We start from the raw sequence: 55,894 nt of genomic DNA, 5'->3' as shown, positions 1-55,894 counted from the left end.
CGGCGTGCACCTCCTGATCGGCATCGGTGAGGCCACCATCACGGCCCTCACCGTCGGCGCCGTCATCGCCGTACGCCCGGACCTCGTATACGGCGCGCGCGGCCTGAAGCAGAAGCTGAAGCTGCGGGTGAACGGCGAACTCGTCGACGTCCCCGCAGCGGAACCGGCCGCCCCGGTGGCCGCCCGCTCCCACCGCAAGGTGTGGGCGATCGGCCTGGTCACCTCGCTCGTCCTGGCCGGATTCGTCAGCTTCTACGCCTCCGCCAACCCCGACGGCCTGGAGAAGGTCGCCGCCGACAAGGGCATCGACAACAAGACCGAGGAGCACGCCACCGCGGACTCCCCGCTCGCCGACTACGGCGTCAAGGACGTCGAGGACGCCCGGTTGTCCGGCGGCCTGGCGGGCGTGATCGGCGTCGGCGTCACCGTCGTCGCGGGCAGCGCGGTGTTCTGGGCGGTGCGCAGGCGCCGTACGGACGACGCCTCCCCCACGGCCGTTGCGAACACGGCCGTAGAGAACACAGAGAACGCCTGACATGGGCGCCGGGCACGCGCACAGGCTCTACCGGCACGGGCACTCGCCCGTGCACGCCCTGCCGCCGCACACCAAGCTCGCGGCGGTCTTCGCCTTCGTCGTGGTCGTCGTGTCGACCCCGCGGGAGGCGATGTGGGCGTTCGGCCTGTACGCCGTGCTGCTGGGCGTCGTCGCGTACGTCGCCCGCGTGCCCGCCGGCTTCCTGCTCAAGCGGCTGCTGATCGAGGTGCCGTTCGTGGCCTTCGCCGTGCTCCTGCCGTTCGTGGCGGAGGGCGAGCAGGTCGAGGTGCTCGGGATGTCGCTGAGCGTCAGCGGACTGTGGGGCGCCTGGAACGTGCTCGCCAAGGGCACCCTCGGCGTCGCCGCCTCCGTCCTCCTCGCCTCCACCACCGAGCTGCGTGAACTCCTGCTGGGACTGCAGCGGTTGAAGCTCCCGCCGTTGCTCGTGCAGATCGCCTCCTTCATGATCCGTTACGGCGACGTCATCGCGGACGAGATGCGGCGGATGCGGATCGCGCGGGAGTCCCGGGGCTTCGAGGCGAGCGGCGTCAAGCACTGGGGCGTACTGGCCAAGTCCGCGGGGGCGCTCTTCATCCGCTCCTACGAGCGCGGCGAGCGCGTGCACCTGGCCATGGTCAGCCGCGGGTACGCCGGTTCCATGCCGGTCATCGACGAGGCGACCGCGTCCCGGGCGCAGTGGTCGTACGCCCTCGCCCTCCCCGTCGCCGCCCTTGTCGTCTGCGTGTTGGGATGGTCACTGTGACAGCTTCACTGGAAGTGGCCGGACTGGCCTTCGCGTATCCCGACGGCCACCAGGCCCTGTTCGGCGTCGACTTCCGCGTCGCGCGCGGCGAGCGGGTCGCGCTGCTCGGACCGAACGGCGCCGGCAAGACCACCCTCGTCCTCCACCTCAACGGCATCCTGACCGGCGGCACCGGCACGGTGAAGGTCGCCGGGCTGCCCGTCGGCAAGCAGCACATGGCCGAGATCCGGCGCAAGGTCGGCATCGTCTTCCAGGATCCGGACGACCAATTGTTCATGCCGACCGTGCGGGAGGACGTGGCCTTCGGGCCGGCGGCGGCCGGGGTGAAGGGGCCCGAGCTGGAGGCGCGCGTGGACCGGGCGCTGGAGCGGGTCGGCATGGCGGAGTTCAAGGAGCGGCCCCCGCACCACCTCTCCTTCGGCCAGCGGCGCCGGGTGGCGGTCGCGACCGTCCTCGCCATGGAGCCGGAGATCCTCGTCCTCGACGAGCCGTCCTCCAACCTCGACCCGGCCTCCCGCCGCGAACTGGCCGACATCCTGCGGTCGTTGGACGTGACGGTGCTGATGGTCACGCACGACCTGCCGTACGCGCTGGAGCTGTGCCCGCGCTCCCTGATCCTGAGCGAGGGCACGATCGCGGCCGACGGCAAGACGGCGGAGCTGCTCTCCGACGACGAGCTGATGCGGGCCCACCGGCTGGAGCTGCCGTTCGGTTTCGACCCGCGTTCGGTGCCTGCCGCGCCGGGCCGTCCGTGACAATGGGCGCGTGACGAACCAAGAGGACGCCGGGTCCCTGCTGCTGGACGACCAGCTGTGCTTCGCGCTGTACGCCGCCCAGCGCGCGGTGACGGCCGCGTACCGCCCGCTCCTCGACGAGCTCGGCCTCACCTACCCGCAGTACCTCGTGCTGCTGGCGCTGTGGGAGCGCGGTGAGACGACGGTCAAGGAACTGGCCGGCGCGCTACGGCTCGACTACGGCACGATGTCACCGCTGCTGAAGCGGCTGGAGTCGGCGGGGCTCGTGCGCCGGGAGCGCGCGGCGCGGGATGAGCGCTCGGTGCTGGTCGCGTGCACGGGGCGGGCGGAGGAGCTGAGGGAGCGCGCGGCGCGCGTGCCCGGCGCGCTGCTCGCGGCGACCGAGCTCGACGGTGCGGAGGTCGCGCGGTTGCGCGAGGAGTTGTGGCGGCTGGCGGAGAGGGCCGGGGCGGCCGCGGACCGTACTCGCTGACCCCGTACTCGCTGATCCCGTACTCGCGGACCCGGTACTCGCGGATCCAGTACTCGCTGAGCTCGGGTTACCCACGGTTGCTACCCCCTGGTAATCGGCGGATCACTACCGGCCGGTACCTTGTGCGCGATGCATTTGCGCGCACCTGTTCCGGGGGGAGCCGGCCATGACTGAAGACACCGCCGTCGGCACAGCGGTCGACGCCGCTGTCGACGCCCGTCCGTCGAAGATCGTGTACGTCGCCGAGGCCACCGCGCACGGCGGCCGGGACGGCTATGTCACCAGCCAGGACGGCCAGATCGAGCTGAAGGTCGCGATGCCGCCGGAGCTGGGCGGCGACGGCAACGGCACCAACCCGGAGCAGCTGTTCGCGGCCGGCTACAGCTCCTGCTTCCACAACGCGCTGGTCCTGGTCGGCCGCCGGGCGGGCTTCGACCTGACCGGCTCCACGGTCGCCGCGAAGGTCGGCATCGGCCCCAACAAGCAGCGCGGCTACGGCCTCGCGGTCGCCCTCAGCGTCTCCCTCCCCGTCCTGGACGCGGACATCGCGGCGAAGCTGGTGGACGCGGCCCACGAGGTCTGCCCGTACTCGAACGCGACCCGCGGGAACATCGACGTGACGATTCTGCTTGGCTGAGAGAGGCGCGGGCGACGGGCGCGACTTCAGCGGGACGAGGAGTACGGACGTGGATGTGAACGGCACAGTGGCCGAGGGCTTCGAGCCGGTCGGGGACGCGTTCGTACGGAACTTCGAGGCGCTCGGGGACCGGGGCGCGGCCGTCGCCGTGTACCGGGACGGCCGCAAGGTCGTCGACCTATGGGCCGGCACGCGCGATGTCGACGGCACCGAGCCGTGGGAGCGGGGCACGGCCCAGATCATGCGCTCCGCGACCAAGGGCGTCGCCGCCGCCGTACCGCTGCTGCTGCGTCAGCGCGGGGAGCTGGACCTGGACGCGCCGGTCGGCGAGTACTGGCCGGAGTTCAAGGCGCGCGGCAAGGAGCGGGTGCTGGTGCGGCACGTGCTGAACCATCGGGCCGGGCTCCCGGTGCTCGACCGGCCGCTCACGCCGGACGAGGCCCTGCGGCCTTCGAAGGGCCCCGAGGCCGTCGCCGCCCAAGCCCCCGTCTGGGCGCCCGGCACGGATCACGGCTATCACGCGCTGACGTACGGCTGGATGCTCGACGAGTTGGTGCGGCGCGTGACCGGCATGGGGACCGGCGAGTGGATCGCGGCGGAGATCGCCGGGCCGCTCGGCCTGGACCTGTGGCTGGGGCTGCCGGCGGACGAGGAGGCGGCGGGCCGGACGGGCCGCGTCGGCCGGATCGAGACGGCTGAATCCGGCACCGGGGCGGGCCTGCGCCTCCGCCCGAAGCGTTCGGTCACCCAGGCCTACGACGACCCGGCCTCCCTCACCCGCCGGGCCTTCGCCGCGATCACCCCCTTCCCCGACCAGAACGACCCGGCGTACCGCGCGACGGCCCTGCCCGCGACCAACGGCATCGCGACGGCCGACGGACTGGCTCGCTTCTACGCGGCGCTGATCAGCGAGGTCGACGGCGCAAGGCTTTTCGACCCGGCCACGGTGGAGCTGGCCCGGACCGAGGAGTCGGCGGGACCGGACCGCGTCCTCGTGGTCAACACCCGTTTCGGCCTCGGCTACATGCTGCACGGCAGCGCGTCGCCCCTCCTCGGCCCGGGTTCCTTCGGCCACCCGGGCCGGGGCGGCGCCCTCGGCTTCGCCGACCCGGAGACCGGCATCGCCTTCGGTTATGTGACCAACGGTTTCCGCAAGACGGTGACGGCGGACCCGCGGGCCCAGGCGTTGGTCCGGGCGGTGCGGGGCGCCGCCGCACCGGCGTAGGCAGCGGCGTTACGGCCTGACGGATCAGACGTGGATCGGGTGGGACGTCCGCCCGGACGCCTCGTCGATCTCGCGATGTGCCTTGGTCAGCAGCTCCATCGCGAGTTCGTTGAGGGCCCGTGCGCCGGCGATCTCCTCCCCCACCCTCGGCTGATTCGGGTCGGTGTGGTGGCGGCTGGCGTGTCCGTGGGCCCGCACCTCGGTGCCATCGGGCAGACGTACCAGCGCGGCCGCCTTCGTGTGCTGATCGTCCTCCTGGAACTCGAGCTCGACGTGCCATCCCACAGCGGTGTGCATCATGACGATCACCTCCGGAATATCTGCTTCCAGAGTGCTCCTTCAGGCCTGCCGACGACTAGTCGGGCTCCCCGTGTTCCTCGGTTCGCGGCGCGGGCCCGGACGGCTTCGTGCGGGCGGGGTGGCCGACTGGTCCGGGTCACGCGGTGCGCTCGCGCACGTCCGCCACGGTGGCGCCGGCGTGCGCGACAAGGTCCTTGGGCTCCATGGGGAAGACGGCGTGCGGGTTGCCGGCGGCGGCCCACACGATGTCGTGGTCGAGCAGCGACCGGTCGGCGAGGACCCGGGTCCTGTTCCGGTGCCCGAAGGGCGGCACGCCGCCGATGGCGTACCCGGTCGTCTCCCGTACGACGTCGGCCTTGGCCCGCGTGACCTTCTCGGCGCCGAGCTCCTGTCGGACGAGCTCCGCATCGACGCGGGACGCGCCGTCCATGAGGACCAGCACGGGTACCCCGTCCGCCGCGAAGATCAGCGACTTACAGATCTGGCTCAACTCGCACCCGACCGCCGCGGCGGCCTCGGCGGCGGTACGGGTGGCGTCCGGGAAGCGGCGGATCTCCAGACCCTCAAGCCCCAGCTCGCGCAGGGCTTCGGCGAAACGGGGGTGGGCTCCGGAGTCTTCGGTGTCACTGGCGGTCGTCGTCATGGACGGCACGCTAGCGGTGCGTGTACGGGGCAGGCGACCGGGTTGTCAGGGCTGTGAAACGTACGCGACGAAGTGCGTCCAGACAGCCGGAGCGGCTGTGAGGTGGGGAGTGTCGGGAGTCTTGGAGTCACGGACGTGGACGGTGGCGGGGGTGGTGGCCACCTCGACGCAGTCGTTGGGGTCGCTGCTGCTGCTATAGCTGCTCTTGAACCAGTGGAGTTCCGTGGCGCTCATAGTCTCCCCAGCGCTTGCTCGATAAAGGTCAGCGACTCCCTCGGCGGGAGGGCCTGGGCCCGGATCATTCCATACCGCAGTTCGAGGATCCGCAGATCCCTCAGGTCAGAGACGGGGCGGCCATTGAACGCGCCGTCCGAACGTCCGAGCGCCGTACCGTCCCCGAACTTCAGCACCTCGATCAGACCCTGCATTCCGGAGTGCTCCTCTCGGTCGGTCGGCATGACCTGAATCGAGACGTTTCGCAACTGCCCTACTTCCAGGAGGTGTTCGAGCTGTCGGCGCAGGACCATTTTCCCTCCGAGTGGGCGTTCCAGCGTCACCTGCTCCTGAATAAAGCTGAGCAACGGGGCGGGCTCGCGCTCGAAGATCGACTTGCGGGCAACGCGTCCCGCGGTCCCACGCTCCACCATGTCGACGGACAGCGGGGGCTGCTGCATCTCGATCAACGCCTTCGCGTACTCCGGCGTCTGCAACAACCCATGGATGTTGTGGTTGCTGTACAGCAGCAGCTCGACGGCACGCGCCTCCAGCTCCGCCAACTCACGGACCTTCTTCGGGTACCGCGCCCTCAACATATCGTCACGGAACGCCTTCAGGTGCCCGCCCGCCCGCAGCACTTCGTCGGCCTTGTCCAAGAAGTCCGGCCGGGGAATCCGTACCCCGCGCTCCACCTTGCGGATCAGATCCTCGCCGTACCCCATGACATCAGCGAAGTCGGCCACCCGCATCCCGATTGCTTCACGGCTCAGCTTGACCAGCCGCCCCACGGCCTCGACCACCGGCGCGATCTCGTCACCCGGCTCAATATCCCAACCCGCCTCGTCCGCACCCTCGTTCATGTCCACCTCCAACGCGCACCCGTACCCGTACGTCACCTGAGACAGCCGAGACAGCGCAGGACAAAGCCAGGACAGTCACCGTACGCACAGGCGCCGTCACTCATCCACGTAAGCAGAATCCGCCACTCTGAGTGACATGAATCAAGAAGTCGCCGCCCCCGTCCGCAACTTCACGGTGCTCCTGTCCCCCACGCCCCGCGGCGCCCGCCTCGCCCGCCTCCTCGCAACGGAGCAACTCCGCGCCTGGGACCTCCCGCTGGACACCGCACCTCAGATCGTCGCCGAGCTCGCCATCAACGCGGCCACCCACGGCCGCGTCCCCGGAAGAGACTTCCGCCTGACCCTCTACGTCGTCGGCGGCACCCTTCGTATCGAGGTCACGGACACCCGGGGTGACCGCCACCCCCACCTCGCCCCGGCCACCCCGGACGCCGAATCCGGCCGAGGTCTCCTCCTCGTGGACGCCCTCGCCGACCGCTGGGGCGTCACCCCAGGCCCGCATCCCCGCAAAACGGTCTGGGCGGAGTTGAACCGTTGTCGGCCAAAGTGAACGGAGTTGCGAGAGCGCTCCCGACCAAGCACCGTACGACGATGACTTCGGCACCCGCATCCGAACCCGCACCCGCGATACGCCCCTACGCCCCCGCCGACCGCCCCGCCCTCGACGACATCTGCGTCCGCACCGCCCACGTCGGCCGGGACAGCCGCCCTCACTACGCCGACCCCGGCATCTTCCCGGCGATCTTCGCGGCACCATACGTCCACCTGGAGCCGGACCTGGCCTTCGTCCTGGACGACGGTCACGGACAAGCCGTCGGCTACATCCTCGGCACCGCGGACACGCCTCGTTTCGTCGAGGACTACCGGGCGAAGTGGCTGCCCCTGGTCGCCGACCGGTACCCGGAGCCGAAGGCCCCGCCCCGCACCCCGGACGACGAGATCGTCCCCCTCCTCCACCATCCCGAACGCATGCTCGTGCCGGCGGTCGCCGCCTACCCGGCCCACCTCCACATCGACCTGCTCCCCGACCGGCAGGGGCGTGGATACGGGCGGGCCCTGATGGAGACCTTCCTCGTCGCCCTGCACAAGAAGGGCGTACCGGCCGTGCACCTCTCCATGCTCACCGCCAACACCCCCGCCCGGTCCTTCTACGACCGTCTCGGCTTCCATGAGATCGAGGTGCCGGACGCCGACTCGACGGAGGTCACCTACCTCGGGCGCTCGACAAGCCCTGACTCTCGATAAAGGTAGCCATGTACCGTATCCACCGTGAGTGACGCACCGAAGGCCCCCTCCCCCACCCCCGGCTACCTCGTCTGGCGCCTCGCCAACAAGTGGCGTACCGCCGTCGACCAGGCCCTCGCCCCGCTGAACCTGACCCACGCCCAGTACGTCCTGCTGGCCTCCCTGGGCGGGATGGAGCGGGCGGGGCGGCGGCCGAGCCAGCGGGAGCTCGCCGACTACACGGGTCTCGAGGCGCTGTACGTGTCGAAGCTGGCCCGTTCCCTGGAGGCGGCCGGGCTCATCCGCCGTACCCGGGACGCGGAGGACACCCGAGTCGTACGGCTGGCGCTGACCGGCGAGGGGCGGGCGGCCGTGCGGCCGGCCGTGGACGCCGTACAGGTGCTGCTCGACCAGCTCCTCGCTCCTCTCGGCGGGCTGGACGATCCGCAGACCGAGGACTTCAAGCGCACCCTGACCGCCCTCCTCGACACCCCGCTGGGCCCGGCACAAGAAAGCCGGTGAGGGCACCCCGTCCCCACGGAGCCCTCACCGGCTGGTCCTGCCGGAGCTGTCGCGTCAGGCGCGGACCAGTTCCTTCTTCTCGTCCGGATCCGCGTCGCCGGCCTTCTCCGGGTCGTCCAGGGTACGCAGGCCCTCGCCCTCGACGTCGACGTTCGGCAGGGCGCGGTCCAGCCACTTCGGCAGCCACCAGGCCTTCTTGCCGAGCAGGGCGAGCACCGCCGGGACGATCGCCATGCGGACGACGAACGCGTCGAAGAAGACCGCGATCGCGAGGCCGAAGCCGATCATCTTGATCATCGACTCGCTGGAGCTGATGAAGCCGCCAAAGACGGCCATCATGATGACCGCGGCGGCGGCCACGACCCGGGCACTGTGCCTGAAGCCGGTCACCACGGCCTGGCTCGGCGACTCGCCATGGACGTACGCCTCCCGCATGCGGGTCACGAGGAACACCTCGTAGTCCATCGCGAGACCGAAGACCACGCCCACCATGAAGATCGGCATCATCGACATGATCGGGCCGGTCTCCTCGACGCCGATCAGGCCGGAGAGCCAGCCCCACTGGAAGACCGCGACCACGGCACCGAGCGCGGCGAGCACGCTGAGCAGGAAGCCGAGGGCCGCCTTCAGCGGGACCAGGATGGAGCGGAAGACCACGATGAGGAGGAGGAAGGCGAGGCCCACCACCAGGGCCAGGTACGGGACCAGCGCGTCGGTGAGCTTCTGCGAGAAGTCGATGTTCATCGCGGTGGTGCCGGTGACCAGGACCCTCGCGCCCGTGTCGGCCTTGACGTCGGCGCCCTTGTCACGGATGGCGTGCACCAGGTCCTCGGTCTGCGTCGAGGACGGTTTGGAGTCCGGGATCACGGTGATCGTCGCGGTGTCGCCCGCCTTGTTGAAGGCAGCCGGGGTGACCGTCACGACGTCCTTGAGACCCTTGATCCCGTCGGTCACCGTGGTGGCCGCCGCCTTGGGGTCGTCGCTGTCCTTGGCGTCGACCACGATCATCAGGGGGCCGTTGAAGCCCGGTCCGAAGCCCTCCGACAGCAGGTCGTACGCCCGGCGCTGTGTCGTGGACGTCGGCTGGGAGCCGTCGTCGGGCAGGCCCAGCTCCAGCTGGGTGGCCGGGACCGCGATCGCACCCAGGCCGACCACGCCGAGCAGCAGCACGGCGACCGGACGGCGGATGACGAAGCTCGCCCAGCGGGTGCCCATGCCGGGCTTGGCCCGCGCCTCGGACTTCTCGGGCGCCTCGGACTTGTCGCCGCCACGCCGCTTGCGCTTCTCGCCCGTCGGCCGGACCCTCTTGCCCGCGTACCCGAGCAGCGCCGGGATCATGGTCAGCGCGATGAGGACGGCGACCACGACCGTGCCCGCCGCCGCGAGGCCCATCTTGGTCAGCATCGGGACACCGACGACCGAGAGGCCCGCGAGTGCGATCACGACGGTGAGACCCGCGAAGACCACGGCCGAGCCGGCGGTGCCGGTGGCGCGGCCGGCCGCCTCCTCGCGGTCGCGGCCCTCGGCCAGCTCGCCCCGGTAGCGCGAGACGATGAACAGCGCGTAGTCGATGCCGACCGCGAGGCCGATCATCAAGGCGAGCGTGGAGGTGGTGTCGCCGAGGTCGAGCGCGTTGGCGAGGGCGGTGATGGTGGAGACGCCGATGCCGACACCGATGATCGCGGTCAGCAGTGGCAGTCCGGCGGCGACCAGCGAGCCCAGGGTGAGGACGAGGACGACCGCGGCGATGGCGAGGCCGATGACCTCACCGATGGCCCCCGCCTCGGCCGCGGCCTGCAGGGCGTCACCTCCGACGTCGACGGTCAGCCCGGTGGCCCGGGCCTCGTCCGCGGCCGCCTCCAGGGCGTCCCTGGTCGAGTCCTCCAGCTCCATGCCGGGGACGTCGTACCTCACCGAGGTGTAGGCGACCGTGCCGTCCTTGCTCACGGCGTTCGTCGTGAACGGGTCGGTGACGGAGACGACCTCGGAGCCGTCGCCCAGTTCCTTGACGGTCTTCGCGACGGTCGCCTTGTTGTCGGCGTCCGTCATCTTCTCGCCGTCGGGTGCCTTGAAGACGATGCGTCCGGTCGCTCCGTCGGCGCTGGCGCCGGGGAAACGCTGTTCCAGCAGGTCGAAGGCCTTCTGCGCCTCGGTGCCGGGGATCGAGAAGGAGGTGGTGCCCGGGGCGGGCGCGGAGGCCGCGCCGACGCCCGCGAGCGTCAGCAGGGCCACCCAGATCAGGGCGACGAAATGCCGTCGCCGGAAGGCGAGCCGGCCGAGTTTATAGAGGAACGTGGCCACGAGGGCGTACTCCCGGTCAGGTCGTGGGTCTTCAGGGCAGGGATGATCAGCCCGACGACGTGAGCGGTCGCGTCAGGTGCTGCTGAGCACTGCGAAGTGCTGGGGAGAACTCAGGTGGTGGATGCGCCGAGGGCGGGGAGGACCACGGCGTCGATGTACGAACGCAGGAACTCCTGCGTGGGCGGCAGTTCGTCGATCAGCGTGCGGGCGATGAAGGCGCCGGCCAGCATGTGCACGATGTAGTCCAGCGCGGGGGAGTCGGCCGGGATCTCACCGCGGTCGATCGAGCGCTGCATGACCCGCCGGAACTCGCCCATCTCCGGATCGACGAGCAGTTCCTTGAGCGCCCGCATCAGATCCGGATTGGAGTGCGCCGCCATGGCCAGTGCCCGCATCAGGCCGGAGTTCCGCTCCATGGTGCAGTCGTCCTCGCGGGACACCAGGGTGTGGAGGTCGCCCCGGAGGGATCCGGTGTCGACATCGCCGATGTTGCCCGGCTTGTTGTGCCGCATGGCCTTCACGACCAGCTCGGGCTTGCCGCCCCACTGGCGGTAGAGCGTGGCCTTGCTGGATCGCGTGCGGGCGGCCACGGCGTCCATGGTGAGGGCGTCGTAGCCGACCTCGCGGAGCAGGTCGAGCACGGCCTCGTACAACTCGGCCTCGCGCTCGGGGGTGATCCGGCTGCGACGCGTCGCTGCGACCTCAGTCATTCCGCTCACCTTCCCACTCCGAACGACACGGTTTCGTACGTGAAGCCACGTGAAAAATGTAGCGCATTCCCGAGCGAAACGAAACTGTTTCGTTCGTGTCCCCGGTCACGGCGGTTTCCGGCCGGTGGCCGGGGCGCCGGTTTTTCCCAAGTTGACCAGATCCGTCCCTCCAGCGAAGCATGGGGGAGGTGAGCTATCTGCGTGTGCCGCATCTGAACGGCGAACTGCTGTGCTTCGTGGCCGAGGACGACCTCTGGCTGGCCCCGCTCGACGGCCCGGGCCGCGCCTGGCGGCTCACCGTCGACCGCACCAAGACCGGCCACCCCCGTTTCTCGCCCGACGGCCGCCACCTCGCGTACACGAGCTGGCGCAGCCTGGCCCCGGAGATCCACCTGGTACCGGTGGACGGCGGACCGGGCCGGCAGCTCACCCACTGGGGTTCCCCGGACACCCAGGTCTGCGGCTGGACCCCGGACGGGCAGATCCTCGCCGTCGCCTCCCACGGCGAGCCCTTCTCCTACTTCACCTGGGCCTACAAGGTCCACCCCGACGGCGACCCCGGCCGCAAGCTCCCCTGGGGCCCGGTCTCCGACATCCAGGTCGCCGACGTCGACGGGCAGCACAAAAGCCTGCTGCTGACCGGCACCCCGCCGCACGAACCGGCCGCCTGGAAGCGCTACCGGGGCGGCGCCATGGGCCGCCTGTGGCTGCACGGGGAGCGGCTGCTGGCCGGCCTCCCGGGGCACCTGCACTCCCCGATGTTCGTCGGCGGCCGCATCGCCTTCCTCTCCGACCACGAGGGCGTCGGCAACCTCTACTCGTGCGCCTACGACGGCTCCGGCCTGCGCCGCCACACCGACCACGACGCCTTCTACGCCCGGCACGCCTCCAGTGACGGCACGCGGGTGGTGTACCAGTGCGCGGGCGACCTGTGGATCGTCGACGACCTCGCCGCGGACTCGGTCCCGCGCCGGCTCGACGTACGGCTCAGCGGGCCGCGCGCGGGCCGCCGTACGTACCAGGTCCCGGCGGCCCAGCACGTCGACGGCCTCTCGGTCGACGAGACGGGCCGCGCGAGCGCCGTCGCCGTACGCGGCAGCCTGTACTGGCTGACCCACCGCGACGGCCCCGCCCGCACCATCACCGACCCGCCCGGCGTACGGGTCCGGCTCCCGGAGATGCTCGGCTCGGGCGGCCAGGTCGCCTACGTCACGGACGCGGAGGGCGAGGACGCGATCGAGATCGCCTATCTGCCGCGGGCGACGGGCGCCCGTGCGCATCGGCGCCTGGCGTCGGGCGAGCTGGGGCGGGTGCTGGAGCTGGTCTCCGATCCGGAGGGTGAACGGCTGGCCATCGCCTCGCACGACGGACGGCTGCTGCTGATCGACGCTGCGGAGGACTCGGGCGGCGAGGTGACCGAGCTGATCCGGTCGATCAACGGTCCCGTGCGCGACCTCGCCTTCTCGCCGGACGGGGCCTGGCTGACGTGGTCGCATCCGGGGATCGGGAGGTCGCTCAGGCAGATCAAGATGGCGCGGACAAAGGACCGGTTGATCGTCGACGTGACGAACGGCCGCTTCGAGGACGAGAACCCGGTGTTCACCCGGGACGGCCGCTATCTGGCGTTCTTGTCGTGGCGCGGCTTCGACCCGGTGTACGACGTGCACACGGGGGATCTGTCCTTCCCGCTGGGATGCAGGCCCTATCTGGTGCCGTTGTCGTCGGCCACCCCCTCCCCCTTCGCGCTGAACCCCGAGGGCCGCCCGGCCGCCGGGGGGCTGGACCCGGTGGAGGAGGACGAGGGCGGCGACGGCACGGTGGCCGTCGAGGTGGAGGGCCTGGCCAGCCGGGTGACACCGTTCCCGGTCGCCGCCTCCAAGTACTCGGCGCTGTTCCCGGTCGCGGGCGGCGGGCTGGTCTGGCTGCGCTGGCCGATCTCCGGCGCGCTCGGCGAGACGTTCGTGAACCCGGACGACACCAGCGGCCGGCCGACCCTCGAGTACTTCAACATCAGCAAGGCGAAGAAGTCCGAACTCGTCGAGCACCTGGACTGGTTCTCGGTCAGCGGCGACGGTACGCGGCTGGTGGTCGTGGACGAGGGCGACCTGCGCGCGGTGCCGTCCAACGAACCGGGCGACCTCGACACGACGGTCTGGATCGACCTGCGCCGCATCCTGCACCGGGTCGACCCGGCCGCCGAGTGGCGCCAGTCGTACGAGGAGGCAGGGCGGCTGATCCGGGCGTACTTCTGGGAGCCGGGGATGTGCGGCATCGACTGGGACGCGGTGCTCGACCAGTACCGCCCGCTGGTCGAACGGGTCGCGTCCCCGGACGAGTTCGCGGACCTGCTGCGCGAGGTGCTCGGCGAGCTGGGCACCTCGCACGCGTACGTCGCCGCCGCCCGCCGCAACGAGGGCCCGTCGCACTACCAGCGCCGGCAGGGCCTGCTCGGCGCCAACTTCGTCCGCCGCGAGGAGGGTTGGGTGGTCCGGCGGATCCTGCCCGGCGAGTCCTCCGACTCCAAGGCCCGCTCACCGCTGGCCGGCACGGGCATCCGGGAGGGGGCGGTGCTCACCCATGTCGACGGCCGGCCGGTGGATCCGGTGGCGGGCCCGTATCCGCTGCTGGCGGGGGCGGGCGGTACGACGGTGGAGCTGACGTTCACACCGGCGGAGGGAGAGGGAGGAGCGCGCCGGGTGGCTGTCGTCCCGTTGGTCGACGAGCGTCCTCTGCGCTACCAGGACTGGGTGGCCAAACGCCGGGCCGTGGTACGGGAGTTGAGCGGCGGCCGGTGCGGCTATCTGCACATCCCCGACATGGGCGGCTCGGGCTGGGCGCAGTTCAACCGGGACCTGCGCATGGAGGTGTCCCGGCCCGCGCTGATCGTGGACGTGCGGGGCAACGCGGGCGGCCACATCAGCGAGTTGGTGGTGGAGAAGCTGACCCGCACGATCCTGGGCTGGGACCTGACCCGCGACGCCCAGCCGGTGTCGTACGCCTCGAGCGCGCCGCGCGGCCCGGTGGTCGCGCTGGCCGACGAGGCGACGTCCTCGGACGGCGACATGATCACGGCCGCCTTCAAGCTGCTGAAACTCGGCCCGGTGGTCGGTCAGCGGACCTGGGGCGGAGTGGTCGGCATGACCGGCCGCCACCAACTGGGCGACGGCACGGTGATCACGGTGCCGATGAACGCGGCCTGGTTCGACGCGTACGGCTGGTCCGTGGAGAACCACGGCGTCCTCCCCGACCTGGAGATCCTGCGCACCCCCCTGGACTGGGCGGAGGGCCGCCACGCACAGCTGGCCGACGCGGTGGAGCTGGCGCTGGACCTGTTGGAGACCAATCCCCCGGCGACGCCTCCGGATTACTCGCACGTGCCGGACAGGTCGAGGCCGAAGCTGCCGCCGCGTACGTGAGGTCCCGGGTACGTGAGAAAGGGTGCCCCTCGTGGAGGAGCACCCTTTCCGCTCAGGCCGGAACGTCAGGCGTCATAGTCCTGACTGAAACGGTCCTCTTCCTCACGACGGAGGCGCTCCGTCTCCTCGTCACGGTCGCGCATGGGCTCGCCCTGCCGGCCGCGCTCCTGGCCCTGCTTACCGCGCTCCTGGCCCTGCTTACCGCGCTCCTGGCCCTGCTTACCGCGCTGCTGAGCCTGCTCACGGGCCTGCTGCGCCTTCTGCTTGGCCTGCTGCTGCCACTGCTCGGACTTCTCCTGGAACTGGTCCTTCATACCCATGTGGGTTCACTCCCGTGGTGGGTGGGGAACTGGCCCCTCGGTGGGGCCTCGACCAGATTCACACGGCCGGACACAGTGCGCATTTCGATCAACTACGGTGCGTAGCACGGGCCTCCTCATCCGCCGCCCCACCTGCGCCGACGAGCCCCGTCCGCATGCCCTCCAACCGGGACGCGAACCGCCGCATCTCCCGCTGCCCCACCGTCCCGATGAGACCCGGCAGATACCCGCGCACCCCCTGCATCCCGCGCAGCCACCACTGCCCGTACACATGGCTCGACCGCCGCTCGATCCCGGCCACGATCCGGTCCACCGCGGGCCCCAGCGGATAGGTCTTGTTGGACGGCCACGGCAGCCGCTGCCGCAGCTCCCGCATCACCTCGTCCTGATCGGCCCCGCGCACCATGTCCGTGTCGGTCCACGACAGATACCCGACCCCGACCCGCACGCCCTTGTACCCGACCTCGGCCCGCAGACTGTGCGCGTACGCCTCCACGCCCGACTTGGACGCGCAGTACGCGGTCATCATCGGCGCCGGAGTGATCGCGGCGAGGGACGCGATCTGGAACAGGTACCCCCGGCTCTCCATCAGCACCGGCAAAAACGCCCGGGCCGTCACCGCCGACCCGATCAGGTTGACCTCGATCACCCGCCGCCAGGCCTCCGGATCGGAGTCGACGAACGGCCCGCCGGTCGCCACGCCCGCGTTGGCGACGACGATGTCGACCTTGCCGAACCGCTCCTTGACCTCCCGCGCGACCCGGGCCATCGCCTCGTGGTCGGTGACGTCGGCGTACCAGTGGTCGCTGTCGCCGTGCAGCCGCTCACAGACCCGCTTGAGCGCGTCCGGCTCCAGCCCGACCAACGCCACCGCCGCCCCGCGCGCCGACAGCTTGCGGGCCAGCAACTCCCCCACGCCCCGCGCCGCTCCGGTGACGACGGCGACCTGCCCTTCGAGACTCATCCTGCTCACGCGCCGACCTCCGAGACCTTCTGCCGTACGGGGAGCCGCAGGACGTCGTACTCCCCCAGATCCACCCGCCGCGTCGCCCGCCGGAACTCGGTCGTCGTCCCCGGCCAGATCGTGGTGTTGCGGCCGTTCGCGTCCAGGTACCAGCTGGTGCAGCCGCCGGTGTTCCACACCGTGCGCCGCATGCGCTCCTGCACCCGCCGGTTCCAGGCGCGCACGGCACCCGGGCGGGCGTCGAGCGCGACCCGGCCGCCGAGGACGCCGAGTTGCCGTACGAAGTCGGCCATGTAGTTCAGCTGGGACTCGATCATGAGGATCATCGAGGAGTTCCCGAGGCCGGTGTTGGGCCCGATGATGGTCAGCCAGTTGGGGAATCCGGACACCGAGGCTCCCCGCAGCGCCTCCATCCCGCCGCCCCGCGCCCAGGACTCGGCGAGCGTGCGCCCGTCCGCGCCGACCACCCGCTCGGCGATCGGCATGTCCGTGACGTGGAAGCCCGTACCGAACACGATCGCTTCGACCTCGGCCGTGCTGCCGTCGGCGGCGACCACGGTCGAACCGCGGACCTCGGTCAGCCCGCTCGCGACCACGTCGACATTCGGCCGGGCGAGCGCCGGGTAGTAGTCGCTGGACAGCAGGATCCGCTTGCAGCCGATGCGGTAGTCGGGGGTGAGTTCGGCGCGCAGGGCCGGGTCCTTGATGGAGCGGGCCATGTGACGCTTGGCCAACTGCTCGACCAGGCCGAGCTGGCCCGGGCGCTTGGTGAATGCCTGCACCTGCAACTCCCGGATGCCCCACAGCAGTCCGCGCCGGAGCTGGGCGGTGAAGGGCAGGGCCCGGTACAGGGCGCGCTCGGCGCCGCTGATGGGGCGGTCGACGCGGGGCATCACCCACGGCGGGGTGCGCTGGAAGAGGGTGAGCTTCTCCACGAGGGGCTGGATGGCGGGCACGATCTGGATCGCGGAGGCGCCCGTGCCGACCATCGCGACCCGCTTGCCGCGCAGTTCGTAGTCGTGGTCCCAGCAGGCGGAGTGGAAGACCTTGCCCGGGAAGGCGTCCAGCCCCGGGATGTCCGGGATCCTCGGGTCGGACAGCGGCCCGGTGGCGGAGACGACGACGTCCGCGGAGAGTGAGCCACTGGTCGTCTCGATGTCCCAGCACAGCCTCTCGCCGTCCCAAGTCATCATCTTCACTTCGGAGTCGAAGCGGATGTGCGGCCGGAGCCGGAACACGTCGGCCACGTGCTCCAGGTACGCGCGGATGTGCCGCTGCCCGGAGAAGGCGCGCGGCCACTCCGCATGGGGCGCGAAGGAGAACGAGTACAGATGGGACGGCACGTCACAGGCGCACCCCGGGTAACTGTTGTCCCGCCAGGTCCCGCCGACACCGTCCGCCCGCTCCAGGACGACGAAGTCGGTGACACCCTCGCGCCGCAGCCGTACGGCGGCCCCCAGCCCGCCGAACCCGGACCCGATCACCGCCACCCGCACATGCTCGGTCATCCCGTGACCTCCTTGCCCTGACGACTCCGCCAGTGAACACTGGCGCAATGGGAGGTTAGAGCAGCTCCATACCGATGGGTAGGGGACGGGCGGGGAAAGTTACCGAGGGTACGACATAGGGTGCGGGCGTGGCAGACAAGCGTGAATACCGCATGGAGGAGCTGGCCAGGGAGGCCGGGATCACGGTCCGCACCCTGCGCTTCTACCGCGAGCGCAAGCTGATCCAGGCACCGCGCCGCGAGGGCCGTATCGCCTGGTACGACGACAGCCACCTGGCCCGCCTGCGCACCATCTCCGCACTGCTGGAACGCGGCCACACACTGAACGGCATCGCCGAACTGGCGGAAGCCTTCGAGCACGGCCGCGATGTCGGTGAACTTCTCGGCGTCGGCACCCCCACCGAGGAGGAGCCGGTCCGCCTCACCCCCGAGGAGCTCGCCGCCCGCTTCGAGGGCGAGGTCACCCCGGAGAACCTCGCCGTCGCCCTGGACCTCGGCTACCTCGCCACCGACGGCGACGAGATCGTCCACATCAGCCGCCGCCTCCTCGACGTCTCCTCGGCCCTGGTCCGCGAGGGCATCCCGCTGGCGGAGGTCCTGGCGGCGGGCAAACGCGTCCGCGAACACGCCGACGCGCTGGCCGACCTGTTCGCCGACCTGATCCTGCGCCACGGCCCCGAGGAGGACCTCCAGCGGCTACGGCCCCTGGCTCAGAGCGTGGTGGAGGCGGAACTGTCGCTGGCGCTGGACCGGCGGTTGCGGAAGCAGTCATAGCAACTGTCCGCTATTCCATGAAAGTTCACCCTATCAAGGCACTTTCAAGGCAATGGCAGACGGAATTGAGTTCGGACAGCCGTCACAACCCGCTGCGACTCCGACCGAACACCCGCGAGCTCTTGGAGCTGTGCGACTCAGCAACCTGACCGAAGTGACCACCTCACCCGGCGGGCAGCGCGCCTGCATCCAGCTGTGCACCGAGCACCCGCCGGCATGCGGTCCGACTGGCTCGAAGAGTACGTTCTCCGTCAGTACCGCCGCATGACGGACACGGACGACGCGTCCCGCGAGCATCTCCTGCGCCACGGCGTCCGCGTGACCGTCGGGAAAGGCCGCTCAGGCGGGGGCCCGCCCGATATGCCGGACCAGACGCCTCCCGCTCGGGCAGCGGGCAGACACGCGACAGAACAGCTGACGGCTGGTCGGCGGCCCGTGAGGTGTGCGCACCCCACACGGGCCGCGTGTCACATGTCGAAGACGACCGTCACGGGAGCGTGGTCCGACCATCGCTCGTCATGGCTGGCGGCCCGCTCCACAAACCCCTTGACCGCTCTCCGTGCAAGCCCAGGAGTGGCGACGGCGAGATCGATCCTCCAACCTGAGTCGTTGTCGAAGGCCCGCCCCCGGTACGACCACCAGGTGTACGGCCCCTCCACCTCCGGATGCAGCCCGCGTACGACATCGACGTAACCGCCCTCCGCCGCGTCGAACACCCGCCCCATCCACTCCCGCTCCTCCGGAAGGAAACCGGAGTTCTTCTGGTTGCCGCGCCAGTTCTTCAGGTCGGCCTGCTGGTGGGCGATGTTCCAGTCGCCGCAGACGAGGACCTCACGGCCGTCGGCGGCGGAGCGCTCGCGCAGGGCCTTGAGATGGGCGAGGAACTCGCCCATGAAGCGGACCTTCTCGTCCTGCCGCTCGGTGCCGACCTCACCGGAGGGCAGGTAGAGGGAGGCGACCGTGACGCCGGGCAGGTCGGCCTCGACGTAGCGGCCGCTCGTGTCGAACTCCGACGAGCCGAAGCCGACCCGGACGCGGTCGGGCTCGCGGCGGGTGTAGAGGGAGACGCCGGCGCGGCCCTTGGCGGCGGCGGGGGCGTGCGTGACGTGCCAGCCGTCGGGCGCGCGGACGTGCTCGGGCAGCTGCTGCGGCTCGGCGCGCACCTCCTGGAGGCAGAGCACATCGGCGGAGGTGTCGGCGAGCCATTCCACGAAGCCCTTCTTCGCGGCGGCGCGCAACCCGTTCACGTTTACGGAGGTCACAGTGAGCACCCCGGCACGATACCGGGACCCAGGCCCTCTTCTGCCCGGACGCCCAGGCGGCCCGGCTGGCGCCGGCGAGCACACAGCTGGTCGTGGACGCGGACGCGGCGGCGGTACGGCGGACAGCCCCGGGCCTGACGGTCCTCACCGGCGACGCACGGCGGCTCGCGGACGCCGACCCGGACCGGGACCGGGAGGCGGTGACCGCGCTGAACGCGCTGTTCGGGACGGCCGGCGGGGTCGCCGGATTCGTTTCCGTCTTAGTGGTCGCGTCCACCTTCGCCTTCGCGGTGGCCCAGCGGCGCCGGGAGTTCGGCCTGCTGCGCACCACGGGCGCCACCCCGGCCCTGGTGCGCCCCCTGACCCGGCTGATCACCTGTCTCCCGGCCCGGCTGCCCGCCGCCGTCGCGGCCCCCGTCCTGGTCACGGTCGCCCTCACCGGCTCCCTGCTCGGCGCCACCGCCACCTGAACGCCGCGGGCGCCTGACACGGAGTCAGCCCCACGACACGTCAGAGCCCCGGTCGGGAATCCCGACCGGGGCTCTGAGCTGCGTGGACCTGTGGGGATTTGAACCCCAGACCCCCTCGATGCGAACGAGGTGCGCTACCGGACTGCGCCACAGGCCCTTGCAACGAGTGAAACTCTAGCATCCCCGTCCGGGTGCTTGGAAATCCGTTCCCGGCTGGTCAGGGACGGGGGTCACTGGGGTGCCAGGGGTCACTCGTTGGCGGCCCGCGGCCGGTCCCCGTCCTCGTACTGGTCGAACAGTGGTGTGCGACCGCGTTCGCGGGCGCGGCGGGCGGAGGCGGCGCGACGGGCGTCACTGCGTCCGTCCGCCGCCGGTTTGTCCTCCGCGCCGGACGGCGGCTCCTGCACTCCCCCGTCCCGGGCGGTGTGCCGCCCCTCCTGCTCGGGCGCCACGGCGCTGGAGCGGGCCGAGCTCCACGCGTCCGGCGCCCCCAGATCCACGTCGGCGGTGGCGCGGGGGGCGACCGGCGCCGTCACGTACGTCGGCAGGGGCACCGGCACCGGGTCCCAGCTGTCGCCGTGGCCCGGCCGCTGCTGCCGCTCGCGCTGCTGGTCGACCCACTCCGCGTGGTCGGTCTGCTCGACGAGCGCACGGCGGTCCGCGGCGAGCGCGGACAGGCCGGGGTCCGTCTCCGGCTCGGGTCCCTCGTCCGGTTCGTCGGTGTCCGCGCCCGCGTCGACGGAGGCGCGCCGACGCGGCTGGCGGGCGCGCTCGCGCAGTCGCTGCGCGGCGGCCTCGGCGCGGCGCCGGTCCATCTGGTAGGCGAAGCGCCGGCGTTCCTGGGAGCGCAGGTAGGCGATGTAGGCGCTGAGCAGCACGGCGGGCACGCCGGGCGCCCACAGGAACGCGAGCCCGCCGACCGCGGCGACGATCGCGCCGCAGGTGAAGGCGAGGAAGAGCATGACCGTGGTGCGCCGGCGGCGCGCGAGCGCCTTTGTACGCCGGGCACGCGCCGCGGCCGCCTCCGCCGCTGCCGTGCGCCGGGCGGGCGACATGCGCTTCCGCTCCGGTGCGGCACCGGACTCGCCCGGGTTGCCCGAGTCGAGGGGGCGTGCGGCCGCCTCTTCCCGCTCACGCGGGGATTCCCGTGGTTCCCGCGATTCCCGTACCGGCTCACGGACCGGCTCGCGGGCCTGTTCCGACCGCACGGAAGCCTGCGGTTGCACCGCCGCCTGCACCTCCGGACGTGTCGGAGGCATGGCGAAGGCCCGGACGTCCACCGAATCGGTGACCGCGCCCGGGTCGTCGGCGCTGGGCTCCTCCTCGTCGGTGGAGCGCGCCCGCAGGTCCTTGGCGTATCGGCGCTCCATCCCCGCCCTTCCGGACAGCAGCCGGATGGCGGTGCTGAAGCGTTCCGTCGGACGGGCCTCGTTCAGCTCGTCCTGCCTACGGAGCCACATCGGCACCAAGTAGGCGGCCCAGGCCCCGACAATGACTGCGTAGATGAGGCCGCTGCTGCTCACGCCTCACACGGTAGAGGTGTTTGCGTGAGGCCATCCGCCAATTGAGCCGGTGTGTCGCACGATCTGGCTGATATTTCGAGCTTTTTTTGTGACCGATGCGATCAGCAGCGCGACCGATGTCGCGAATTCAATGCCCCGAGATGGTCATCGGGCGATCAATTTCGAACGTTTATTCAATTCCTCGGCGGAGTGTTGCCGGGCGCCGAGGGCGCGCCCGGGGACGGCGTGTTCTGGGAACGTGACCGGTGCCAACGTCTCAGCAGCCCGTCCGGGACCTCTTCCGCAGTGAGCGCGAAGACGAGGTGGTCGCGCCAGGCTCCGTCGATGTGGAGATAGCGCGGCCTGAGCCCCTCCTGACGGAATCCGAGTTTCTCCACGACCCGGCGGCTGGGCATGTTCTCGGGGCGAATGCAGACCTCGATGCGGTGCAGACCCACGGTCCGGAAGCAGTGATCCACCGCGAGCGCCACGGCCGTCGGCATCACGCCCCGTCCGGCCACCGCCTCGTCCACCCAGTAACCGACGTGGCCCGAGCACATCGAGCCCCAGGTGATTCCGGCGACCGTCACCTGCCCCACCAGCCGCCCCTGGTACTCGATGACGAACGGCAGCATCCGGCCCGCGTTCGCCTCGGACCGCAGATGCCTGACCATCTGGCGGTAGGTCGGCCGGTGCGCGATCGGCCCGCTGGGCGTGGGCGGCGGAATGGTCGCCTCCCAGGGCCGCAGCCAGTCCCGGTTGCGCCGGTTGACCTCGCGCCAGGCCCGCTGGTCGCGCATCTTTATCGGCCGGAGGACGACATCGCCGTCCGCCAGTACGACGGGCCAGGATGGGCTGTTCAGCTCGCACCCCCACTGCTGCCGTCGGGTCTGGGGTGGTCACCGCCGCGGAGCTGGTCCACGGCGTGCACCAACAGGGGCTCCAGGACGGCCAGTCCGTCCTTCACTCCGCCGCTGGAGCCCGGCAGATTGACGATCAGCGTCCGCCCCGCCACTCCGGCCAGGCCCCGGGAGAGCGCCGCGGTCGGCACCTTCTGCCGTCCGAACGCCCGGATGGCCTCGGCGATGCCCGGCACCTCGTGGTCGATCACCCGGCGGGTCGCCTCGGGCGTGCGGTCGGTGGGTGAGATGCCGGTGCCGCCGGTGGTGACCACGACGTCGTATCCCGCGTCGACGGCGGCGCGCAGGGCGGCCTCCACGGGGTCTCCGTCGGGGACGACCTGCGGTCCTTCGACGGTGAATCCCATGCTTGTGAGGCCCTTGGCGATGAGCGGGCCGCCCTTGTCCTGGTAGACGCCGGCGGCGGCCCGGTTGGAGGCCGTGACCACAAGAGCGCGATACGTCATGCCCGGCTCCAGTCGCCCGACTTGCCGCCCGTCTTCTCCTCGACCCGTACGTCCGTGATGACCGCTCCCTTGTCGACCGCCTTGACCATGTCGATCACGGTGAGCGCGGCGACGGAGACCGCGGTGAGGGCCTCCATCTCGACGCCCGTGCGGTCCGTCGTCTTCACCGTGGCCCGGATCTCCACGGCGTCGTCCGCGACCCGCAGGTCCAGTTTCACACCCGACACCGACAACGGGTGGCACAGCGGGATCAGGTCCGGGGTGCGTTTGGCGCCCATGATGCCCGCGATCCGCGCGGTGGCCAGGGCATCGCCCTTGGGCACCCCTTCGCCGCGCAGAAGCTCGACCACACGGGGCGAGACCAGGACGCGGCCGCTGGCGCGGGCGGTGCGCGCGGTCACGTCCTTGCCGGACACGTCGACCATGCGGGCGGCACCCGCGTCGTCGATGTGCGTCAGTCGGTCCTGGGGAAGGGGTCCGGGGGTCTCCCCCCGGGAAGGCTCAGTCATGCTGTGTGGCGCTCCCGGTCCGGGCCCGTCCGCGGTGCGGCGCGCGGGCCTGTTGTGCGCGACACGGTACCGCCAACCAGGAGTACTCAGCCGAGCAGGACCACCTCGACCTCGGCGTCGGGCTCGACGGACACGACGTCCTCGGGGACGACGATCAGCGCGTCGGCGTGCGCGAGGGCGGCGACCAGGTGGGAGCCGGCGCCACCGACCGGGGTGACCGTGCCGTCGGCGTACGTCGCGCGCAGGAACTGTCTGCGGCCCTTCGGCGAGGTCAGCGCCTTGTCGGCGGTCAGGGTCGCGGTCGTCCGCGGGCGATGGACGTCCTGAAGGCCCATGAGGGTGCGGATCGCCGGCCGGACGAACAGCTCGAAGGAGACGTACGACGACACGGGGTTGCCCGGCAGTGCGAGCAGCGGTGTGTGGTCGGGGCCGATGGAGCCGAAGCCCTGGGGCTTGCCGGGCTGCATGGCGAGCTTGCGGAACTCGATGCCGCTGCCGGCCTCGTCCTCGTCCCCGACGTAGGACAGCGCCTCCTTGACGACGTCGTAGGCGCCGACGCTCACGCCGCCCGTGGTGACCATGAGGTCGGCGCGGACGAGCTGGTCCTCGATGGTGGACCTCAGGGTCTCGGCGTCGTCGGCGACGGCGCCCACCTTGTAGGCGATGGCGCCGGCGTCGCGGGCGGCCGCGGTGAGGGCGAAGCTGTTGGAGTCGTAGATCTGGCCGCTGCCGAGTTCCTCGCCGGGCTGGACGAGTTCGCTGCCGGTGGACATGACGACCACGCGTGGGCGCGGGCGCACGCGTACCGTGCCGCGGCCGATCGCGGCGAGCAGGGCGATCTGCGGCGGGCCGAGGACCGTACCGGCTTCGAGGGCGCGGTCGCCGGACTTGACGTCGCTGCCCTTCGCGCGCACGTGCGCGCGTGCCTCGGCCGGCCGGTACACGTGCACATGGCCCTCGGCGCCCTCGGGGGCGAGGGCGCGGGCGCGCATTCCGGACACGGGGCCCTCGCCGAGGCCGCCGTCGGTCCACTCGACGGGGACGACGGTCTCGGCGCCGGGCGGCAGCGGGGCGCCGGTCATGATGCGGGCGGCCTGGCCGGGGCCCACGTGGAGCAGGCCGGCCTGGCCCGCCGCGACGTCCCCGACGACGTCCAGGACGGCCGGGAACTCCTCGCTCGCACCCGCGACATCCGCGACCCGCACCGCGTACCCGTCCATGGAGCTGTTGTCGAACGGCGGCAGGGACACCGGCACCGTGACGTCCTCGACCAGGACACAGCCCTGGGCGTCGAGCAGTTGCAGCTCGATGGGTTCGAGGGGGCGGACGGTCGCGAGGATGTCCTCCAGGTGCTCGTCCACCGTCCACAGCTGGTCCTGGCCTGTGGCGCGGGGCGCGGCGCTGCTCAAATCGCTACATCTCCTCGGCTACGTAACTGCGAAGCCAGGTCCGGAAGTCCGGGCCCAGGTCTTCACGTTCGCACGCGAGTCTGACAATGGCACGCAGGTAGTCGCCGCGGTCGCCGGTGTCATAGCGGCGGCCCTTGAAGACGACGCCGTGCACCGGACCGCCGACCTTCCCCGCGGCGGTAGCCGCTGATGTATGCGTGGCCGCGAGCTGCTGGAGGGCGTCGGTGAGCTGGATCTCGCCGCCGCGACCGGGCTCGGTCTTGCGCAGTATGTCGAAGATGTGCGGGTCGAGGACGTAGCGGCCGATGACCGCGTAGTTCGAGGGGGCGTCCGCCGGGTCGGGCTTCTCGACCAGGCCGCTCACCTTGACGACGTCGCTGTCCTCGGTCTCGTCGACGGCCGCACAGCCGTAGAGGTGGATCTGCTCCGGGGCGACCTCCATGAGCGCGATGACGCTGCCGCCGCGCTGCTCCTGGACCTCGACCATCCGCTTGAGCAGCGGGTCGCGCGGGTCGATCAGGTCGTCGCCGAGGAGGACGGCGAAGGGCTCGTCGCCGACGTGCGGGGCGGCGCACAGCACGGCGTGGCCGAGGCCCTTGGGGTCGCCCTGGCGGACGTAGTGCATGGTCGCCAGGTCGCTGGACTCCTGCACCTTCGCGAGCCGGCTGGCGTCGCCCTTCTTCTGCAGGGCGGATTCCAGCTCGTAGTTGCGGTCGAAGTGGTCCTCCAGGGGGCGCTTGTTGCGGCCCGTGATCATGAGGACGTCGTCGAGACCGGCGGACACGGCCTCCTCGACCACGTACTGGATAGCCGGCTTGTCGACGACCGGCAGCATCTCCTTGGGAGTGGCCTTGGTGGCCGGCAGGAACCGGGTGCCTAGGCCTGCTGCGGGAATGACAGCCTTGCTGATCCGAGGGTGCGACTGAGTCATGCCGGCAACCTTATCCGGTGCGTTTGCAGGGAATCTGTCGCTCCGGTTAATTGGCTCTCATATGAGCGTATTGGAAGGGTACGGGACAACCTTTGAGTCACTTCGGACGTCTGGCCGAGCCTGACAAGCGAACGTTGCGGCGCGAGCTCCTCGCGGTGAGGAGCAGGTTGACGGCCGATGACGTGCGGGAAGCCGCCACCGCGCTGGCCGATCGTGCGCTGGAGCTGCCCGAGGTGGCAGGGGCGCGCACGGTGGCGGCGTACGTCTCGGTGGGCACCGAACCCGGCACACTGACGCTGCTGGACGCACTGCGCGAGCGGGGCGCGCGCGTCCTGCTCCCGGCGCTCCTGCCGGACAACGACCTGGACTGGGCCGCCTACACCGGCGAGGGCTCCCTCGCGCGCGTCCAACACCGCGGAAAGATGGCCCTCTTCGAGCCCGTCGGCGAGCGCCTGGGCCGGGACGCCGTGACCACTGTCGACGTCGTGCTGCTGCCCGGCCTCGCGGTCGACGCGCGCGGCATGCGCCTGGGCCGCGGCGGGGGCTCGTACGACCGCGTGCTCACTCGTCTGGAGCAATCGCGCGCGCATCCCGCGCTGGTGATGCTGCTGTACGACTCCGAGGTCGTCGAACGCCTGCCGACCGAGGCGCACGACCGGCCGGTGCACGCGGTGGTGACACCGTCGGCCGTACGCCGTTTCCGTCACGGCTCCTGAACCGTCCCGCGGCGGCTCACGGCTTCAGCACCAGCGTGTCGCTCGTGCCGTCCTCCACCGCCTGGTCGGAGAAGGACCAGTCCAGCAGCTCGCCCTTGGCCCATTTGCTCGTCTGGTCGACGTAGTGGGCGCTGTAGGCGTGCCCGGAGGCGCCGGTGAGATTGATCCACTTCGACTTGTCGAGGTCGCCGAGGTTGACCACCATCCGCATGGACGGCACCCAGACGACGTCGTAGCCGCCGGCGGCGTTCCAGCCGGTGGCGTTGACCGTCGCCTCGCCGCCGCTGAGCTTCCACGGGCCGCGGTTGAGCATGTGCTGGAGGAACCCGGGACCGGAGGTGCCCAGGGTCTGGTTCTCCAGGAACAGGCGGTGCAGCCGGCCCCAGCTCCAGGTGTCGATGTCCTTGCCGAGCTTGGCGGTCAGCTCCCAGCGGGCGTCGATCATGGCACGCTCGAACAGTTTGTCGCGATTGTGGTCGGCGCCGGGGCGGTTGCGTGAGCTGGGCGTCGTCCACCAGTCGCTGTTCTCGTCGTTCATCAGGTTGCGCACCACCTCGAACCAGCGGTCGCCGCCGTCGGGCTGCGCCTGGTCGGGGTCGCGCTGGCCGCACTCGAGCACCTTGCCGGCCTCGTCCACGGGCCCGGTGGTGTTGACCGGGTCGACCCACAGGCACTGGTCCTTGACCCGCAGCTCCTTGGGCAGCTTGTTGCCGAAGGCCAGCTTGAGGATGTTGCGCCAGACCGCGTTGAAGTAGGCGGCCGCCGCCGAGTCGGCGTCCTGGGTGTAGTCCCAGCCCTCGAGGAGCTCCTGCGCCTCACGGACGTCGGGGTCGGGGAGGTCGATCTTCAGCAGCTTGGGCACGAGCAGCTTGGCGATCTCGCTGCTGTTGTCCGTCTGCATCTGGCGCATGTCGTCGGTGGAGATCTTGCCGCCGTCCTTGATCTTCTGCTCGATCAGGTCGGAGATCCGCTGGCTGCGGGTGCCGTAGCCCCAGTCCGTGGTGAGGGTGTAGTCGGGGTTGTACTTGTCGGGGGCGATCACGGCCTGGTTGGCGGTGACGATGTAGCCGCGATCCGGGTTGTACTCGTAGGGCAGCGCGTCCTGCGGGATGTACTTGCCCCACTCGTACTTGGAGTCCCAGCCCGGGACCGGGACGGAGCCGTCGTCGCCCTTCGCGCGCGTGGGGATCTTTCCGGGCAGCGTGTAGCCGATGTTGTCCTTGGTGTCGGCGTAGACCAGGTTCTGCGAGGGCACGTCGAACAGGGCCGCGGCCTCGCGGAAGTCGTTCCAGTCGGCCGCCTTGTCCATCGCGAAGACGGCGTCCATGGTGGTGCCCGCATCCAGCGCGGTCCAGCGCAGCGCGATGCCGTAGCCGTCACCGCGGTCGGGGGCCGCGGCGTCGACGGTGGCCTTCTTGCCGACCTTCACGAGCTCGTCGTCGCGGTCGGACAGCAGGGGCATCTCGTCCTGGGTCTCCCGGACGACGATCTTCTTGGACGCGCCGCCGGCGACCTTGATGGTCTCTTCGCGCCGCTTGAAGGCCTTGACCTTGCCGTCGTACAGGTAGCCGTCGCCGGAGAGCTTCTCCAGGTAGAGGTCGGTGACGTCGGCGCCGGAGTTGGTCATGCCCCAGGCGATGTTCTGGTTGTGGCCGATGACCACGCCGGGCATGCCCGCGAAGGTGTACCCGCTGACGTCGTACTGGCACTTGCTGGAGACGGTGCGGCAGTGCAGGCCCATCTGGTACCAGACGGACGGCAGCGAGGGCGACAGGTGCGGGTCGTTGGCCAGCAGCGGCTTGCCGGTGATGGTGTACTTCCCGCTCACGACCCAGGAGTTCGAGCCGATGCCGTTGCCGTTCACGCCGACGGCCGTGGGGAGGTCGTCCAGGATGCCCTGGAGGCCCGTGAGCTGGCTCTGGAGGGCCGATCCGGCCGACGTCGAGGCCGATTGCGTACCCGTGCCCGTCCCGCTCGCGGAGGAACCGCCGGTGGACGAGCCACTCGTGGACGAGCCGCCGCTCCCCTCGAACGTCCCGGTGAGCTCGTCGTACTGGCCCTGCTGGACGATCGTCCGGTTCCGGCCGTAGGGGTACTCCGGGTACAGGTCGGCGATCTGCTTGGGGCCGAGGCGGCTGGTCATCAGGGCGCGGTCGATCTCGTCCTGCATGTTGCCGCGCAGGTCCCAGGCCATCGCCTTCAGCCACGAGACCGAGTCGACCGGGGTCCACTCCTCGGGCTTGTAGTCGTTGCTGAAGCCCAGGGCCGCGTACTCGAGGGAGATCTCCTCGCCGTCCTTGCCCTGGAGGTAGGCGTTGACCCCCTTGGCGTACGCCTGGAGGTACTTCTTCGTGGAGGCCGACAGCTTGGTGTCGTACTCCTCCTTCGCGACCCGGTCCCAGCCCAGTGTGCGCAGGAACTCGTCGTTGTCGACCTGGCTCTTGCCGAACATCTCCGACAGGCGCCCGGAGGTCATGTGGCGGCGCACGTCCATCTCGTAGAACCGGTCCTGCGCCTGGACGTAGCCCTGCGCCATGAACAGGTCCTCGTCGGAGGAGGCGTAGATCTGCGGGATGCCGTAGCCGTCGCGCTTGACGTCGACGGGGCCCGACAGGCCTTCCAGCGTGAGTGAGCCCTTGGTCTGCGGGAAGGAGGCCCGGACGGTGCTGACGGACCAGTACCCCCCGTAGGCGACGCCTCCGATGAGGGCCAGCACCAGGACCAGGAGGAGCAAACGGGCTTTGCGCCCCTTCTTCCTGCCGGACTTGCCGGGCTTCTGACCCGAAGAGGCGGTGGTGTTGGGGGGCATCGCTGTCCTTGCTGTCCTAACGCGAGCGGCAGGCGGGGCTGTGCTTTTGACTGAGCGCTGGAGCAACCATAGGCGCAGGGCCTGTGCCCACTTGACGCGGAGTGGGGAACCAGCACGGACGGACGTTCGATCATGCCTGGGGAAGCGTCAAGAAATCGTCAAGAGTTAGGTAAGGTAACGAAGTAGTTGGGTGCGGAGCGCCGCCACTTCGTGTCCCATGTACGTGAGCCCACGCGCACGCGATGCGCGTCGGCCAGGGAAGGAAACGGCCGCTGACTGTCCACGACCTCAACCAGCTCCTGCTCGTCTGCTCGCTCGTCCTGCTCGTCGCCGTGGCAGCGGTCCGGATCTCCTCGCGCAGCGGGCTCCCCAGCCTGCTCGTCTACCTGGGGATCGGCATCGCCATGGGCCAGGACGGCATCGGCGACATCCACTTCGACAACGCCGAACTGACCCAGGTCATCGGATACGCGGCCCTGGTCGTGATCCTGGCCGAGGGCGGTCTGGGCACGAAGTGGAAGGAGATCAAGCCCGCCCTGCCGGCCGCCACGGCGCTGGCGCTGGTCGGGGTCGCGGTGAGCGTCGGGGTGACGGCGACGGCCGCGCACCACCTGATCGGGCTGGAGTGGCGCCAGGCGCTCATCGTCGGGGCGATCGTCTCCTCGACGGACGCGGCGGCGGTCTTCTCCGTCCTGCGCAAGATCCCCCTCCCCGCGCGCGTGACGGGCACGCTGGAGGCCGAGTCCGGATTCAACGACGCCCCCGTGGTCATCCTGGTGGTCTCCTTCTCCATGGCCGGCCCGATCGAGCACTGGTACGCGCTGATCGGCGAAATCGCCCTGGAGCTGGCCATCGGCGCCGCCATCGGCATCGCGGTGGGCTTGCTGGGCTCCTGGGGGCTGAGGCACGTCGCGCTGCCCGCCTCCGGCCTCTACCCGATCGCCGTCATGGCCATCGCCGTCACCGCCTACGCGGCGGGCGCGCTGGCGCACGGCAGCGGCTTCCTCGCCGTCTATCTCGCCTCGATGGTGATGGGCAACGCCAAGCTGCCGCACTGGCCCGCCACCCGCGGGTTCGCCGACGGAGTCGGCTGGATCGCCCAGATCGGCATGTTCGTCCTGCTCGGCCTGCTGGTCACCCCGCACGAGCTGGGCGACGACATCGTGCCCGCCCTCGTCATCGGGATGGTGCTGACGATGGTGGCGCGCCCGCTGAGCGTCGTGCTGTGCCTGACGCCGTTCCGGGTGCCGTGGCAGGAGCAGACGCTGATGTCCTGGGCGGGACTGCGCGGCGCCGTGCCCATCATCCTGGCGACCATCCCGATGGTGGAGGGCGTCGAGGCCAGCCGCCGGATCTTCAACATCGTCTTCGTGCTGGTCGTCGTCTACACCCTGGTCCAGGGGCCGACCCTGCCGTGGCTCGCCCGCAAGCTGCGCCTGGGCGACGGTACGGAGGCCGCCGACCTCGGCATCGAGTCGGCGCCCCTGGAGCGGCTGCGCGGGCATCTGCTGTCCGTGGCGATCCCCGAGGGCTCGAAGATGCACGGCGTCGAGATCAACGAGCTGCGGCTGCCGGCCGGGGCCGCCGTCACCCTGGTCGTACGCGAGGGCCAGTCGTTCGTTCCACTGCCGACGACGGTGCTGCGACGCGGGGACGAACTGCTCGTGGTCGCCACGGATCCCGTACGGGACGCGGCGGAGCGACGGCTGCGCGCGGTGGGACACGGCGGCAAGCTGGCCGGGTGGCTGGGGACGAACGGCGGCGACGCGGGTCGTTAAGAGCGCGTTTTGTACGGTTCACACTCCCGGCAATCGCAGGCTCACGGGCCTGCGGTGCTCCTTTTCACAGGCGCATCGGGCGATGATCCCTGTATGGTGAAGGCGCATTCCGATCGAACCAACTCTGCCTGACGCAGTGCTGGCGCGACCGTATGGCGGCCGGGACGCCCCCACGAGTGGGCGCCGGTATCTACCGCAGTCCGCGCAAGAGGACAGCTCTCGGCGCCCGAGCCCCACAGGGGACGCGCTACCAGGCGGCAGAAAGGCACGGGCCGTGGCATCCACGGTCACCTCCCGCCCCGGATACGGGCAGCTGCTGCGCACCCGCGGCGCCTGGACGTTCCTGCTCCCCGGCTTCGCGGCACGTCAGCCGTTCGCGATGCTCACCGTCTCCATCGTGCTGCTCGTGCAGCACACCACCGGCTCGTACGGCGCGGCGGGCGCCGCCGCGGCCGTCACCGGAGTTTCCATGGCGCTGTTCGCGCCCTACAGCGGGCGGCTCGCCGACCGTTACGGGCAGCGGACCGTGCTGATTCCGGGCGTGCTCGTGCACACGCTGTCCGGTCTGGCTCTGACGGCGCTCGCACTGGCGGACGCACCCATGTGGGCCCTGCTCGCGGCGGCCGTCCCCACGGGGGCCTCGATACCGCAGATCGGGCCCATGGTGCGCGCCCGTTGGGCCGCCGAACTCCAGGACTCGCCCCTGCTGCCCACCGCGGCGGCCTTCGAGTCCGTCACGGACGAGCTGACCTTCGTGGTCGGCCCACTGCTGGCCACCGCCCTGTGCACGGCGGTGGACCCGGCCGCGGGGCTGGTCACGGAGGCGTCGCTGACGCTGCTGGGCGGCCTGCTGTTCGCCGCGCAGAAGAGCACCCAGCCCTCGGTCACCGGCGGGACGGGCGGGGGGCACGCGCGCGTGGAGCGCGCTTCGGCTCTTCGCGTCCCTGGGGTGCGGGTCCTGATCGTGGCCTTCCTCGGCATCGGCGCCGTCTTCGGCGGCATGCAGGTCTCGCTGGCCGCGTTCACCGAGTCGATCGGCGAGCCCGGCCTGAACGGCGTCCTGTACGGCACCTTCGCCGCGGGCAACATGCTCTCCGGCCTGGTCTGCGGAGCCATCGTCTGGAAGGCGGCCCCGCAGCAGCGCCTGGTCGTCGGATACGCCGCCCTCGCGCTGACCGCCTCCGGCCTGTGGGCCGCCCACTCGGTACTCGCCCTGGCCGGCCTCGGCCTGCTCGTCGGCATGTGCATCGCGCCCACCCTGGTCACCGGCTACACCCTGGTCGAGAGCCTGGTCCCGGCCGGCGCCCGCACCGAGGCCTTCACGTGGCTGACCGGCGCGGTCGCGCTGGGCCAGGCGGCCGCCGTCACGGTCGCCGGGCAGCTGGAGGACCGCTTCCGGGACGGCGCCGGATTCCTGGTGCCGATGGGCGGCACGCTGCTCGCCCTGGGGACGCTGCTGGCGCTGCGCTCACGGCTCGCGGCACGGCCCCGCGGTCGCACCGTGGCACGTGGCGTCGGTCACCGCATGCCGGTGACAGTGGACTGATCCTCAGGAATACGTCACACTGGACCGTCGTTTAGCACTCATTGAGTGAGAGTGCCAGGAGGAAGACAGTGCCCACCTACCAGTACCAGTGCACCGAGTGCGGCGAGGGCCTCGAGGCGGTGCAGAAGTTCACCGACGACGCCCTCACGGAGTGCCCCAGCTGCTCCGGCCGCCTGAAGAAGGTGTTCTCCGCGGTCGGCATTGTCTTCAAGGGCTCCGGCTTCTACCGCAACGACAGCCGCGGCTCCTCGTCGAGCAGCGCGCCGTCGTCGTCCGGGAAGTCGTCGACGTCCTCGTCATCTTCTTCGTCCTCTGAGTCGTCTTCTTCGTCTTCGTCTTCTTCGTCGTCCTCCTCGTCGTCGGACTCGAAGTCGTCGAGTACGGGCACCTCCTCCAGCAGCAGCTCCGCCGCGTAGGCGGCACCTCGGCGGCTCCTGTGTTTCCGGGCCCGAGGTCCGGGTGAAGACGGCTCCGGATACTGTGCTGGGCATGGTGAACGCAGAGATCGGCGTAATCGGCGGCTCCGGCTTCTACTCGTTCCTCGAGGACGTGACCGAGATCCAGGTGGAGACCCCCTACGGGCCTCCCAGCGACTCCCTCTTCCTCGGCGAGGTCGCCGGCCGACGGGTCGCCTTCCTGCCCCGGCACGGACGCGGCCACCATCTGCCGCCGCACCGGATCAACTACCGGGCCAATCTGTGGGCGCTGCGCTCGGTCGGCGTGCGCCAGGTGCTCGGTCCGTGCGCGGTGGGCGGTCTGCGCCCCGAGTACGGGCCGGGCACGCTGCTCGTTCCGGACCAACTGGTCGACCGTACGAAGTCCAGGGCGGGGACGTACTTCGACGGGCTGCCGCTGCCGGACGGCACAGTGCCGAACGTGGTGCACGTGTCCCTGGCCGACCCCTACTGCCCGGCCGGCCGGGCGGCCGCGCTGAAGGCGGCCCGCGGGCGGGACTGGGAGCCGGTGGACGGCGGCACGCTGGTCGTGGTCGAGGGGCCGCGCTTCTCCACCCGTGCCGAATCGTTGTGGCACCAGGCGCAGGGCTGGTCCGTGGTCGGCATGACCGGGCACCCCGAGGCGGCGCTGGCCCGTGAACTGGAGCTCTGCTACACCTCGATGACCCTGGTCACCGACCTCGACGCCGGTGCCGAGACCGGCGAGGGCGTCTCCCACGACGAGGTCCTGCGGGTGTTCGCGGCGAACGTGGACCGGCTGCGGGGCGTGCTGTTCGACGCGGTGGCGGCCCTGCCGTCGACCGGGGAACGGGACTGCCTGTGCACGAACGCGCTCGGCGGGATGGATCCGGGGTTCGCGCTGCCGTAGCTCGCGGAACTTCCCGTTCGGGTGAGGGAGTTGTCCACAACCGGTCAGTAGCCCACCGGCCTCAGCGGGAATCGGCGCGAAGCCTCATCGTGGCAGTCGCAAGCCGATCCCTCGTCGCAGGTGGTGGTCCACGTGTCCTTCGCTCCCTCTCCGTCCCCCTGTCCCTCTTCCTCTCCTTCTCGCTCTCCTCTTCCTCCGCGCCCGCTCGGCACGGACGCTCCCCCGACGTGCGAGGTGCCGCAGTTCGCTCCCGTGCGGGTACGCGGCGGGCGATACCAGTCGCAACGGCTCGTACGGCACCGGAGGCGGGCCCTGGCGGCCGGTCTCGCCGTCACCGCGGCCGCGCTCGTGGCGGCGGGGCCGCAGGACGGGGAACGGACGCGCGGCCACCCCGTGGCCGACCCCGTACGGGAACGCCCTGCCGTCCAGCTCGTGACGGCGCCGGTGCGGATCGCCGACGGCGCCACGGTCCGGCTGCTGCGGCCCGGCGACCGGGTCGACGTCATCGCCGCCGAGGAGACGGCGACGGGCGGTGACGCCCGCGTGGTCGCGCGCGGGGCCCGGGTGACGAAAGTGCCGGAGCCGCTGGACGGCGCGACGGAGGGCGGGGCGCTGGTCGTGCTCTCGGTGCCGCGCGCCACTGCGGCGCACCTCGCCGGCGCGAGCGCGACGGCACGGCTGGCGGTGACGCTGTGCTGAGCCCGGTGCCACCCCAGTGGGCAGGGTCGCCTCGCCCTGCCGTAGGTTGCGGAGCTGTTTGTTCCACACCCTGTGCGTGCGAGGAGAGTCCCCGAGGTGAGCGCGAAGAAGCCGAGCGTCTGGGAGGGCTTCAAGGCCTTCCTGATGCGCGGGAACGTCGTCGATCTGGCAGTCGCGGTGGTCATCGGCGCCGCCTTCACCAACATCGTGAACTCGGTGGTGAAGGGGATCATCAACCCGGTCGTCGGAGCGATCGGCACCAAGAACCTCGACAGTTACAGCTCGTGCATCAAGGGTCCCTGCACCGGTACGGGCGACAGCGCTACCGGTGTCCAGATCATGTGGGGCTCCGTCCTCGGCGCCGCCCTCACCTTCGTGATCACTGCGGCCGTCGTCTACTTCCTGATGGTCCTGCCCATGTCGAAGTACCTGGCCCGGCAGGAGGCCCGCAGGAAGGCGAAGGAGGGCGCGCAGGAGGTCATGGAGGTGACCGAACTGGAGGTGCTCAAGGAGATCCGCGACGCGCTGGTCGCGCAGCGGGGCTCGGGCCACAACGAGCGGTAGCGGCAGCGGCCCGCCCGACTCATAGGTGGTGGGGCGGCTTCTCGTCGAGGAAGCGCTTCAGATCGGCCGCGCTGTCGGCGCCGGCGCCGGGACGATCGCCCCACCCGCGGTCCGTGTCGTCCGAGGACTGCTGGTCCAGCGGGTCGTCGAAGATCAGCGCGGCCTTCGGCTCGCGCGGCTCGTTCGGCTCAGGGCTGGGCGTGGGGCCGGGGGCGGTGGTCATGGGTCCAGGGTACGGCCGCGGTATCAGACTGGTCTTATGACAGTTGACGCTCTGACGGATGTGTCCGGTGTGCGGGTGGGGCACGCGAGGCGTACCGGCGACGGTTGGCTCACCGGTACCACGGTCGTGCTGGCCCCGGAGGGTGGCGCCGTCGCCGCCGTGGATGTGCGTGGCGGCGGTCCTGGTACCAAGGAGACCGACGCCCTCGATCCACGCAACCTGGTGCAGAAGGTCGAGGCGATCGTGCTGACCGGTGGCAGCGCGTACGGGCTCGACGCGGCGTCCGGGGTGATGGCCTGGCTGGAAGAACAGGGGCGCGGGGTGCGCGTGGGGGTGGATCCGGCGCACGTCGTGCCGGTGGTGCCGGCCGCCTGTGTCTTCGATCTCGGACGGGGCGGCGACTTCCGGGCCAGACCGGACGCGGCCACCGGCCGGGCCGCGGTCGAGGCGGCCGCCGCGAGCGAACCCGGTGCGCTGGTGTGGGAAGGGTGCGTCGGCGCGGGTACGGGCGCGGTGGTCGGGCAGTTGAAGGGCGGGGTCGGCAGCGCGAGCACCGTCCTCGACTCGGGGATCACGGTGGCCGCGCTGGTGGTGGCCAACGCGGCGGGAGCGGTACGGGATCCGGAAACAGGCGTCCTGTACGGGGAGTTGTTCCAGGGGCGCGTGGAATACCCGCAGGCGCAGGTCCACGAAGCCGCGCGTCGGCGCCTTGCCGAGATCGCGGAGAAGAGCGGGCCTCCCCCGCTGAACACCACGCTCGCGGTGGTCGCCACTGACGCGGACCTGTCGAAGGCGCAGGCACAGAAGATGGCCGGCACGGCGCACGACGGCATCGCGCGTGCCGTACGGCCGGTGCATCTCCTCCACGACGGCGACACGGTGTTCGCGCTGGCGACAGGGGCACGCCCGCTCGACGCCGGCAACCCGCTCGCACTGAACGAGATCCTCGCGGCCGGCGCGGACCTGGTGACGCGCGCGATCGTACGGGCCGTGCACGCCGCCGAGTCGGTGGAGGGGCCCGGTGGGGTGTGGCCGTCGTACGGGGAGTTGTACGGGGGCCGGTGAGAGTGGGGATGACGCGGTGGGCCAGTGCAGCGCTGTACAGCTCGTACCGAGAAGTTCACTCATTCCGGCGAGGATTCCCGGGGTTCAAGTCGGGAGGGAGTCGCCTCCTGCGACTACGAAGCGGAACGCAACCGGGCTGCCACGCACGCCTTCGCCTTCGCCTTCGCCTTCGCCTTCGCCTTCGCCAAGGATCTGAGGAACCGCAATGGTCTGCAGAAGGAGGTGTACGCGGATCTGAAGGCGTCCTTCGGGCTGTCTGCGCAGCCAGTGGTGCGGTCGGTGAAGAAGGTCGTCGACGCCTACACGACCCTCAAGGCCAACCTGCGGGCCGGGAATCTGGGCCCGCCCACCTCCCGGCGGTACCGCAAGGCGGTCAGTACCCCGATCGTCTTCCGGCCGGAGGCGGCCCAGCCGTTCGACGACCGCTGCCTGTCGTGGCAGCACGACGCGCGCACCGTCTCCGTCTGGACCGTGGAGGGGCGGATGAAGGGGATCCGCTACACCGGCTCACCCGACCAGCTCAAGGCCCTCCAGCAGTACCGCAAGGTCGAGAGCGATCTGGTGTGCCGGGGCGGGAAATGGTTCCAGGCCAGCAAACGCGCCGAACTGCAGAAAAAAAGCACCTCGCCTACAAGGCTCGCCAGGCGGGGGTGCCCTTCCTGGAGGTGGATGCGGCCTACACCTCGCAGCGCTGTCCGCGCTGCGGGCACACCGAGCGGGCCAACAGGACCACTCGGGACCAGTTCCGCTGTCGTCGGTGCGGCCTCGCTGGGCCCGCCGACCACGTCGCCGGGGTCACCGTGCGCGAGCGCGCACGCTCGGCGTGGGCATTCGTCACATGCCCGTCCCGCCACCGGCCCAGCCGGACGGTGGGAGATGCGACCCGTGACCGTCCTGTCGTAGGAGGCAGTCGGGAGCGCGACAAGGTGTGAACGACCGAGAACACACGCCCGGCGTTCACGGCCAAGAAGGTGACGCAGACACGGATGAACGGCACGACGGTCGGCTTCGGCGGCGAGTACGACATCCCGGACGTGCCGCACGCGATGCGTCTGACCACATCGGGGACCTTCATCCACGCAACTACTGGTACAATAAGGGCAATCCGCCCTTCGGCCGCCAAGGCGCCAGCCGCGGCTGCGTGGGGCTCGCGGACGTGCAGGGCGCACAAGGTGCCACGCCCGCCAAGTGGTTCTACGACAACTCGCTCATCGGGGACGTCGTGATCGTGAAGAACTCCCCCGACAGGACGGTGGCCCCGGACAACGGGCTGAACGGCTGGAACATGGCGTGGAGCGAGTGGATCGCGGGAAGCGCCTCCTGAGGGCACCGCACGCCGGAAGCAGGCGTCTGACCGGCGGTTTTTGACGGATCATCGGGCCGCGTGGGAACTTTCCCCGCGGCCCGGACGTTTTCCGGGCGTACGTTTTCTCGGTTCCCGGACATGATGTCCGACCGAGGGGCTACGGTATGCACCCACAAGGTGACATGCAGCAACGCCGGGAGAAACCTTGAGCGTTCCGTACGAGACAGCAGCGTACGAACCACCCGAGTCGCCCGAGTCTCCGGAGGAGCACCTCGCGCGGCTCCTTGGCCGTGCCCTGAACTCCTTCGAGTTGCCCGACGAGACGATACGGCGTCTGGACTGCGCGCTGGCGCACGACAGTTCGCTGCACTCCGCGCACCACAGCGCGGGGCTGCACCGCGAGACGTACCGGCACACCTGGCTGCTCGCGGACGGCTCGGCGCTCACCCTGTGGGAGCTCGTCCACAACACCGCCCCGGGCAGCATCCCGCAGCACGAGGTGTACGTGGACGAGGAGGAGCTGCGCACCGCCACCGCGCGGCTGCCGCTGCCGCCGGACGCGCCGGACTTCGAGCTGCCGGTGACGGTGCAGCTGTCGCCGGTCCCCGCGCCGCGCCACGCATATCTGCCGGGCGACTCGGCGGACCACGCGCGCCGGGTGCTGCGCCGGGCGGAGAATCCGGACCGGCCGGGCGAGGAGACGGCCGCGCTGCTGGCCACGGCGTGTGCGCACCAGATCACGCAGGCCTTCGGGCGCCCCTGCCGGGCGGGCCGTGCCGGGCTGTGCTTCTCGCTCTACGAGCACGCGTTCCTGCTGCGTGACGGCGAGGAGGTCTCCCTCTGGGAGGTCGAGCACACGGTGACGCCCGACGGACGGCACATGTGCGAGGTGTACGGGAGCGAGGACGCAGCCAGGGACGCGATGGAGCGGCGGGCGGCGCAGCTGTCCTGAGCGGGCGCGGGGAACGGCTCAGCGGTCGGCGCTGAGCCGTCGTGCCAGGCGCGCCGCCTCGATGGCGCGCAGCGCCTCGTCGGACTCACTCAGGGCGACGGCGACACGCTCGTACAGCGAAGACGTTTCGGCGGCGTCGACCTCACCGAAGTGTCGGTGCACCTGAGCGAGTGTGCGGGCCCTGCCCGTGGGGGTGGCGCCTCCTGCGGTCGGCCCTGGTGTCCTGACGATGCTCGGAGTTCGACGGCATACGCTCAACGTTCGATGACACGGGACGCCAGACCCGCGAACGCGTCCTCCTCCGCCGGGGTCAGTTCGACGGACTCGCGCTGGGGGCCGATCCTCCGCCGGTGCGGAAGCGCGGGCAGGGGGTGGGTGGCCCGCCACAGGGCCGCCTCGCCGCGGCCGTGGCGCAGCATGAGGGCCAGGCCGATCGCCCACGCGACGGTGACCATGACGAGGAACGTCATACCCAGCAGCTGGTAGACGGAGACGTGCTCAGGCATGCGCCCCAGTAGACACCACGGTCCGGGACTTGAGTCCCGGACCGTGATGTATCTCGCAGGTGCCTGTGCGGCTCTCGCGGGTGCCTACGCGGCGACCGGCTGCTTCCGCTCGGCCGTCGCCGCGGCCGCGTCCGCCGTCTCGGGGGCCGGGCCGCCCGGGGCCGGCTTGCGCATGCTCTTCAGGACGACGACCAGCGCTGTCGTGACGCACACGCCCGCCGCGATGGCGATCAGGTAGAGGAAGGGGTTGCCGATCAGCGGGACGACGAAGATGCCGCCGTGCGGGGCGCGCAGGGTGGCGCCGAAGGCCATCGACAGGGCGCCGGTGACCGCGCCTCCCACCATCGAGGACGGGATGACGCGCAGCGGGTCGGCCGCGGCGAACGGGATGGCGCCCTCCGAGATGAAGGAGGCGCCCAGGACCCAGGCGGCCTTGCCGTTCTCGCGCTCGGTGTGGGTGAAGAGCTTGCCGCGGATCGTCGTGGCCAGCGCCATCGCGAGCGGCGGGACCATGCCGGCCGCCATCACCGCGGCCATGATCTTCATCGCGGAGTCGCTGGGGCTCGCGACCGCGATACCGGCGGTGGCGAAGGTGTACGCGACCTTGTTGACCGGGCCGCCGAGGTCGAAGCACATCATCAGGCCGAGCAGGGCTCCGAGCAGGATGGCGTTGCTGCCGGACAGGCCGTTCAGCCAGTCGGTCATGCCCTTCTGCGCCTCGGCGATGGGCTTGCCGATCACGACGAACATCAGGAAGCCGACGACCGCTGAGGAGATCAGCGGGATCACCACCACCGGCATGATGCCGCGCATCGCCGTCGGGATGTTGACCTTCTGGATGGCGATCACCACGCCACCGGCGATCAGACCGGCCGCGAGGCCGCCGAGGAAGCCGGCGTTGATGGTGAGGGAGATCGCGCCGCCGACGAAGCCGGGGACGAGGCCTGGCCGGTCCGCCATGCCGTAGGCGATGTAGCCGGCCAGGACCGGGACGAGGAAGCCGAAGGCGACGCCGCCGATCTGGAAGAGCAGGGCGCCCCAGCTGTCGGCCTGGGTCCAGATGAAGTGGTCCATGACCGACGGCGCCTTGTCGATCTTGTAGCCGCCGATCGCGAAGCCGAGGGCGATGAGCAGACCGCCCGCGGCGACGAACGGGACCATGTAGCTGACGCCGGACATCAGCCACTTGCGCAGCTTGGTGCCGTAGCCCTCGCCGGAGTCGCCGGCGCGTTCGACGGGTGTCGCGCCCGGGGAGCCTGCGGTGACCTCGCCGCGGGCCGCCTTCCCGCGGACCTCGGTGATCAGCTCGGCGGGCCGGTTGATGCCGGCCTTCACGCCGACGTCGACGGTGGGCTTGCCGGCGAAGCGGTCCTTGTCGCGTACGGGCACGTCGTGCGCGAAGATCACGGCGTCCGCGGCCGCGATGACGGCCGGGTCGAGCCGGGAGAAACCGGCCGAGCCCTGTGTCTCGACGACGAGTTCGACGCCCGCCTCACGGCCGGCGTTCTCCAGCGACTCGGCCGCCATGTAGGTGTGGGCGATGCCGGTGGGGCAGGAGGTGACGGCGACGATGCGGAAGGGGCGCTCCTCGCGCTCCTCGCGCTCCTCGGAGGCCCCGCCCTCGTCGCTGCCCGCTGCGGCGTCGGCGGAGGCCGCCGCCGACGCCGCAGCGGAGTCTTCGGAACCGGCCGGCTCGGTCTCGGCGGCCGCGGGTTCGTCCCCGCGGATCAGCGCCGCCGCGGCCGCCGCGTCGCCCGCCGACCGCAGCGCGTCGGTGAACTCGGCGTTCATCAGCTGCCGGGCCAGCGAGGACAGGATCGTCAGGTGGGCGTCGTCGGCGCCGGCGGGCGCGGCGATCAGGAAGATCAGGTCGGCGGGGCCGTCCGCGGCACCGAAGTCGATCCCGGCGGCGCTGCGCCCGAAGGCGAGTGTCGGCTCGGTGACGTGCTCGCTGCGGCAGTGCGGGATGCCGATGCCGCCGTCGAGGCCGGTCGGCATCTGTGCCTCGCGGGCGGCCACGTCGGCGAGGAAGCCCTCCAGGTCGGTCACCCGGCCCAGGGCGACCATGCGCTCGGCGAGGGCACGCGCCGCCGCTTCTTTGGTGTCGGCGGACAGGTCGAGATCGACCAGGTCCGCGGTGATCATGTCGCTCATCGCGGGCTCCTTCGCACGCGTATCGCCCGGGGAGAGGAGTGGGCGGAAAGGGGGACGGGGATGCGGTGGGGGGCTGTGGGGGTGGGGGCGGGACCGGGGAAGCCCCGCCCCCACTGGGCGGCAGGGTGGCTCAGGTGACCCTGCCGTCCGTCGGCCGCGGCGAGTAAGGGGGAGCCTCGCCGCTTCGGGGCCGGTCCACTCGGCATGGTCGGGCCCGGTCCGCACGGCATGTGCGGCATGTTCGGGGCCGGTCCACAGAGTACGTAAGACGTCATGACACCGGCTCCTTCAGTACGCGGTCCGCGGGCACCTCGGCCGTGACGGTCACCGCCGCCGGGTCCAGGTCGCCCGGCGTCGGCATCACGCTGCCGGGCAGTTGTACGGCCGCCGCGCCGTGCGCGACCGCGGAGGCCAGTGCCTCCGGCCCGGTGCCGCCGGCGATCAGGAAGCCGGCGAGCGAGGAGTCGCCGGCGCCCACATTGCTGCGTACGACGTCCACGCGCGCGCTGCCGAACCAGGCGCCCGCGTCGTCCACGAGCAGCTGCCCGTCGGCGCCGAGGCTCGCGAGTACGGCCCGCGCGCCCATCTCGCGCAACTCCTCGGCCGCCTTCACGGCGTCGCCCACGGTGAACAGGGGGCGCCGGACGGCCTCCGCGAGTTCCTCGGCGTTCGGCTTCACCACGTCGGGCCGCTCGCGCAGGGCCGCGAGGAGTGCGGGCCCGGAGGTGTCGAGCGCGATGCGCGCGCCGGCGGCGTGCGCCCGCGCGACCAGTTCGGCGTACCACGACGGTGTGAGCCCTCGTGGCAGGCTTCCGCAGCACGCGATCCAGGCGGCGTCGCGGGACTGCACGCGCACCGTCTCCAGGAGGAGTTCCTGTTCGGCGGCGGACAGTTCGGGCCCCGGCGCGTTGATCTTCGTCAGTACCCCGTCCGACTCCGCGAGGGCGATGTTGGAGCGGGTGGCTCCGGCGACCGGTACCGGCGCGACCTCGATGCCCTGCGCGTCGAGCAGATCGGCGACGAGTGCGCCCGGCGCACCCCCCAGGGGCAGGACCGCGACCGTGCGCTGTCCGGCGGCCGAGACGGCGCGCGAGACGTTCACGCCCTTGCCGCCGGGGTCCATGCGCTCGCCGGTGGCGCGGATGACCTCTCCGCGCTCCAGCGAAGGGACCTCGTACGTACGGTCCAGGGAGGGGTTGGGGGTGACGGTGAGGATCATGCGCGCACTACTTCCGTGCCGCCGCGCTCGATCGCGGTGGCGTCTTCGGGGCTCAGCCCGCTGTCGGTGATCAGCAGGTCCACGTCGCTCAGGTCGCCGAAGCGGGCGAAGTGCTCCTGGCCGTGCTTGGAGGAGTCGGCGAGCAGCACCACGCGGCGGGCTGCGGCCAGCGCCGCACGCTTCACGGCGGCCTCGGCGAGGTCGGGGGTGGTCAGACCGTGTTCGACGGAGAAGCCGTTGGCCGCCACGAACAGGACGTCGGCCCGGATCTCGCCGTACGCGCGCAGCGCCCAGGCGTCCACGGCGGCGCGCGTACGGTGCCGTACGCGCCCTCCGACGAGGTGGAGCTGGATGCCGGGGTGGTCGGCGAGGCGGGCGGCGATCGGCAGGCTGTGCGTGACGACGGTGAGCGAGGCCTCCAGAGGGATGGCGGCGGCCAGGCGGGCGACCGTCGTCCCGGCGTCGAGGAGCATCGTGCCCTCGGTCGGCAGTTCCGCGAGGGCGGCCTTGGCGATGTGGTCCTTCTCGTCGGCCGCCGTCGTCTCGCGCTCGGCGAGGTCCGGCTCGAAGTCGAGGCGGCCGGCCGGGATGGCGCCGCCGTGCACCCGGCGGACGAGGCCGGCGCGGTCGAGGGCCTTCAGGTCCCGGCGGATCGTCTCGGCCGTGACCTGGAACTCCTCGGCCAGCGACACCACGTCCACCCGCCCGCCGTCACGGGCGAGCCGGAGGATCTCCTGCTGCCGTTCCGGTGCGTACATGTCCGTTCGCCTCCGACCTGTGCCCGAACTTGTGGTTTCGCTGGGAGGCTACGCCCGGATTTCCGGAAAGTAAACAGGTTCGGACGTGATTCGGGCATGATCGGACTTCCGTGCAGGTCCGGGCGCAACGCGAAGGGCCCGGCACCTCGGTGCCGGGCCCTTCCGCCGCGGGAGCTCATGACACGAACTCGGGCTCCTTCTCCGCCGCCCCGAGCTCAGGGTCGACGCCTTCCATGTGCTGCGCCGGCCGCTTCGGCAGCGCGAACATCAGCAGGAAGATCACCACCATCACGGCCGCGACCCAGCCCAGCGCGTACTGGAAGCCGTCCACGAAGGCCGGGCCCACCCGGTCGCGCGGCAGGTCGTCGTCGATGACGCCGAAGAAGACCACCGACACCAGGCCGAGCCCCAGCGCGTTGCCCATCTGCTGCACGGTGTTGATGAGCCCCGACGCCGAACCCGAGTGCTCGCGCGGCACCTCCGACAGCACCGCGTCCGTCAGCGGGGCGATGATCAGGCCCATGCCGGCGCCCATCACGGCCAGCGGCAGCGCCATCTGCCAGGACGCGATGCCGAGGCCGTACCGCTCGGACTCCCAGAGGTAGATCAGGACACCCGCCGCCATCACCAGCGCGCCCGCCTGGAGCACCTTGCGGCCGAAGCGCGGGACCAGCTGCTGCACCGACAGCCCGGCCGCCAGCGACACGGCGATCGAGAACGGCACGCCGGTCAGCCCGGCCCGCAGCGGCCGCCAGCCCAGGCCGACCTGCATGTACAGGGTCCACACCAGGAAGAAGATGCCCAGGCTGACACCGAAGACCGTCTGTACGGCGATACCGGCCGCGAAGCTCTTCACCTTGAACAGCGACAGTTCGATCAGCGGCGAGCCGTCGCGCGCCGCCTTGCGCCGTTCGTACGCCACCAGCGCCCCGAACACGACGAGCGCGCCGGCCATCGAGACGTACCCCCACAGCGGCCAGTCCAGCTCGCGGCCGCGCGTGAGCGGGTAGAGCAGCATCAGCAGGGCGACGACGACCAGGGCGACCCCGACGAGGTCCAGCTTCAGCGCCTTCGGCGCCTTGGACTCGGTGATGAAGCGGCTGCCCAGGATCAGTCCCGCGATACCGACCGGCAGGTTGATCAGGAAGATGGGCCGCCACTCCAGGCCGAACAGGTTCCACTCGGTCAGCAGCGCGCCGAGCAGCGGACCGGAGACGGCCCCCAGCCCCACCACCGCGCCGAAGAGGCCGAACACCTTGCCCCGCTCGTGGGCCGGGAAGGTGGCGTGCACGATCGACAGGACCTGCGGCACCATCAGCGCCGCCATGGCGCCCTGCAGGATGCGGGCGGCCACCAGCATCTCCGGGTTCGCGGCGAAGCCGCACAGCGCGGAGGCGACGGTGAAGCCGCCGATGCCGATCAGGAACAGCCGCTTGCGGCCGTGGATGTCGCCGAGGCGTCCGCCGGTGATCAGGCCGGCGGCGAAGGCGAGCGCGTAGCCGGCGGTGATCCACTGGATCTGGCTGTCGGAGGCGCCCGCGTCCATCTGGATCGACGGGATGGCGATGTTGACGATCGTGACGTCGACGAGGTCCATGAAGGCCGCGGTCATCACGATGGCGAGGGCGAACCAGCGGCGCCGGTCGCCTGCCGCGGGCTGCTGGGGCTCACGGAGAGTGGGCTCGGTGGAGTTCATGTCCCACAAGCTATGACCTCATTAGGTCAGATCGTGTCCTATAGCTGCGGCATGCTCGGATTCATGACGACGGACACTCCGGCACGGCTCCTGCAACTCCTCTCCCTCCTCCAGACGCCCCGCGAATGGCCCGGCGGCGAGCTCTCCGAACGACTCGGGGTCTCGCGCCGTACGGTCCGGCGGGACATCGACCGGCTGCGTGAACTCGGCTATCCCGTACAGGCGACCAAGGGCACGGACGGCGGCTACCGGCTGGTCGCGGGCAAGGCGATGCCGCCGCTCGTGCTCGACGACGAGGAGGCGGTGGCGATAGCGGTCGGGCTGCGGGCCGGGGCCGGGCACGCGCTGGAGGGCGTGGACGAGGCGTCGGTGCGGGCGCTGGCCAAGCTGGAACAGGTGCTGCCGTCCCGGCTGCGGCACCGCGTGGCCACGCTGCAGGCCGCTACGACACCGCTGACCAGCGGGGACGGGGCGAGCATCGCGCCGGAGACACTGACCGTGATGGCCTCGACGGTGGCCGGGCGGGAGCGTTTGCGGTTCTCCTACCGGGCGAGGGACGGGGCCGAGTCACGGCGCGTGGTCGAGCCGTATCGGCTGGTGTCGACCGGGCGTCGCTGGTATCTCGTCGCGTACGACCTCGATCGGGGCGACTGGCGCACGTTCCGGGTCGACCGGGTGAGCGAGCCGTTCGCGACCGGGGTGCGGTTCGCTCCGCGGGAGTTGCCGACGGGGAGCGCGGCGGAGTATCTGCGGCAGTCGATGCACGGGAGGCAGGAGACGTACGGATTCACGGTGACGTTCGACGCGGCTGTGGAGGCGGTCGCGGCTCGGGTGCCGGCGTGGATGGGGGTGCCGGAAGCGGTCGACGGCGGGGGGTGTGTGCTGCGCGGAGTCGTCGGGGACTCCGTGGAGTGGCTGGCGGTCCGGCTGGCGATGCTCGGGTTCGACTTCACGGTGCGGGAGCCGGAGGAACTGGCGCGTTGTGTACGGGAGTTGGGCGGGCGGTTGGCCCGGGCGGGGGCCGGGTGAGATGCGGCGCCCCGTGCGTCGGCCGATCGGCGACGCTGTGCCGATGTGACAGAATCTCCCCTTCGGCGGGCCACCCCGGGGTTCAGGTACGGGGTGTCCCGCCTTTCGGCATGTCCGGTACGGTCCCAGGCGGACCCCAGCGGGTCCGGACGGCCCCGGGAAGAGGTGAGCCGGACCCCGGCACCCGGGGGGAAGGGCGCCGAAGTCCGGCTCGGGGAGTCCCGGCGCCGGGGGGAGTGCGTCGGGACTTGGCTCAGTGGTCAAAGGTCTGGGATCAAGGTCTGGGCTCAAGGTCCGGGATCGGAGATCCGGGATGCTCTCCCGGCCCGAACTCCCGGCCCCTGAAGTCTTGTTTCCCTGGCCCTGCCGGTTGAAGCGGCGTCTCACCGCCATGTTTGCGCTGTCTTTCGCCACCCGGCGTACGCCGCCCGCGAGAGAGGCGTCACGCCGCCGCGTCGAAGCCGGTCTGGCGGGCCAGCTTCTTCAGCTCCAGCAGCGCGTGCTTCTCGATCTGGCGGATGCGCTCGCGCGTCAGGCCGTGCTCCTTGCCGACCTCGGTCAGCGTGCGCTCCCGGCCGTCCTCGATGCCGTACCGCATCTTGATGATGGAGGCCGTGCGCTGGTCGAGGCGGCCGATCAGGTCGTCCAGCTCCTCGCTGCGCAGGAGGGTCAGGACGGACTGCTCCGGCGAGACCGCGGACGTGTCCTCGAGCAGGTCGCCGAACTGGGTCTCGCCCTCGTCGTCCACCGACATGTTCAGGGAGACCGGGTCGCGGGCCCAGTCCAGGACGTCCACCACACGCTCCGGGTTCGAGCCGAGCTCCGCGGCGATCTCCGCGGGCTCCGGGTCCCGGCCGTGCTCGCGGTTGAACTCGCGCTGCACGCGCCGGATCCGGCCCAGCTCCTCCACCAGGTGGACGGGCAGACGGATCGTGCGCGACTGGTCCGCTATCGAGCGGGTGATCGCCTGGCGGATCCACCAGGTCGCGTACGTCGAGAACTTGAAGCCCTTGCGGTAGTCGAACTTCTCGACCGCGCGCACCAGACCGGCGTTGCCCTCCTGGACCAGGTCGAGGAGCGGAAGGCCACTACGGGGGTAGCGGCGGGCGACCGCGACGACCAGGCGGAGGTTGGAGCGGATGAAGATGTCCTTGGCCCGCTCCGCGTCGGCGACCAGGGCCTCGAGCTCCTCGCGGGTGGCGTCCGCCCTGGACTCCTCGTACCCGTCGAGGACCTGTCGTGCGAACACACCCGCCTCGATGATCTGGGACAGCTCGACCTCCTTGGCGGCGTCGAGCAGCGGTGTGCGCGCGATCTCGTCGAGGTACATGCCGACCAGGTCACGGTCGGCGATCTCGCCGGCGTGGGCGCGAACACTGCGTGCCGCGTCGACCGTCTCGCCGGTGGCGGACTGACGACGGGCGACGGCACGGGTTGCCATGCGTGCTCCCTTGCGATGGTGAGGTCAGCGGGTGGTCCTTAAGATGCTTGGCACTCTCCTCGGGTGCCCTGCATCCGATGGAAACAACGACTGGAATCAGGACAGAATTCCCAACCCGCACCTCAATTTTTCTGATCATGCAGTACCCTGTCCCACCACACGGGGAGACGTGATGTCGTCGGAACGTACAGAGGTGCAGGTCAGGCCAGGAGTCGAGAGTGACCTCCTAGCCCTCACCGACCTCTACAACCACTATGTACGTGAGACGCCCATCACATTCGATACCGCCGTCTTCACTCCGGAAGAGCGCCGCCCTTGGCTGCTCTCCCACCCTGAAGACGGCCCGTACCGCCTGATGGTTGCCGTGGACACGGACTCACAGGAGATTCTGGGCTACGTCACATCCAGCCCTTACCGTGCGAAGCCCGCGTACGTGACCTCGGTGGAGACCACGGTCTACGTCGCCCCGCAGGCCGGCCGCCGCGGCATCGGCACGCTCCTGTACAAGGCGCTCTTCGAGGCCCTGGCCGACGAGGATGTGCACCGCGCCTACGCGGGCATCGCGCAGCCGAACGAGGCGTCCGCCCGGCTGCACGAGCGCTTCGGGTTCCGGCACGTGGGGACGTACCGGGAGGTGGGCCGGAAATTCGGCCGCTACTGGGACGTGGCCTGGTACGAGAAGGAACTCTAGCCCTGGGCTGGACCCACTACCCGAACTGCACCGACCGCTTCGCCAGCCCCAGCCAGAACCCGTCGATCACCGACTTCTGTTCCCCGAGCTCGCCGGCCGCGTCCGCCGAGCCCATCGTCACGAACAGGGGCGCGAAGTGCTCGGTGCGCGGGTGGGCGAGCTGTCCCGCCGGGGATTTACGGAGGAAGTCGAGCAGCGCGTCCACGTCGCCGGACTCCAGCGCGCGCCGGCCCCAGTCGTCGAACTCGGCCGACCAGCCCGGCACCCCTCCCGCGTGCCGCAGGGCGGCCAGGTTGTGGGTGAAGAAGCCGGAGCCGACGATCAGCACGCCCTCGTCGCGCAGCGGCGCCAGCTTGCGGCCGATCTCCATGAGGCGCACCGGATCGAGGGTCGGCATGGAGATCTGCAGGACCGGAATGTCAGCTTCGGGGAACATCTCGACCAGCGGGACGTAGGCTCCGTGGTCCAGGCCACGATCCGGGACGTCCTGCACGGGTATGCCCGGGGCGCGCAGCAACTTCCGTACGGACTCGGCGAGTTCGGGGGCGCCGGGCGCCGCGTACGTGACCTTGTAGTAGTGCTCGGGGAAGCCCCAGAAGTCGTAGACGAGAGGGATCGTTTCGATGGCACCGATGGCGAGCGGGGCCTCCTCCCAGTGGGCGGAGACCATGAGGATCGCCTTGGGGCGCGGCAGGCCGGCCGACCAGGCGGCGAGTTCGCCGGGCCAGATCGGGTCGTCCGCCAGCGGTGGGGCGCCGTGACTGAGGTAGAGCGCCGGCATGCGCTCCTGGGCGACGGCGGACATGGCGGCGGCTCCTTCCGGGGAAACATTCGCTTGAGACCTCAAGCTGCTACTGACGCGTGTAAACCTTACGGCTTATTGGTTTAATATTCAAGGAGCGCTCTCGTACAGTGGAGTACATGAAGGCATCCACATCCGCATCCGCCGAGGAACTCCGTGAGGAGCCCCGCTGGCTCACCAACGAGGAACAGCGCATCTGGCGCTCCTACATCCATGCCTCGACCCTCCTGGAGGACCACATGGACCGCCAGCTCCAACGGGACGCGGGCATGCCGCACATCTACTACGGCCTCCTCGTCAAGCTGGCCGATTCCCCGCAGCGGCGGCTGCGCATGACCGAGCTGGCCATGCACGCGAAGATCACCCGCTCCCGCCTCTCGCACGCGGTCGCACGCCTGGAGAAGAACGGCTGGGTACGACGTGAGGACTGCCCCTCCGACAAGCGGGGCCAGTTCGCGGTGCTCACCGACGAGGGCTTCGAGGTGCTGAAGCGGGCCGCGCCGGGCCATGTGGCGGCCGTACGGAACGCGGTGTTCGACCGGCTCACCCCCGAACAGCAGAAGTCCCTCGGCGAGATCATGCAGATCGTCGCCGAGGGACTCCAGCCGAACGAAGCGGGTGCGGACCTGCCCTGGCTCCGCTGAGCCGCTCGGTCAGCGGGGCCAGGGCAGGTCCTGGGGGTCGTACGTACGGAGCGTCCCCATCCCCGTACGTACGGATGGCCCGAAGGGGTACGTCCGGACGGTCGTCGTCAAGCCCGGTGAGGCTCAGTGGGCGACGACCGGCACCGCCAGTTCATCCTCGGCCGACTCGCCGGAGCCCGCCACCGGGGTGGTGTCCGGGCGGCCGGCGTTGATGAGGGTCAGGGCGATGCCCGCGGCCACGACCAGGATGCCGACGGCGAACCAGATCGCGCTGGTGTAGCCCTGCACCTGGCCCTCCAGCTGGACCAGCTGCTGCTGGGAGCGGCTGGTGGCGGAGCCGATGTGGTCCGCGACGTACGAGGTGGTGGCCGACGCGGCGATCGTGTTCAGCAGCGCCGTGCCGATCGCGCCGCCCACCTGCTGCGAGGTGTTGACCATCGCGGAGGCGACACCGGAGTCCCGCGGCTCGACACCCTGCGTGGCCAGGGACATGGCCGGCATGAACGCCGTACCCATGCCGAGGCCGAGCAGCAGCATCCCCGGCAGCAGCAGGGCCGCGTACGAGGAACCGATCTCCATCTGGGTCAGCAGCAGCATGCCGAGAGCGGCGACCAGGAAGCCGGGGCCCATCAGCAGGCGCGGCGCGACCCGGGTCATCAGGCGGGTGCCGATCTGGGTGGAGCCCGTGATCATGCCGACGATCATCGGCATGAAGGCGAAGCCGGTCTTGACCGGCGAGTAGCCCTTCACGATCTGCAGGTAGTAGGTCAGGAAGAGGAACAGGCCGAACATCGCGATGATGGCGAGCCCCAGGGAGAGGTAGACGCCGCCGCGGTTGCGCTCGGTGATCACGCGCAGCGGCAGCAGCGGGGCCTTGACCCTCGCCTCGACGAGCACGAAGGCGGTCAGCAGCACGGCCGAGGCGACGAACATGCCGATGGTCAGGGAATCGCTCCAGCCGTCGGACTCGGCGCGGGTGAAGCCGTAGACAAGCGCGACCAGGCCGAGGGTGGACAGGATCACGCCGGGGATGTCGAGCGGGGAGCGGTTGCGGCCGCCCTCCGGCTCACGGATGACGAAGTAGGCGCCGGCCGCGGCCACGATGGCGAACGGGATGTTCACGAAGAACGTCCAGCGCCAGTTCAGGTACTCGGTGAGGAAGCCGCCGAGGATCAGACCGACGGCGCCGCCGCCACCGGCGATCGCGCCGTAGATGCCGAACGCCTTGGCGCGCTCCTTGGCGTCCGTGAACATCACGGCGAGCAGGGAGAGCGCGGCCGGGGCGAGAAGGGCACCGAAGACGCCCTGCAGGGCGCGGGAGCCGAACATCATCGCCTCGTTGGTTGCCGCGCCGCCCAGCGCGGAGGCGGCGGCGAAGCCGCCGAGGCCGAGGACGAAGGTGCGCTTGCGGCCCCACAGGTCGGCGATCCGGCCACCGAAGAGGAGGAGACCGCCGAAGGCCAGGGCGTAGGCCGTGACGACCCACTGCCGGTTGCCGTCGGATATGCCCAGGTCCTGCTGGGCGGACGGGAGGGCGATGTTCACGATGGTCGCGTCGAGCACGACCATCAGCTGGGCCAGCGCGATGAAGACGAGCGCTTTCCAGCGGTTGGCGTCGAGGGCCTTGCCCGCGGCGCCGGGAGCCTTTGAGGCTGTTTCAGACATGGGGGTACCCACTTCGGGACTTCGTGACGGAAAAAGCGTGTACAAAGGGGACGGCTCGTCGTCGGTGACGGCCGAGAAGCTGATGTGGTGACTGAGGTGGAGCTCCGAACCAATCGGTCAGGGCCGATCCGTCAGAGCTGGTCTGTCAGAGCTGATGGTCAGGCTTGGCGCAGCTCCTTGATGGTCGCGGCCGTGCCCGGCAGGGTGGAGTGGGCCGGGGCCCGCAGTCCGTCGATGAACAGTTGCAGGTGTCGGTGCAGGAAGCGGTCGGCGCTGAGGCAGGCGGTGCCCGCCGGGGGCCGGCTGAGCTGGGCCACGGCGACCATCAGGTCGCCGACGCCCACGTCGGGGCGGAGCTGTCCGGCCGCCCGCGCGCGCTCCATGAGCTTCTCGACGGTCTGCTCAAGGCGTTCGCGTGCGTCCTCCAGATCCGGGTGGTTCTTGTCGAACGTGCTCTGGACCATCGGACACAGCGCGGTGACCCGCTCGTCGGCGGACGCGTGCACGAACCGCTCCAGCGCCTCGAAGGCGTCCCCGGTCTCCATGAGCGCCTGCTCGGCCGCCCGGGCCGTACGGTCCATGACCGAGCAGACGACCTCGCGCACCAGCGCGTCGCGGTCGGGGAAGTTGCGGTACACCGTGGCGTTGCCGACGCCGGCCCGGCGGGCGATCTCGTCGAGCGGCACGTCCGGGCCCAGCTCGACGAACATCTCCCGGGCGGCGGTGACGATCCGCTCCCGGTTGCGCAGAGCGTCGGCGCGCGGCCGGGACACCTTGCGCTGCGCGGGGTTCGGAGACGTCACGGTCGGCACGGTGTACTCCTCGAAGTGACGTGGAGCGCGATCCGGGGAAGCAGTCCCCGTTTCGCTCGGACACATGGCTAAACGGGGAAGTGGTCCCCGGTTATTTCCCGCCCTTCCGAGAATCTCTTATGACCTGAGTCACAGCGCCTCCGGCGGGAAACCCACGTTCGGGCTCATCCAACGCGCGCCCGCGCACCCCGCGACACAGGGTGATCGCAAGGGTGCAGCCGGAGACCGGCGGCTGCCGCTGGACGGAAAGGCCCTCGCATGCAGCCGCTCCGCCGTCGGATACGCTCGCGCCGCGCGGCCGCCCTGGCCTCCGTGACCGCGCTGACCTTCGCGGTGAGCACCTCGGCCGGCACCGGAGCCCTCTCGCCGGGCCCGACTCCGGCCGGGGCGGGGCCGATCGCCGTCGCCCGTTCCCCGTCCCACGGCCCCTGCATGATCAGCGGTGTCTCGACGGTCCAGCTGTCGGAGGGCCTGCCCACCCCGGACGGGTACTCCCGCTCCACCGGCACCGTCCGCGCCCTCACCCTGATGGTCGACTTCTCCGACGCGCCCGGTCCGGGTGACGCGCGGAGCCGGTTCCGGGAGTTCTTCCCGCAGACCCAGCAGTGGTTCCGCACCAGTTCCTACGGCCGTCTCGACTACCGCCCCGAGACCCCGCTGCCCGACTGGCTGCGGATGCCCAAGCCGTTCAAGGCGTACGGCATAGAGCGCGGCGCCCCCTTCGAGCCCGGCTACCGGCAGCTGGTCCAGGACATCGTGGCCGCGGCCGATCCCGAGGTGGACTTCCGGTCGTACGACTTCGTGAACGTGCTGATGACGCCGAACGCCGGGCCGTCCGCGCTGGACACGGTCCTGTCGGTGACGTTCGCCGGCAACCTGGAGGCCCCGGTGGCCGACGGCGTGCCGGTGGCGAACGCCTCCTTCGTCTACTCCCGCCAGGACGACGGCTCCGGCTCCTACGCGCGGACCGGCTACCGCGTCCTGCCCCACGAGAACGGCCACGTCTTCGGCCTGCCCGACCTCTACACGCAGGAGGGCGGGGGCGCGGTCGGCCACTGGGACATCATGAGCGAGGACTGGGGGGCCAACAACGACCTGCTCGGCTGGCACAAGTGGAAGCTGGGCTGGCTGGACACGACGCAGGTGAGCTGTGTGACGGCGCGGGGGACGACGGAGTACACGCTGACGCCGCTGGCCCGGGCGGGCGGTCCGAAGCTGGTCTTCGTGCCCGTCGACCCGCACAGCGGGTACGCCGTCGAGCTGCGCACCGGCGAGGGCAACGACGAGACCGTGTGCCGGCCGGGCGTGCTGATCTACCGGGTCGACGCGGAGGTGGACACCGGCCGGGGGCCGGTGACGGTGTACGACTCCCGGCGGGACAGCGGGGGCTGCACCCGCAGCCCGAACGTCCACGCGGAGCTCTCCGACGCGACGTTCGCCCCCGGCGAGGAGTTCCGGGATCCGCGGCGGGGCATCCGCATCGTGGTGGCGGGGGCGGAGCTCGGGGGCGACCATCGGGTGCGGGTGACGCGGCAGGAGGGGGCGCGACGGTAACGGCAGGGGGTGGTGCCGGACGGTCAGGGCTGTGTCGGCTGCCCGGTCGCGCGGCCGTAAGGGGACCGCTTCCGGATTACCGTAGGGCTGCCCCGACCGCCGTACCGGAGATCCGATGCCCGCTGAGACGACCCTGGACGCACCGGAGTCTGCCGACTCCCCCGCCGCGCCGGCCGAGGCGGTCGCGCCGTTGATCCGTGGGGTCACCGTGCTGCGGCGGCTGACCGAGGCCGGCGGGGCGCTGAGCGCGAGCGAGCTGGAACGGGCCACCGGCCTCGCCCGCTCCACGGTCGACCGGATCGCCTCCACCCTCGCGCGCATGGAGTACGTCCGCCTCGACGGCCGGGACGTGGTCCTCGCCCCTCGTCTGATGGAACTGGGCAACGCCTATCTGGCCGCACTCCGCCTCCCCGCGCTGCTGGACGCGCGCGCGGACGCGCTCGCCGACGAACTCGACGAGTCGGTGTCGCTGGCGGTCGGCGACCGCGACGGCATCCGCTTCATCCACCAGGCCACCCGCCGTCGAGCGATGTCCCTGAGTTTCCGCATCGGCGATCTACTGCCGGCCGAACGCACCGCGCCGGGCCCGTTGTTCGCGACGGAGTGGACGCGGGAGGACTGGCGGGCGTGGCGGGCACGCCGGGCGGCGGACCCGGAGGACCGGGGCTTTCCCGCCGTACCGCCGCGCGAACACGCCGAGGACGACGAGGAGTTCGGGCGGCGGGCGGCGCGGGCGCGGGAGGACGGCTGGGCGTTGGACGACCAGTTGATCGAACCGGGGCTGGTCGCGGTCTCCGTGCCCGTACGTGATCCCCACAGCGGCCGGATCGCCTGCGTGGCGAGCGTGGTGAGCCACACGAGCCGGCACACGGCGGCGGATCTGCGCGACACGCTGCTGCCGCGGCTGCGGGCGGCGGTGACGGACATGGAACGCGAGCTGCGCGAGGCGCCGGACGCGGAGGCGGGGGCGGCGCCCTCGGGCCTGGCGGCCTGGACGGGGGCGTCGAAGCAGGAGCTGGGCCGGGAGTTCGTCGAGTCCCTGGCCCGCGGGCTGACCGTGCTGACCGCCTTCAGGGAGGGCCGGGCGGAGCTGACGCTCACGGAGGTGGCGCAGGCGACGGGGCTGGCACGGGCGACGGCGCGCAGGGCGCTGCTGACGTACGAGCATCTGGGGCTGGTGGCGCCGGGTTCGCGGCGCACGTTCGTCCTCACCCCGCGGGTGCTGTCCCTGGGCTTTCCGCCCCTGTCCCGCACCTCCCTGCCCCGGATCGCGGGCCCGCATCTGGCGGATCTGGCCGCCCGGGTGCAGGAGTCGGCGTCGCTGGCGGTGCTGACCGCCTCGGGCGAGGAGGTCCAGGTCACGGCCCGGGCGGCCGCGAGCCGGGTGATGAGCGTGGACATCACGGTCGGCACACGGCTGCCGGCCGCCGCGACGTCACTGGGCCGCGTGCTCCTGGCGGACGCCGGGGAGGCGGGCTCGCTGGAGGAGGTGCGGGCGCGCGGCTACGCCCTGGTCGACGAGGAGTGGGAGGAGGGCCTGCGTTCGATCGCGGTCCCGGTCCGCGACCGTACGGGCCGGGTGGTGGCCGCCACGAACGTGGCCCTGCACGCGGCCCGCCGCACGGCCGAGGAGTGCGTCCGGGACGTCCTGCCGGAACTGACGGCGACGGCGGCTCGGATCGAGTCGGACCTGCGGGTGGCGGGGCGGTTCACGCGGGTGCCGCTGCACTGAGCCGGCCGACCGAGGAAAGTCAGGACATTCGTCGCTGTGGGGATGTACTTGAATTCTCAATAATCGAGCTCGGGCGCCGAGTTGGTCCGGCGCGGCCCGTCTCGATTTCCGAGGAAGGTACCTCCATGACCCGTTCTCTCGCACGCAGGCAGCTTCTCGGCGCGGGCGTCGCTCTGGGGGCGACGGCCCTCGTCGGTGGTACGGCACATGCCTCCCCAGGCACCGCCGGATCATGGCCCAAGGAGTTCTCGCTGCCCAATGGCTGGGGGCCGGAGGGAGTCGCGATCGGCTCCGCGCCGTACGCCTACTTCGGATCGATCGCCACCGGCGGTGTGTACCGGGTGAACCTGGCGAGCGGCAAGGGCAAGGTGGTGCACCGCGGCCTGGGACGCATGACGGTCGGGCTGAAGGTGGACGCTTGGGGGCGGCTGTTCCTGGCGGGCGGCAGCAGTGGTGAACTGCGGGTCGTCGACGCCCGCAGCGGCGTGCTGCTCGCCTCGCACGTGGTCGGCGGGGAGGGCGGTTTCGTCAACGACGTCCTGCTCACCCGCGACGCCGCCTGGTTCACCGAGTCGTTCGGCGCACGGCTCCACAGGATTCCGGTGGGCAGGAAGGGC

At 70.9% G+C, this 55,894-nt stretch carries 55 protein-coding genes, 1 tRNA gene and 2 pseudogenes (1 of these 58 cut by a window edge); 29 read left to right on the top strand and 29 right to left on the bottom strand.

What is annotated here, in order from left to right; translation table 11 throughout:
- From ABT063_RS40975 to ABT063_RS40950, 6 genes are all read left to right on the top strand, one after another.
- Window positions 1–535 carry the end of an energy-coupling factor ABC transporter permease gene (locus ABT063_RS40975; protein ID WP_351065993.1) on the top strand. The gene continues 539 nt to the left of window position 1, outside the view, so 535 of the gene's 1,074 nt are visible here — the last part of the coding sequence; the start codon falls outside the window, past its left edge; the stop codon is at window positions 533–535.
- A gap of 1 nt (window position 536) precedes the next feature.
- Window positions 537–1,298 carry a cobalt ECF transporter T component CbiQ gene (gene cbiQ, locus ABT063_RS40970; RefSeq protein WP_351065991.1) on the top strand — a complete coding sequence of 254 codons (762 nt, stop codon included), beginning with the start codon at window positions 537–539 and terminating at the stop codon, window positions 1,296–1,298.
- Window positions 1,286–2,053 (top strand): energy-coupling factor ABC transporter ATP-binding protein, encoded by a 768-nt coding sequence (locus tag ABT063_RS40965; protein WP_351065989.1) that lies wholly within the window; start codon window positions 1,286–1,288, stop codon window positions 2,051–2,053. Before cbiQ ends, ABT063_RS40965 begins: the two co-directional genes overlap by 13 nt.
- A 10-nt stretch (window positions 2,054–2,063) precedes the next feature.
- Complete coding sequence (locus ABT063_RS40960; RefSeq protein ID WP_351065987.1) at window positions 2,064–2,525, top strand: MarR family winged helix-turn-helix transcriptional regulator; 462 nt, start codon at window positions 2,064–2,066, stop codon at window positions 2,523–2,525.
- A 166-nt stretch (window positions 2,526–2,691) separates the two neighbouring features.
- Window positions 2,692–3,162 carry an organic hydroperoxide resistance protein gene (locus tag ABT063_RS40955; RefSeq protein WP_351065985.1) on the top strand — a complete coding sequence of 157 codons (471 nt, stop codon included), beginning with the start codon at window positions 2,692–2,694 and terminating at the stop codon, window positions 3,160–3,162.
- Window positions 3,163–3,211: 49 nt separating this feature from the next.
- Window positions 3,212–4,387, top strand: coding sequence for a serine hydrolase domain-containing protein (locus ABT063_RS40950; protein WP_351065983.1), 1,176 nt, complete (start codon window positions 3,212–3,214; stop codon window positions 4,385–4,387).
- A gap of 24 nt (window positions 4,388–4,411) precedes the next feature.
- Here the strand turns inward: ABT063_RS40950 and ABT063_RS40945 are convergent, their stop codons facing one another.
- The 4 genes from ABT063_RS40945 to ABT063_RS40930 form a co-directional block, all read right to left on the bottom strand.
- Window positions 4,412–4,687, bottom strand: coding sequence for a DUF1876 domain-containing protein (locus ABT063_RS40945; protein WP_351065981.1), 276 nt, complete (start codon window positions 4,685–4,687; stop codon window positions 4,412–4,414).
- Between the two features lie 136 nt (window positions 4,688–4,823).
- Window positions 4,824–5,330 carry a YbaK/EbsC family protein gene (locus tag ABT063_RS40940; protein ID WP_351065979.1) on the bottom strand — a complete coding sequence of 169 codons (507 nt, stop codon included), beginning with the start codon at window positions 5,328–5,330 and terminating at the stop codon, window positions 4,824–4,826.
- A 45-nt stretch (window positions 5,331–5,375) separates the two neighbouring features.
- Window positions 5,376–5,564, bottom strand: a complete 189-nt coding sequence (locus ABT063_RS40935; protein ID WP_351065977.1) for a DUF397 domain-containing protein — start codon at window positions 5,562–5,564, stop codon at window positions 5,376–5,378.
- Window positions 5,561–6,406 carry a helix-turn-helix domain-containing protein gene (locus tag ABT063_RS40930; RefSeq protein WP_351065976.1) on the bottom strand — a complete coding sequence of 282 codons (846 nt, stop codon included), beginning with the start codon at window positions 6,404–6,406 and terminating at the stop codon, window positions 5,561–5,563. The genes ABT063_RS40935 and ABT063_RS40930 overlap by 4 nt, the downstream gene beginning before the upstream one ends.
- A 136-nt stretch (window positions 6,407–6,542) precedes the next feature.
- On the opposite strand from ABT063_RS40930, the gene ABT063_RS40925 reads away from it, so the two are divergent.
- The 3 genes from ABT063_RS40925 to ABT063_RS40915 are packed head-to-tail and all read left to right on the top strand — an operon-like array spanning window position 6,543 to window position 8,152.
- Complete coding sequence (locus ABT063_RS40925) at window positions 6,543–6,956, top strand: ATP-binding protein (RefSeq protein WP_351065974.1); 414 nt, start codon at window positions 6,543–6,545, stop codon at window positions 6,954–6,956.
- Window positions 6,957–6,997: 41 nt separating this feature from the next.
- Window positions 6,998–7,651 (top strand): GNAT family N-acetyltransferase, encoded by a 654-nt coding sequence (locus tag ABT063_RS40920; protein WP_351065972.1) that lies wholly within the window; start codon window positions 6,998–7,000, stop codon window positions 7,649–7,651.
- A 24-nt stretch (window positions 7,652–7,675) separates the two neighbouring features.
- The gene (locus ABT063_RS40915) at window positions 7,676–8,152 is read left to right on the top strand and encodes a MarR family winged helix-turn-helix transcriptional regulator (protein WP_351065970.1); all 477 of its coding nucleotides are present in this window, start codon (window positions 7,676–7,678) and stop codon (window positions 8,150–8,152) included.
- A 54-nt stretch (window positions 8,153–8,206) separates the two neighbouring features.
- Here the strand turns inward: ABT063_RS40915 and ABT063_RS40910 are convergent, their stop codons facing one another.
- Together ABT063_RS40910 and ABT063_RS40905 are read right to left on the bottom strand one after the other, a co-directional pair.
- Window positions 8,207–10,453 carry an MMPL family transporter gene (locus ABT063_RS40910; protein WP_351065968.1) on the bottom strand — a complete coding sequence of 749 codons (2,247 nt, stop codon included), beginning with the start codon at window positions 10,451–10,453 and terminating at the stop codon, window positions 8,207–8,209.
- 110 nt (window positions 10,454–10,563) lie between these two features.
- Window positions 10,564–11,163, bottom strand: coding sequence for a TetR/AcrR family transcriptional regulator (locus ABT063_RS40905; RefSeq protein WP_351065967.1), 600 nt, complete (start codon window positions 11,161–11,163; stop codon window positions 10,564–10,566).
- Window positions 11,164–11,351: 188 nt separating this feature from the next.
- Here ABT063_RS40905 and ABT063_RS40900 point away from each other — a divergent pair, with 188 nt between their 5' ends.
- Window positions 11,352–14,579 (top strand): S41 family peptidase, encoded by a 3,228-nt coding sequence (locus ABT063_RS40900; protein ID WP_351065965.1) that lies wholly within the window; start codon window positions 11,352–11,354, stop codon window positions 14,577–14,579.
- Window positions 14,580–14,644: 65 nt separating this feature from the next.
- Here ABT063_RS40900 and ABT063_RS40895 read toward each other — a convergent pair whose 3' ends face one another.
- From ABT063_RS40895 to ABT063_RS40885, 3 genes are all read right to left on the bottom strand, one after another.
- Window positions 14,645–14,899 carry a hypothetical protein gene (locus tag ABT063_RS40895; RefSeq protein ID WP_351065963.1) on the bottom strand — a complete coding sequence of 85 codons (255 nt, stop codon included), beginning with the start codon at window positions 14,897–14,899 and terminating at the stop codon, window positions 14,645–14,647.
- 88 nt (window positions 14,900–14,987) lie between these two features.
- On the bottom strand, window positions 14,988–15,872 hold the full coding sequence (locus ABT063_RS40890; protein ID WP_351065961.1) for an SDR family oxidoreductase: 885 nt from the start codon (window positions 15,870–15,872) through the stop codon (window positions 14,988–14,990).
- Window positions 15,869–17,371: a flavin-containing monooxygenase gene (locus tag ABT063_RS40885; RefSeq protein ID WP_351065959.1), complete on the bottom strand. Its 1,503-nt coding sequence runs from the start codon at window positions 17,369–17,371 to the stop codon at window positions 15,869–15,871. Before ABT063_RS40885 ends, ABT063_RS40890 begins: the two co-directional genes overlap by 4 nt.
- Window positions 17,372–17,499: 128 nt before the next feature.
- On the opposite strand from ABT063_RS40885, the gene ABT063_RS40880 reads away from it, so the two are divergent.
- Window positions 17,500–18,144, top strand: a complete 645-nt coding sequence (locus tag ABT063_RS40880; protein WP_351065958.1) for a MerR family transcriptional regulator — start codon at window positions 17,500–17,502, stop codon at window positions 18,142–18,144.
- Between the two features lie 467 nt (window positions 18,145–18,611).
- On the opposite strand, the gene ABT063_RS40875 is transcribed toward ABT063_RS40880, so the two are convergent.
- A complete protein-coding gene (locus tag ABT063_RS40875) occupies window positions 18,612–19,415 on the bottom strand; it encodes an exodeoxyribonuclease III (protein WP_351065956.1) in 804 nt (267 codons plus the stop codon).
- A 23-nt stretch (window positions 19,416–19,438) separates the two neighbouring features.
- On the opposite strand from ABT063_RS40875, the pseudogene ABT063_RS40870 reads away from it, so the two are divergent.
- A pseudogene (locus ABT063_RS40870) lies at window positions 19,439–19,762 on the top strand (FtsX-like permease family protein); the annotation flags it as partial.
- A gap of 197 nt (window positions 19,763–19,959) precedes the next feature.
- Here the strand turns inward: ABT063_RS40870 and ABT063_RS40865 are convergent.
- The 7 genes from ABT063_RS40865 to galU all read right to left on the bottom strand — a co-directional run bounded on the left by ABT063_RS40865 (window position 19,960) and on the right by galU (window position 25,593).
- A tRNA-Ala gene (locus ABT063_RS40865) sits at window positions 19,960–20,033 on the bottom strand.
- Between the two features lie 91 nt (window positions 20,034–20,124).
- Window positions 20,125–21,399: a divisome protein SepX/GlpR gene (gene sepX / locus ABT063_RS40860; protein ID WP_351065955.1), complete on the bottom strand. Its 1,275-nt coding sequence runs from the start codon at window positions 21,397–21,399 to the stop codon at window positions 20,125–20,127.
- A 173-nt stretch (window positions 21,400–21,572) separates the two neighbouring features.
- The gene (locus ABT063_RS40855) at window positions 21,573–22,241 is read right to left on the bottom strand and encodes a GNAT family N-acetyltransferase (RefSeq protein ID WP_351066020.1); all 669 of its coding nucleotides are present in this window, start codon (window positions 22,239–22,241) and stop codon (window positions 21,573–21,575) included.
- Window positions 22,238–22,744: a MogA/MoaB family molybdenum cofactor biosynthesis protein gene (locus ABT063_RS40850; RefSeq protein WP_351065953.1), complete on the bottom strand. Its 507-nt coding sequence runs from the start codon at window positions 22,742–22,744 to the stop codon at window positions 22,238–22,240. The genes ABT063_RS40855 and ABT063_RS40850 overlap by 4 nt, the downstream gene beginning before the upstream one ends.
- Entirely contained in the window at window positions 22,741–23,253 is a 513-nt protein-coding gene (gene moaC, locus ABT063_RS40845) for a cyclic pyranopterin monophosphate synthase MoaC (protein WP_351065952.1), read from the bottom strand. Before moaC ends, ABT063_RS40850 begins: the two co-directional genes overlap by 4 nt.
- A gap of 86 nt (window positions 23,254–23,339) precedes the next feature.
- Window positions 23,340–24,662 (bottom strand): molybdotransferase-like divisome protein Glp, encoded by a 1,323-nt coding sequence (gene glp, locus ABT063_RS40840; protein WP_351065950.1) that lies wholly within the window; start codon window positions 24,660–24,662, stop codon window positions 23,340–23,342.
- Between the two features lie 4 nt (window positions 24,663–24,666).
- Complete coding sequence (gene galU / locus ABT063_RS40835) at window positions 24,667–25,593, bottom strand: UTP--glucose-1-phosphate uridylyltransferase GalU (RefSeq protein WP_351065948.1); 927 nt, start codon at window positions 25,591–25,593, stop codon at window positions 24,667–24,669.
- Between the two features lie 92 nt (window positions 25,594–25,685).
- Here galU and ABT063_RS40830 point away from each other — a divergent pair, with 92 nt between their 5' ends.
- Entirely contained in the window at window positions 25,686–26,309 is a 624-nt protein-coding gene (locus ABT063_RS40830) for a 5-formyltetrahydrofolate cyclo-ligase (RefSeq protein ID WP_351065946.1), read from the top strand.
- A gap of 16 nt (window positions 26,310–26,325) precedes the next feature.
- On the opposite strand, the gene ABT063_RS40825 is transcribed toward ABT063_RS40830, so the two are convergent.
- On the bottom strand, window positions 26,326–29,118 hold the full coding sequence (locus ABT063_RS40825; RefSeq protein WP_351065945.1) for a penicillin acylase family protein: 2,793 nt from the start codon (window positions 29,116–29,118) through the stop codon (window positions 26,326–26,328).
- A 242-nt stretch (window positions 29,119–29,360) separates the two neighbouring features.
- Between ABT063_RS40825 and ABT063_RS40820 the strand changes: the two genes are divergently transcribed.
- From ABT063_RS40820 to mscL, 6 genes are all read left to right on the top strand, one after another.
- Window positions 29,361–30,896: a potassium/proton antiporter gene (locus ABT063_RS40820; RefSeq protein ID WP_351065943.1), complete on the top strand. Its 1,536-nt coding sequence runs from the start codon at window positions 29,361–29,363 to the stop codon at window positions 30,894–30,896.
- Window positions 30,897–31,170: 274 nt separating this feature from the next.
- The gene (locus ABT063_RS40815) at window positions 31,171–32,442 is read left to right on the top strand and encodes an MFS transporter (protein ID WP_351065941.1); all 1,272 of its coding nucleotides are present in this window, start codon (window positions 31,171–31,173) and stop codon (window positions 32,440–32,442) included.
- A 68-nt stretch (window positions 32,443–32,510) separates the two neighbouring features.
- Window positions 32,511–32,858 (top strand): FmdB family zinc ribbon protein, encoded by a 348-nt coding sequence (locus tag ABT063_RS40810; protein ID WP_351065939.1) that lies wholly within the window; start codon window positions 32,511–32,513, stop codon window positions 32,856–32,858.
- A gap of 73 nt (window positions 32,859–32,931) precedes the next feature.
- A complete protein-coding gene (locus ABT063_RS40805; protein ID WP_351065937.1) occupies window positions 32,932–33,765 on the top strand; it encodes an S-methyl-5'-thioadenosine phosphorylase in 834 nt (277 codons plus the stop codon).
- A gap of 132 nt (window positions 33,766–33,897) precedes the next feature.
- The gene (locus ABT063_RS40800) at window positions 33,898–34,464 is read left to right on the top strand and encodes a hypothetical protein (RefSeq protein ID WP_502990989.1); all 567 of its coding nucleotides are present in this window, start codon (window positions 33,898–33,900) and stop codon (window positions 34,462–34,464) included.
- A 96-nt stretch (window positions 34,465–34,560) separates the two neighbouring features.
- Complete coding sequence (gene mscL / locus ABT063_RS40795) at window positions 34,561–35,028, top strand: large conductance mechanosensitive channel protein MscL (RefSeq protein WP_351065934.1); 468 nt, start codon at window positions 34,561–34,563, stop codon at window positions 35,026–35,028.
- Between the two features lie 19 nt (window positions 35,029–35,047).
- Here the strand turns inward: mscL and ABT063_RS40790 are convergent, their stop codons facing one another.
- On the bottom strand, window positions 35,048–35,251 hold the full coding sequence (locus ABT063_RS40790; protein ID WP_351065933.1) for a hypothetical protein: 204 nt from the start codon (window positions 35,249–35,251) through the stop codon (window positions 35,048–35,050).
- Window positions 35,252–35,287: 36 nt separating this feature from the next.
- On the opposite strand from ABT063_RS40790, the gene ABT063_RS40785 reads away from it, so the two are divergent.
- The 4 genes and pseudogenes from ABT063_RS40785 (at window position 35,288) to ABT063_RS40770 (ending at window position 38,574) form a co-directional block, all read left to right on the top strand.
- A complete protein-coding gene (locus ABT063_RS40785; protein WP_351065931.1) occupies window positions 35,288–36,316 on the top strand; it encodes a P1 family peptidase in 1,029 nt (342 codons plus the stop codon).
- 8 nt (window positions 36,317–36,324) lie between these two features.
- Window positions 36,325–37,248, top strand: a complete 924-nt coding sequence (locus tag ABT063_RS40780) for a zinc ribbon domain-containing protein (protein ID WP_351065930.1) — start codon at window positions 36,325–36,327, stop codon at window positions 37,246–37,248.
- 30 nt (window positions 37,249–37,278) lie between these two features.
- Window positions 37,279–37,640, top strand: a pseudogene (locus tag ABT063_RS40775) (L,D-transpeptidase); the annotation flags it as partial.
- A 187-nt stretch (window positions 37,641–37,827) separates the two neighbouring features.
- Window positions 37,828–38,574: a DUF6227 family protein gene (locus ABT063_RS40770; RefSeq protein WP_351065928.1), complete on the top strand. Its 747-nt coding sequence runs from the start codon at window positions 37,828–37,830 to the stop codon at window positions 38,572–38,574.
- 18 nt (window positions 38,575–38,592) lie between these two features.
- Here the strand turns inward: ABT063_RS40770 and ABT063_RS40765 are convergent, their stop codons facing one another.
- From ABT063_RS40765 to ABT063_RS40740, 6 genes are all read right to left on the bottom strand, one after another.
- The gene (locus ABT063_RS40765) at window positions 38,593–38,736 is read right to left on the bottom strand and encodes a hypothetical protein (RefSeq protein WP_351065926.1); all 144 of its coding nucleotides are present in this window, start codon (window positions 38,734–38,736) and stop codon (window positions 38,593–38,595) included.
- Between the two features lie 92 nt (window positions 38,737–38,828).
- Window positions 38,829–39,080 (bottom strand): hypothetical protein, encoded by a 252-nt coding sequence (locus ABT063_RS40760; RefSeq protein WP_351065924.1) that lies wholly within the window; start codon window positions 39,078–39,080, stop codon window positions 38,829–38,831.
- A gap of 84 nt (window positions 39,081–39,164) precedes the next feature.
- Entirely contained in the window at window positions 39,165–41,234 is a 2,070-nt protein-coding gene (locus ABT063_RS40755; protein WP_351065922.1) for a PTS fructose transporter subunit IIABC, read from the bottom strand.
- A 271-nt stretch (window positions 41,235–41,505) separates the two neighbouring features.
- The gene (gene pfkB / locus ABT063_RS40750) at window positions 41,506–42,453 is read right to left on the bottom strand and encodes a 1-phosphofructokinase (protein ID WP_351065921.1); all 948 of its coding nucleotides are present in this window, start codon (window positions 42,451–42,453) and stop codon (window positions 41,506–41,508) included.
- A complete protein-coding gene (locus ABT063_RS40745; RefSeq protein ID WP_351065919.1) occupies window positions 42,450–43,211 on the bottom strand; it encodes a DeoR/GlpR family DNA-binding transcription regulator in 762 nt (253 codons plus the stop codon). The genes pfkB and ABT063_RS40745 overlap by 4 nt, the downstream gene beginning before the upstream one ends.
- A gap of 175 nt (window positions 43,212–43,386) precedes the next feature.
- Entirely contained in the window at window positions 43,387–44,907 is a 1,521-nt protein-coding gene (locus ABT063_RS40740; protein WP_351065917.1) for an MFS transporter, read from the bottom strand.
- 63 nt (window positions 44,908–44,970) lie between these two features.
- Here ABT063_RS40740 and ABT063_RS40735 point away from each other — a divergent pair, with 63 nt between their 5' ends.
- Window positions 44,971–45,936, top strand: coding sequence for a helix-turn-helix transcriptional regulator (locus ABT063_RS40735; protein WP_351065915.1), 966 nt, complete (start codon window positions 44,971–44,973; stop codon window positions 45,934–45,936).
- 442 nt (window positions 45,937–46,378) lie between these two features.
- Here the strand turns inward: ABT063_RS40735 and ABT063_RS40730 are convergent, their stop codons facing one another.
- Window positions 46,379–47,377 carry a sigma-70 family RNA polymerase sigma factor gene (locus tag ABT063_RS40730; protein WP_351065913.1) on the bottom strand — a complete coding sequence of 333 codons (999 nt, stop codon included), beginning with the start codon at window positions 47,375–47,377 and terminating at the stop codon, window positions 46,379–46,381.
- Window positions 47,378–47,549: 172 nt separating this feature from the next.
- On the opposite strand from ABT063_RS40730, the gene ABT063_RS40725 reads away from it, so the two are divergent.
- Window positions 47,550–48,068 (top strand): GNAT family N-acetyltransferase, encoded by a 519-nt coding sequence (locus ABT063_RS40725; RefSeq protein ID WP_351065912.1) that lies wholly within the window; start codon window positions 47,550–47,552, stop codon window positions 48,066–48,068.
- A 16-nt stretch (window positions 48,069–48,084) separates the two neighbouring features.
- Here the strand turns inward: ABT063_RS40725 and ABT063_RS40720 are convergent, their stop codons facing one another.
- Entirely contained in the window at window positions 48,085–48,873 is a 789-nt protein-coding gene (locus ABT063_RS40720) for a dioxygenase family protein (RefSeq protein WP_351065910.1), read from the bottom strand.
- Window positions 48,874–48,989: 116 nt separating this feature from the next.
- Between ABT063_RS40720 and ABT063_RS40715 the strand changes: the two genes are divergently transcribed.
- Window positions 48,990–49,514: a MarR family winged helix-turn-helix transcriptional regulator gene (locus tag ABT063_RS40715; protein ID WP_351065909.1), complete on the top strand. Its 525-nt coding sequence runs from the start codon at window positions 48,990–48,992 to the stop codon at window positions 49,512–49,514.
- Window positions 49,515–49,637: 123 nt separating this feature from the next.
- Here ABT063_RS40715 and ABT063_RS40710 read toward each other — a convergent pair whose 3' ends face one another.
- Both ABT063_RS40710 and ABT063_RS40705 read right to left on the bottom strand, forming a co-directional pair.
- Window positions 49,638–51,179, bottom strand: a complete 1,542-nt coding sequence (locus ABT063_RS40710; protein ID WP_351065907.1) for an MFS transporter — start codon at window positions 51,177–51,179, stop codon at window positions 49,638–49,640.
- 158 nt (window positions 51,180–51,337) lie between these two features.
- Window positions 51,338–51,982: a TetR/AcrR family transcriptional regulator gene (locus ABT063_RS40705; protein WP_351065905.1), complete on the bottom strand. Its 645-nt coding sequence runs from the start codon at window positions 51,980–51,982 to the stop codon at window positions 51,338–51,340.
- Between the two features lie 267 nt (window positions 51,983–52,249).
- On the opposite strand from ABT063_RS40705, the gene ABT063_RS40700 reads away from it, so the two are divergent.
- From ABT063_RS40700 to ABT063_RS40690, 3 genes are all read left to right on the top strand, one after another.
- Window positions 52,250–53,545 (top strand): M6 family metalloprotease domain-containing protein, encoded by a 1,296-nt coding sequence (locus ABT063_RS40700; RefSeq protein WP_351065904.1) that lies wholly within the window; start codon window positions 52,250–52,252, stop codon window positions 53,543–53,545.
- A 115-nt stretch (window positions 53,546–53,660) separates the two neighbouring features.
- A complete protein-coding gene (locus tag ABT063_RS40695) occupies window positions 53,661–55,277 on the top strand; it encodes an IclR family transcriptional regulator domain-containing protein (RefSeq protein WP_351065903.1) in 1,617 nt (538 codons plus the stop codon).
- A 125-nt stretch (window positions 55,278–55,402) separates the two neighbouring features.
- Window positions 55,403–55,894, top strand: a 492-nt coding sequence (locus ABT063_RS40690) for an NHL repeat-containing protein (RefSeq protein WP_502990987.1), incomplete at its 3' end; no start/stop codon positions are given.

The organism is Streptomyces sp. NPDC002838 (assembly GCF_040295365.1).
In the GTDB taxonomy this organism is placed as follows: Bacteria; Actinomycetota; Actinomycetes; order Streptomycetales; family Streptomycetaceae; genus Streptomyces.
This window is presented reverse-complemented; position numbering and strand designations above follow the sequence as displayed.

Coding starts and splice junctions, on each gene's coding strand:
- cbiQ (WP_351065991.1), top strand. CDS start 537: ATGGGCGCCGGGCACGCGCACAGGCTCTACCGGCACGGGCACTCGCCC.
- ABT063_RS40965 (WP_351065989.1), top strand. CDS start 1,286: ATGGTCACTGTGACAGCTTCACTGGAAGTGGCCGGACTGGCCTTCGCG.
- ABT063_RS40955 (WP_351065985.1), top strand. CDS start 2,692: ATGACTGAAGACACCGCCGTCGGCACAGCGGTCGACGCCGCTGTCGAC.
- ABT063_RS40945 (WP_351065981.1), bottom strand. CDS start 4,687: ATGATGCACACCGCTGTGGGATGGCACGTCGAGCTCGAGTTCCAGGAG.
- ABT063_RS40940 (WP_351065979.1), bottom strand. CDS start 5,330: ATGACGACGACCGCCAGTGACACCGAAGACTCCGGAGCCCACCCCCGT.
- ABT063_RS40935 (WP_351065977.1), bottom strand. CDS start 5,564: ATGAGCGCCACGGAACTCCACTGGTTCAAGAGCAGCTATAGCAGCAGC.
- ABT063_RS40930 (WP_351065976.1), bottom strand. CDS start 6,406: ATGAACGAGGGTGCGGACGAGGCGGGTTGGGATATTGAGCCGGGTGAC.
- ABT063_RS40925 (WP_351065974.1), top strand. CDS start 6,543: ATGAATCAAGAAGTCGCCGCCCCCGTCCGCAACTTCACGGTGCTCCTG.
- ABT063_RS40920 (WP_351065972.1), top strand. CDS start 6,998: ATGACTTCGGCACCCGCATCCGAACCCGCACCCGCGATACGCCCCTAC.
- ABT063_RS40905 (WP_351065967.1), bottom strand. CDS start 11,163: ATGACTGAGGTCGCAGCGACGCGTCGCAGCCGGATCACCCCCGAGCGC.
- ABT063_RS40895 (WP_351065963.1), bottom strand. CDS start 14,899: ATGGGTATGAAGGACCAGTTCCAGGAGAAGTCCGAGCAGTGGCAGCAG.
- ABT063_RS40885 (WP_351065959.1), bottom strand. CDS start 17,371: ATGACCGAGCATGTGCGGGTGGCGGTGATCGGGTCCGGGTTCGGCGGG.
- ABT063_RS40850 (WP_351065953.1), bottom strand. CDS start 22,744: ATGACGTATCGCGCTCTTGTGGTCACGGCCTCCAACCGGGCCGCCGCC.
- moaC (WP_351065952.1), bottom strand. CDS start 23,253: ATGACTGAGCCTTCCCGGGGGGAGACCCCCGGACCCCTTCCCCAGGAC.
- galU (WP_351065948.1), bottom strand. CDS start 25,593: ATGACTCAGTCGCACCCTCGGATCAGCAAGGCTGTCATTCCCGCAGCA.
- ABT063_RS40825 (WP_351065945.1), bottom strand. CDS start 29,118: ATGCCCCCCAACACCACCGCCTCTTCGGGTCAGAAGCCCGGCAAGTCC.
- ABT063_RS40820 (WP_351065943.1), top strand. CDS start 29,361: ATGCGCGTCGGCCAGGGAAGGAAACGGCCGCTGACTGTCCACGACCTC.
- ABT063_RS40805 (WP_351065937.1), top strand. CDS start 32,932: ATGGTGAACGCAGAGATCGGCGTAATCGGCGGCTCCGGCTTCTACTCG.
- ABT063_RS40790 (WP_351065933.1), bottom strand. CDS start 35,251: ATGACCACCGCCCCCGGCCCCACGCCCAGCCCTGAGCCGAACGAGCCG.
- ABT063_RS40785 (WP_351065931.1), top strand. CDS start 35,288: ATGACAGTTGACGCTCTGACGGATGTGTCCGGTGTGCGGGTGGGGCAC.
- ABT063_RS40780 (WP_351065930.1), top strand. CDS start 36,325: ATGACGCGGTGGGCCAGTGCAGCGCTGTACAGCTCGTACCGAGAAGTT.
- ABT063_RS40760 (WP_351065924.1), bottom strand. CDS start 39,080: ATGCCTGAGCACGTCTCCGTCTACCAGCTGCTGGGTATGACGTTCCTC.
- ABT063_RS40755 (WP_351065922.1), bottom strand. CDS start 41,234: ATGAGCGACATGATCACCGCGGACCTGGTCGATCTCGACCTGTCCGCC.
- pfkB (WP_351065921.1), bottom strand. CDS start 42,453: ATGATCCTCACCGTCACCCCCAACCCCTCCCTGGACCGTACGTACGAG.
- ABT063_RS40745 (WP_351065919.1), bottom strand. CDS start 43,211: ATGTACGCACCGGAACGGCAGCAGGAGATCCTCCGGCTCGCCCGTGAC.
- ABT063_RS40740 (WP_351065917.1), bottom strand. CDS start 44,907: ATGAACTCCACCGAGCCCACTCTCCGTGAGCCCCAGCAGCCCGCGGCA.
- ABT063_RS40735 (WP_351065915.1), top strand. CDS start 44,971: ATGACGACGGACACTCCGGCACGGCTCCTGCAACTCCTCTCCCTCCTC.
- ABT063_RS40730 (WP_351065913.1), bottom strand. CDS start 47,377: ATGGCAACCCGTGCCGTCGCCCGTCGTCAGTCCGCCACCGGCGAGACG.
- ABT063_RS40725 (WP_351065912.1), top strand. CDS start 47,550: ATGTCGTCGGAACGTACAGAGGTGCAGGTCAGGCCAGGAGTCGAGAGT.
- ABT063_RS40720 (WP_351065910.1), bottom strand. CDS start 48,873: ATGTCCGCCGTCGCCCAGGAGCGCATGCCGGCGCTCTACCTCAGTCAC.
- ABT063_RS40715 (WP_351065909.1), top strand. CDS start 48,990: ATGAAGGCATCCACATCCGCATCCGCCGAGGAACTCCGTGAGGAGCCC.
- ABT063_RS40710 (WP_351065907.1), bottom strand. CDS start 51,179: ATGTCTGAAACAGCCTCAAAGGCTCCCGGCGCCGCGGGCAAGGCCCTC.
- ABT063_RS40700 (WP_351065904.1), top strand. CDS start 52,250: ATGCAGCCGCTCCGCCGTCGGATACGCTCGCGCCGCGCGGCCGCCCTG.
- ABT063_RS40695 (WP_351065903.1), top strand. CDS start 53,661: ATGCCCGCTGAGACGACCCTGGACGCACCGGAGTCTGCCGACTCCCCC.